Here is a 52,522-nt window from a genome sequence, read left to right as displayed (position 1 = left end):
AATTAAACCTTTTTTGTAATAAAATAGACTCCTTATTTTATCTTAAATTTAATAAATTTTAACTTTTTCACCATGTGAATAAGTAGTGAATAAGTAGTGAAAAGGATGTGATGAAAATTTTAGGAATAGATCCTGGCTCTAAAAACTGCGGTTATGCTATCATAGAAAAAACCTCTAAAAAAACGGCTTTGCTTGAAGCTGGACTTATAAAAATAAAACCAAATAATCTTCAATATCAAATCACAGAACTATGTGAAGGACTTGATGTGATTTTTAAAAATCATAGCTTTGATGAAGTGGCTATTGAAGACATATTTTTTGCTTATAATCCAAAAACCGTTTTAAAATTGGCTCAATTTCGCGGAGCATTAAGTCTTAAAATACTTCAAATTCACGGTGATTTTGCTGAATACACCCCACTTCAAGTAAAAAAAGCTGTAACAGGAAAGGCAAAAGCTACAAAAGAACAGGTTGCCTTTATGGTAAAAAAAATTTTAGGTATCACAAAAGAGATAAAGCCACTTGATATAACAGATGCTATCGCTATCGCTTTAACTCACGCAAATAATTTAAGAATACAACAATAATTTATAGGAAAATTTGTAGTAAATAAAAATTTAGTCAAAGATACTAGATATTGGATTATTTAGTCTTTAGTTATGACTGTATTAACAATTATAATTATAAATTTAAGGCATATTTAATATTTACTTTGAAAAATGAAATATATGCCCTACTCTCAAATGATTAGTATAAAAATTAAATAGATAGATATATGTTTTATTTTTTAATCATATTTATTGGATTTTAAGCACTGCTTTTGTTCTATATTTATTACTGCTTTATCTTTTTATATAAATGGTCTTATCTTTTCTATGCTTATTGTATATTATTTAAAGATTATAAACTTTAGTGTAGCACCACCTTTTATGGAATGGTTGAAATTTTATCTTGTATATTGATTGCTATTATTTAAATATTTCTTAAAATATTTTTTAGATTGAATTAGCTATAAATTTTAGTTAAACTATCCAAATTTGAACTAGCATTTAGTAAAAGCATATCAGCTAAGACCATTCTAACCATAGCGGTTACCACAACACTTCCTCTTATGCCTATACAGGGGTCGTGTCTTCCTCTTAGCTCAAACTCAACATTTTGATTTTTTAAATTTGTAGTTTTTTGTGATTTAAAAATGGACGGTGTCGGCTTAAAATGGCTTTTAAAAATGATATCATTTGAGTTGCTTATCCCGCCTAAAATTCCGCCAGAATGATTTGTTAAAAATCCACTTTCATCCATCTGGTCGTTATTTTGTGACCCAAACATATAACTAGCATTAACACCCTCGCCTATCTCGATAGCCTTTACTCCATTTATGCCCATTATCGCATAAGCTAGTCTTGCATCAAGCTTATCATAAAGCACTTCTCCAAGTCCAGCAGGAATGCCACTAGCCTTTGTAAAGACACAAGCTCCTACACTATCGTGAGCTTGTTTTGCTTTTAAAATTTCATCTTTCATAGCCTCTTCTTTTCCTAAAGAAAAAATTTCAGATTTTTGGGCTAATTCAAAGTCAACATTATCAGCTAAAATACTTCCAACTTGCAAAATCCCACTTTGGACTTTGATACCAAACTCATTTAACAAAAGAGCAGAAAAAGCACCACCTACAACACGAACAGCGGTTTCCCTAGCACTTGATCTTCCCCCTCCCCTATAATCACGAATGCCAAATTTCTTAAAGTATGTAAAATCAGCATGTCCGGGTCTAAAAATATTTTTTAGGTTTTCATAATCATTTGATTTTTGATTTTGGTTAAATATCGCAAAACCTATCGGTGTACCGGTGCTAAAACCATCAAAAACACCACTAAAGATTTCTAATTTATCAGCTTCATTTCTTGGGGTTGAAAATTTATTTTTCCCGGGTCTTCTTTTGTCTAACTCACTTTGTAAAAACTCTTCATCTATTTTTATCCCAGCAGGTAGTCCATCTATAACACCACCTATGGCTTTTCCATGACTTTCTCCAAATGTTGTTAGTCTTAATTTTGTTCCAAAAGTATTCAACCATTATCCTAATGTTTTATTTTTTCTAGTGCTATTTTTGCCGCTTTTTGTTGAGCCTCTTTTTTTGAGTTTGCTATGGCTCTTGAAATTTCTGTATTATTTACAAAAAGTGCTATTTCAAACTCTTTTTTATGATCTGGTCCAAAACTTCTTATAAGCTCATAAGTAGGAGTTACTCCAAGATTTGATTGAGTTATCTCTTGAAGTGATGTTTTATAGTCTTTTGCCAAGTTTAAAAGATCTATTTTTGGATAGCACTCTTCTAAGACTCTTATGGCTATCTCTCTTACTTTTTCAAGTCCTGACTCGATATAAATAGCCCCCATAACAGCTTCAAAGACATCGCTTAAAATGCTTGGTTTTTCTCTTCCACCGTTGTTTTCTTCGGCGGTAGAAATATAGACAAATTCTCCTAAATGTAGATTTTTTGCCATATTTGCAAAACTTTTTTCATTTACAAGAGCGGCTCTTAATTTACTCATATCGCCTTCATTTGTCTTTTTAAATTTCTTAAAGAGATATTCACCAACTATCAAATCCATAACAGCATCGCCCAAAAATTCTAATCTCTCGTTGTTATAGTTAAATTTAGAGCTTTTATGCGTTAATGCTTCTTTTAAATTTTTCAAATCAATAAAAGTATAATTTAAAATTTTTTCAAGTTTTTTTAATTCATTCATATAAAACTTCCATTTTCTTTTATTTTTATTGCTTCATCTCTAGCCATTTTGTCGCACTCTTCGTTTTGTGGGTGTCCATTGTGTGCTTTTACCCAAATGGCATTTATATTGTGTTGTTGTGAAACGTTTATATACTCTTTCCAAAGCTCTATATTTTTTACCTTTTTAAAATCCTTCTTTATCCAGCCTTCAAGCCATGAATTTATAGAGTTTGCCACATAAGAACTATCTGTATAAAGCTCTATATTACAAGGTTCTTTTAATGCTTTTATACCCTCTATAACAGCACGAAGTTCCATTTGATTGTTTGTTGTGTTGTTTTCTCCGCCACTTTGTTTTTTTATATTTTCTTTGTATTCAAGGATATAAGCCCAGCCACCTGGTCCCGGGTTATTTAAGCACGAACCATCACTAAAAAGGCATATTGTTTTCATCATTTTTTTCCGTTATCTGGCTTAAAATTTTTACACTACCCAAAGAGTGGCACATAGGACATCTATAAAAGTGCATTGGAAATGAGTTTTTGCACGAGTTGCAAACATAATTAAAACTCAAATCAGCCTTATCAAATCCCGTATCTTTTAAATTTTTAATAACATTTAATTCAAAGCTATTTATATCTGCTTTTTCTTTTATGATACCTTTTGCATAAAATAGTGCTTTATACTCTTCATCTTCTAAATTTAACGGCATATTTTGCTGATATAAAATATCTATAACATCTGAAATAGGTAAAAAGCTAGGAAAGGTTTGAAGGCTTTTGTTGTTTTTTATCCAAAGTTGCATAGCCATTCTTTTTAGCAATGCAAAATCATTGCTGTATTTTAAAATTTTGTCCGTTTTTTCATCTATGCTTAGCTCTTTATCATTTAAAACTATATTTGCCTTTATGTATGCTCTAGCTGTTTTTACATCGGCACCAAGTTCTTGCAGTGAGTCAAGTGTCTGTAATGCTTCGTTAAATTTTTTTAGCTTCTCATCTATCATGGTTAAAAATCTTAAAGCAATCTCATTTCTTGGGCTTATCTGGACAGCTTGTAAAAAGATATTCATACTATTTTGCAAAAAACCAGCTTTAAAATATACACTTCCAAGCTGGGTTAGGATAAATTCTTTTTCTATTTTATTTTTTACCTTGCTAAGGGCTATGAGATATATACTTATGGCTTTTTCAAAGTCGCCACTTTTTACAAAGGTCATAGCCAAAACTCCAAGGTCGTTTGCATCTATGTCTAGGTTTTTTAGTAGTTGTTTGTGATTGTCGCTTATTGAGTTTGAATTATCAAATTTTTTTATAAATTTTTCTATCTTTCTTTTTTCATCTTTTTTGCTAAAAATACCCCAAGCATAGCTAAAAAATGCTACCATAAAGATTATGCTAAACAAAACAATAAGTCCAAAAATAGGGTCTCTATGACCTATAAAAAATATATCCACTTTGATCACTTTTTTATTGTATTTAAAGCGCAATTATAGCAAGTTGATTGTATAATCTTGCTTATGATAGAACAAAAAAGTATTGATAGGTTATTAGAACAAGTTGATATTGTTGATGTTGTAAGTCATTATGTGGATGTTCAAAAATCAGGGGCAAATTATAAATGTGTTTGTCCATTTCACGATGATAGAAATCCAAGTATGAGTATAAGTCCGCAACGACAAATTTATCACTGTTTTTCTTGTAAAGCTGGTGGAAATGCTATAAAATTTATTATGGATTTTGAAAAGCTAAACTATCCAGAGGCGATAGAAAAACTTGCTAGTATTTCAAACTTTACATTAGAATACACAAATAATAACAGTAAACCCATACAAAATAAACAGATTTTAGAAAATGTAAATGCCTTTTATCGTTCTTGTCTTTATAAAAATCAAAATGCATTAAATTATCTTTATTCAAGAGGTTTAAACGATAAGATTATAGAGCATTTTGGACTTGGCTATGCACCTGAAAACAGTGCTACTTTAAGGCTTTTGGAAAATGAAAAAATTTTACCACAAGAGGCACTTGAAGTAGGGATAATAAAACAAAATGAAAAAGGAATTTATGCTAGTTTTATTGAAAGAATAAGCTTTCCTATATACAATCACACATCAAGACTTGTAGGATTTGGTGGTAGGACTATCACAAATCATATGGCAAAATATGTAAATAGTCCGCAAAGTGATGTTTTTGATAAGTCAAAATTGCTTTATGGTTATAACCTAGCAAAGCAAACAATATATCAAAAAAAGAAGGTTATCATAACTGAGGGCTATCTTGATGTTATTATGCTTCATTCTGCCGGTTTTACAAATGCTGTTGCTGTTTTAGGAACAGCGCTTACAGAGAAGCATTTACCACTTTTAAAACGTGAAAATATAAATGTAATCCTTTGTTTTGATGGAGATGAGGCGGGTATAAATGCTGCTATAAAATCAAGCTTGTTGCTTAGTACAAATGAGATAGATGGTTCTGTTGTTATTATAGATGGTGGTGCTGACCCAGCTGATATGGTGTTTGCTAACAAGATAAAAGAGTTAGAAGAGTTGTTTGAGTCAGGAATAGAAATAGGGGAGTTTTATATAAGACAAATAGCCCTTAAATACGACCTAGAACGTCCTATGCAAAAACAAAAGTGTTTAGATGAGATAACACAATTTACTAACAAACTAAAACCTGTTGTTAGTGTTAGTTATAACAGTTTGGTCTCAGAACTAATTGGTGTTAGTGTAAATTTGGCTCATAATTTCAAACAAGAGAGTTTTAAACATCAAAAACAAGAGATAGTAAATAATGTAAATATTGATAATAAAATTTCAAAAGATTTGCTAGAACTTTCTATTTTAAAGACTATGTTTAGTAATGAAAATTTCAAAAAATTTATAATTAGCAATGTAAGTAACTCTTATTTTTTTAATCATTCTGATATTTTTAGTGCGATTTTAAATTTAGAAAAGGTTGAGGAAAATACGAGTTTAAGGGAACTTTGGCTTGATGATAGTGCGATAGTTATAGAAGATTTTGATAAATTGCAAATAGCTATTAATAATTTAAAGATAAAATATTTTGAAAATTTGCAGATGAATAAAAGAAATAGTAAAGATAAAGACAAGCTGGAAGTTTTAGAAAAAATTGCAAAAATTATAAAAGGATTGAAAGATAAGAATGAAAGCATTGGCGTTATTTAGTGGTGGTCTTGATAGTATGCTTGCTATTAAGCTGATTACAGATCAAGGTATAGATGTAGTTGCACTTCATATGGATACAGGTTTTGGTGTAGATGAAGAAAAGTTTCATGTTTTAAAAAGAAGAGCCGAGTTAGCTGGAGCTAAGTTTAAGGTAGTGGATATAAAAAATAAATACCTTCAAGAGGTACTTTTTACACCTAAATTTGGCTATGGAAAGCAGTTTAATCCCTGTATAGATTGCCACGGACATATGTTCAAGGTTGCACTTGCTATGCTTGAAGAAGAGAGTGCAAGTTTTGTTATAACTGGTGAAGTTATAGGTCAAAGACCTATGAGCCAAAGAAGAGAAGCTTTAAATCAGGTAAAAAAACTTGCAAGTGATGATGAAGATCTTGTTCTTAGACCTATGTGTGCAAAGCTTTTAAACCCTACAAAACCAGAGAGAGAAGGGTGGGTTGATAGAGAAAAATTACTTGATTTTAGTGGTAGAGATAGAAAACCACAATTAGCTCTTGCTAAGGAATTTGGCTTTAAAGATTATGCTACACCGGGCGGGGGTTGTTTGCTTACTGTTGAGAGTTTTGCTGTTAAAATAAAAGAGTATTTGAAATTTGATAAAGATATGAGAGATATAGATGTAACTTGGCTAAAGCTAGGTCGCCATTTACGCTTAAAAAATGGTGCAAAAATGGTCATAGGAAGAGATGAAAATGACAATAAAATGCTCTTAAACTCACCAAATGATAAATTTCACATGATAAGCTTTTTAGATGATATAGTAGGTGCCGTTAGCTTTATTGATAAAAATGCCGATGATGAGGATTTGAACTTTGCTTGTAGATTGGCACTTGCTTATACAAAAGCCCCAAAAGATAAGTCTGTAAATATCAAAGTAGGGGATAAAAACTTAGAGGTTATACCTTTTGAAGATAAGGCTATAGCTCAAAATTTCTTCGTAAAATGATAATGTTAAAGTGCTATCAGCACTTTAACATTTAGATTAAATCAAAACTTATATCTAAGTCCTATTGTTGCATTATATAGTTTTTCTTTCGATTTAGCTTTTGCGCCAATTATCATATTAGCAGATAAATTTTGTGTTAAATTTACTTGTGCTCCTGTTATCAAAGAAACATATGTTGATTTTTTGTTATTTGTTGCTAGGATTATATCTTTATCTGAGCCTATAAATCTAACAATGCTATCTTTTGTTTTTTTATAAATTTCTTTTTGTAAAGAAGGTGTTATAAAAAAGTAGTTTCCATTTTCTAAATATGTTCTAAACTCAATTCCAGCGCTTGCATTAAGTATCTTAGAATTTGAACCACTGAATTTCATAGCAAACAATCCATCTTCTTTAAATTCATTATTTTTCAAATAACTATATGAAGCACCTATAAAAGGTTTTATAAAACTATTATTTTTAGTTGCTACAACATAACCATAGCTTAAATCAAATGTTAGTGATTTTGTATCATATTTGCTTTTTTGTGATACTAATGCATTGTTTGGTATTTTGATATCTCTTGTTAATTTATTTTTAGATTTTCCTATGGATACTTTTGTATCTATCTCATTATTATTCACATAACTTCTAGTGTATACACCTATTTGATAGTTATCTGCTTTATTATCAAAACTATCATTTTTTGTTTTTGTTTTTGCATAATTTATATAATTTCCTACTATTGTGCTATCAAATGTTCTATCATAACCTATAGCAAAACCATAAAGACTTGATTTTATATTGTTTTGAGATCTTGTTTGACCTCCTAAAGCAGAAGCCCATAAACTATTATTGTATGCAAATCTATCTGTGTATTCTTTTACTACATTAGCCATTGCATTATCATTATTTGAAACAAATCTCATATCTTTTAAGGCATTGATAGCTTTTGCAAGCGCTAGATCTTTGTTAAAAGGATTGCTTAGTTGTGCTAGTCTTGTTTGAGTTGTTATTTCTGAATTAAAATCAACTATTTGAGTAGATAAATTTTCTGATATATTGCTGGATATATCTTGTGTTGTTTGTTTTATTTCATTAGAGAAAGTTTGAATTTGATCTTTGCTCATAGTTTCAAATATTTGTCTTAAATTTTGATTGTCTTTTGTTAAATCATAAATTGAACTTTGAATGCTATCTTTTGTAGAAAATTTAGATTTAAATTCTTTTTCTTTCTCTATTTTTTCTTGCTTTTCTCTTTCTTCTCTTTCAAGTCTTTCTCTTTCAAGTCTTTCTCTTTCAAGTCTTTCTCTTTCAAGTCTTTCTCTTTCAAGTCTTTCTCTTTCTTGTTTTTCTCTTTCAAGTTTTTCTCTCTCTTCTCTTTCAAGTCTTTCTTGTATTTCTTTTTCTTTTTTCTCAATTTTTACTTTTTGTTCTTTCAGTTTTTCTAATTCTGATTTTAATCCAGCATCATTGCTTGATTTTTCTTCAATCTTTTTACTAACAACCTCTACGTTTTTTTTAAGTTTGGTATGAAATGTATTTATAAAATCATCTAGTTTGCTTTTGATCTCTGTTTTATGTTTTTTTATAAAATCTTCATTTAATTGTGTAACATTTTTGTTAGAATTAATTGAACCTTCTCCTAATCCTAGATTAATTCCATTAGTATTAAAGCTTCCATTAAGTTTTTGAAGTGTAGCATTAACTATCTTTTCAGGATTTTTTAACATCTCATTTAAAGGATCTTCTATATTTTCTTTAAGCCAATCATTAGTAGTTTCATATCCATGTTTTAAAGCACTATATATCAAAAGAGCGTCGTTATTATCTTTTTGAGAAAGACTTTCGGCTTTTATTTCATCATCTTTTACAAGTGCAAATTGAATTAAATATTGAACAACAATTCCTTTGAGACCATTTGTATCTTTATCGATATTTGACATCATCTTTTCTATATTATCACCATATTTTTGTAGCGCAATAGTAAGAAGAGTTACTCTTGCCTCTTCAAAATATGTTTCTGCAAATAAAGAATTTGTTAAACAGGCACTAATAGCAACAGCACTTAAAAATTGAGAAATTTTCATTATATTATCCTATTGTTAGTTTTATATTTTAAATTCTGTTATTTTATTTTATTTTATTTAAAATTAGCTGAATAAAAAATTGACAATTATTTACTAAAACCACCCCCAAAAGCTTTAAATACTTGAACAATTGCTTTGTTTAGATTTAAATTCGCATTTACAAGACTTAGCTTTGTGCTTAGTAAATTTCTTTGTGCATCAAGCAGGCTTAGATGATCTACATAGCCCTCATCGTATTGTGAGTTTACAAGTTCGTATATCTTTTCTTGAGAGTCTAAAAGATCTTTTGTTTGGTTAAAAATTTCAATTAGATTTCGTCTATTAATTAGTGCTGTTTTTACTTCACCAAGAGCTATTTTTATTATTTTTTCATATTTCAAAGCACTTTCACTTTCTATTATTTTAGATAATTTAACTCTATTTTTTGTTTGAGGTAGATTGAAAATATTTTGTGTAAGAGAGGTACCAAGAGACCAAAACTGAGCATCTTTATCAAATAAATTATCTATCTTAGCTGAACTAAAACCAAAAATTCCACTCAAAGATATAGATGGAAAATAAGCAGCTTTAGCAACTCCAACAAGAGCATTAGAGCTTCTTAAAGCCTCATAAGCACTTGCAACATCGCTTCTTTTTAGAAGTATATCAGCACTTATGTCAACATCTATTTCAGGTATTTTTGGAAGCGTTTTGTTTGTATTAACTAGCGAGTATAAAATTTCATTATTATCTCTTCCAACAAGTATAGACAATGCATTTGAAAGTGTGATTATTTGATTTTTTATATTGTTTAAATTTATACTTGCATTTTGCACAGATGTTACGCTTTGTATATATACAGATTTTGTTATCGCACCGGCTTCAAGCTGTTTTTTGCGGTAATTCATCGTATCTATATAACTTTTTAGCGTGTTTTTGTAGATATTTTCTTGCATTTTTAATGCCACTAATGAAAAATAATTATCTACGACATTTGAAACTATACTTAATCTAGAAGCATTATAGTCATAAATACTTGCATTTAAAAGTGCTTTGTTTGATTCGACTGAGTTTCTTACTCTTCCCCATAAATCAACCTCGTAGTTTAAAACAGCATTTAGTGAAAAACTATCTGTTTTTAAATGCTCTGTGCCTCTTCTTGTTGCACTGCCTGTTACACTAGCAGTAGGTAAAAATAGTGATTTTGCATTGTTTAGATTTATATCGGCTTTTTGTAAATTTAAATAAGCTATTTTTAAATCTATATTATGCTTTAAAGCATCATCAACCAGTGAGTTTAATTTATTGTCGTTAAATTCTTCCCACCATTTATCGCTTATATTTGTTGTTTGGCTTTTGTACTCAAAGCTTGAGTTTACATCAATCATTTCAGGCTTAAATGAACATCCTACAAATAAAAGAACTATTGCAAAAAATATAATATTACGCATCTAAAGCACCTTTTCTATTTTTAAATTTTTGATTTAAACTTTCAAGTAGATAGTAAAACAACGGAACAAAAAATATCGCTATTGTAGTCGCTGCTATCATACCACCTATAAGTCCGGTAGATAATGAATGCCTACTTGCAGCACCTGCACCACTTGAAATAACCATCGGGAAAATACCCATACCAAATGCAATTGATGTCATAACTATCGGTCTAAAACGAAGTTTTGCTGCATTTATAGCTGCATCAAATATGCTTTTACCCTTTTCTCTTTCTTGCATTGCAAATTCTATTATTAAAATAGCATTTTTTGCTGAAAGTCCGATAAGTAATAATAGACCTATTTGGAAATATATATCATTGCTAAGACCTCTTATGTATGTTGCAAAAAGAGAACCAAATACTGCAAAAGGAATAGCTGTTATTACTGCTAATGGTATAAGCCATCTTTCGTATTGAGCCGCTAATATCAAAAATACAAAAATCATACCAAATACAAACGCGGTTTGACCTGTACCTGATGATGTCTTTTCTTGATACGCTGTTCCTGAATATGCTATGGAGTATTCATCTTGTTTTAATGTCTGTTTTATAACATCTTCGATAGCATTTAATGCATCTCCTGATGTATATCCTGGTGCCGGTTCTCCCATAAGTTTAGCAGCCGGAAAAAGATTGAATCTTTCAACTAAATCAGCACCCATACTCCTTTTTAAAGTAACGATAGAATTTAGTGCGACCATCTCACCTTTTTTGTTTTTTACAAATATATTTCTAATATCTTCTGCTGAATTTCTAAAACTCTCTTTCGCTCTCATATATACACGATATGACTTTCCAAACATGTTAAAATCATTTATATAGTATCCACCTATTGTAGCCGCGATAGTAGCAAATATATCGGGTTTACTAACACCCATCAAATAAGCTTTTTGTTCATCTACTTCTATTTTATACTGTGGATATGTGGTATCAAGTGTCGTTCTAACTCTAGTTATTTCAGGTCTAGCATTTGCTGCCATAACAACTTTCATAGTGTCTTTTTGAATTTCATCATAGCTTTTTCCACTTTTGTTTTGAAGATAAATTTCAAAACCACCTGCAAGACTAAGTCCCATAATAGGTGGTGTATTCATAACAAAACTCATACTCTCTTTTGATGGTGTAAGCATTCCATTAAAAGGTCCTAATAAAGCAAAAATTTGATCTTTTGGGTTTTTTCTTTGATCCCAATCTTTAAGCCCTACGAAAGATATGGCAGAATTTTCTCTAAGAACTCCAGCAAACATATCATATCCGGCGATAGTGGTTACTCTATCTACATTTGGATTTGTTAAAAATTTATCTGATATTTTTTTAACTTCTGTTAGTGTTCTAGATGATGTTGATGCTGGCGGTAAAGATGTAACAGCTATAGCGGCACCCTTGTCTTCATAAGGAACAAGAGAGCTTGGTATAATCTTTAAAAGTGTTATCATAGCCCAAACAATAATGACAACTACAATCAAACTAGGAATTACATGTCTTATAACTTTAGCTACACCAGCCGAAAACACATTTGTACTCCAATCAAAAAAATCATTAAATTTTTGTACAAACCAAAATGGCTTTTCCTCTGTTCTTTTTAGAAAAACTGCACAAAGTGCCGGAGTTAGTGTTAAAGCAACCAAACCAGAAAGACAAACAGAAACCACAAGAGTTAGGGCGAATTGTCTTTGAATAACCCCAACAAAGCCCTCCATAAAAGCAACAGGAATAAAAACGGCTGATAAAACCAAAACTATTGAAATAACAGGTGTTGTAACCTCCTCCATGGCCTTTATACTAGCTTCTTTGACACTTATATTTTTATCTTCGTGCATAATACGCTCAACATTTTCTATAACTATGATTGCATCATCGACCACTATACCTATGGCAAGAATTAGTGCAAAAAGTGTTATTAAATTTATAGAAAAACCCATAATATAAAAACCAACAAATGTTCCTATTATAGATACAGGAACGGCAAGCATTGGTATGATTGTTGCCCTAAAACTTTTTAAGAACATATAAATAACAACCATAACAAGTAACATTGCTTCTATAAATGTTTTTACAACCTCTTGTATAGAAATTTCAACAAATTTTGTAGTATCATAAGGTATCTCGTGATACATTCCATCAGGATAGCTCTTTGAAATTTCTTTTAATCTCTCTTTAACTAAATGCATTGTTTCAACAGCATTTGCTCCATTTTGCAAAAATATAAGCATAGGTGCCATATCTTTTCCGTTCATTAAAGCACCTATTGAATAATTTTCAGAACCTATCTCAATATCAGCCACGTCTTTAAGTCTTAATAAATTTCCCTTGTTGTCAGCTTTTAGTATTATATTTTTAAATTCATCTACATTTTTAAATCGTCCATCAGCACTTATTGCATACACATATGATATTTTATCTTTTATAGGTGCTTCGCCTATCTTTCCGGCTGCATACTGACTATTTTGAGTTTTTATAGCCGATATAACATCAGTTGTGCTTAGATTGTATTTTGCAAGTAAATCAGGTTTTATCCAAATTCTCATAGCATAATTTTTACTACCTATAATAGTCGCGTCCCCAACACCTTTTACTCTTTTTATATCATCTAATATATTTAAAATAACATAGTTATTTAATTCAGTAATCGTAGCATTTGGATTTAAAAAAGAGACAACACCAAGCATAGATCCACTACTCTCACGAACAGTTACTCCTATTTGTCTAACTTCACTAGGAAGTTTTGAAAGAGCTGTTTGAACACGATTATTTACATCTATGCTAGCTTGTTTTGAATTTGTTCCTATTTTAAAAAACACATTTAAATTCATAGAACCACTAGAACTTGATACACTCTTCATATATATCATATTTTCAACACCATTTACCTGATCTTCTATAACAGAAGCAACGGTGTTTGCTATAACATCTGCGTTTGCACCAGTGTATTGTGCTCTTATGCTAATTTGTGGTGGTGTAAGTTGCGGATATTCTTCTACAGGAAGACCTCTTAAAGACATAAAACCCGCTATAAATATAATTATAGAAAGAACACTTGCAAATATTGGTCTGTTTATAAAAAATCTAGAAAACATCTATTTGTTCTCCTTGTTTTCTACCTTTACATTAGCCCCGATACGAATTTTATTAAAATTGTTAATTATTATTTGATCGCCTTCTTCTAATCCACTATTTATGATTGCATTTTCTGATGTTTCAAATATAATTTGAATAGGTTTTTTTATAACCTTGTTATCTTTTGCAACTAAAACATATGGAGATACAACATCTTGTTTTATTGCAATTTGCGGTAATAAAAAGCTATCTTTTTGTATAAAGCCATCTAGACTTATTTTTGCAAATGAGCCAGCTAGAAGTTGCAAATTTTCATTTTTAAACTCAGCTTTTGCTAAAACACTACCGGTATTTTCATCAACGGTATTGTCTATAAAGCTAAGTGAGCCTTTTATATTTCCATTGTTGGTTATAAGTGTTGCATTTGAATCTAATTGAACCCAATTTTTGTTTGTTAGATTATTGATTCTTTTTAGGTTTGCTACATCTGAGATGTAAAATCTAGCATTTATCGTATCTATATCACTAAGTTTTACTAATTGTGTATTACCAGCAGCAACAAAAGAACCAACATCTACTAAGTTTTCGCTCACAACACCGCTAAAAGGTGCTTTTATTTTTGTGTAGCTTAGGTCTAGTTTTGCTGACTTTGCATTTGCTTTTGCACTTGCGATTGAAGCACTTGCAGCTTCAAATTTTGCCAAAGCATTGTCGTATTCTTTTTGGCTTATAGCTTTTTGTGATAGTAATTTTTCAACACGTTCCATCTCATTTTTTGCATTTTTATATGCTGATTCGGCTTGTATGATAGCTGCATTTGCTATATCATATAATGCTTCAAATTTATCAGGTTCTATAACAAATAAAACATCGCCTTGTTTTACCTTATCTCCTGCTTTGAAATTTTGTTTTATTATGGTTCCTGAAACTTTTGGGGTAATCATAACCTCTTGTAAGCTTTCAAGTTTTGCTGGATACTGAAAAATCATTTTATTATCAGCTTTTTTTGCAACCACAACATCTACTGTTGCTGGTGGTATTTGCGGCTTTTTACTTTGAGCATTTTTATCTTGCTCGGTTTTTGAAGAATTAAAGTCAAAGCACCCAGCTATAAGTATTGTTACAAAAATAGCTATAAGTATTTGTGATTTTTTCATACTACCTCCCATTTTATTTTGTTTTAAGTCTAAAATACAGTTTTGGAATTGTATAACAAATTTTAAAACAAAAAATAAAAAAAATAGTAATTTCTATAATATAAATATTGTTTTAAATTTTTATACTTGCTACTTTTTATAGTGCAGCTATGGTTTCTATCTCTACAAGTCCATTTTTTGGTAGTGTTTTTACAGCTATAGTGCTTCTTGCTGGATAATCGCCATCAAAATATGTAGCATATATATCATTTACTTTTGAAAAATCTTCAATATTTGCCAAAAATATAGTTGTTTTTACTACATTTTTAAAGTCCATTTTTGCTTCAGCTAAAATATTTTTTATATTTTCTAAGCTTTGTTTCGCTTGTTCTTCTACACTAACCCCTGCAAATTCGCCATTTGGTTTAACGCCTAATTGCCCTGAAATAAATAGCATTCCATTTACTAAAACAGCTTGAGAGTATGGTCCTATTGCTTGTGGTGCTAAGTTTGTATGTATGATTTGTTTCATATTTTATCCTTTTATTGTGTTTTAAAATTATCTTGATTTTACATCATTTTTGCTTTAAAGTTTTCTAAAATTTATTATTTTTATTATTTTTTGATATAATTTGACCCAAAAATTTAATTATTAAGGATTTTATTTGTATCCCAGTAGCGACAACTCGCTTTTTATGATTGTTCTTGCAGTATTCTTTGTCTTTTTAAATGCTTTTTTTGTTCTTTCTGAGTTTGCCCTTGTTAAGGTTCGTAAATCACGCCTTGAAGAGCTTATAAAAGAAAAAGTTCCAAATTCTCAGTTGGCATTTGATATGTCAAACAAGCTAGATACGTATCTTAGTGCTACACAATTAGGTATAACACTTAGTTCTCTTGCTCTTGGTTGGATAGGAGAGCCTGCTGTTGCTAGATTGTTAGAAGAACCTATGACTACATATTTTGGTGCTAGAGAAGTTGTTGTTCATAGTGTATCTTTTGCTATAGCCTTTACTCTGATAACACTTTTGCACGTTGTTTTAGGTGAGCTTATACCAAAATCAATAGCGATATCAAAAGCTGAAAGTTCTGTTTTAAAGATAGCAAGACCACTTCATTTTTTCTGGGCTATATTATCTCCTGTTATAAAAACTTTTGATTTTTTAGCTGGTGTTGGTTTAAAAGCACTTGGTATAAAGCCAGCTAAAGATAGTGAAATAGCACACTCAGAAGAAGAAATAAAAATAATAGTAAGTGAGAGTTTAAAGGGCGGTGTTTTGGATAGTTTTGAAACAGAGCTTATAAAAAATGCTGTTGATTTTAGTGATACGGTTGCTAAAGAGATTATGACTCCTCGTAGGGATATGGTTTGTATAAATAAACAAAAAAGTTTTGAAGAAAATTTACAAGTTGTTTTTGACTCTAAGTATACAAGATATCCTTATATAGATGGTTCAAAAGATGTTATTTTAGGACTTATTCATATAAGAGATATTTTACAAGTTCATTTTAGTGATAAGAAAGAAAAAAGTTTTGATAGTATAGTAAGAAAGTTTATTATCGTGCCTGAGAGTTTGTCTATATCAAAAGTACTTTTGATGATGAATAAACAACAAATTTCAGCTGCTTTGGTTGTTGATGAATACGGCGGAACAGCTGGGCTTTTGACTATGGAAGATATTATGGAAGAGGTTTTGGGCGATTTTCATGATGAACATGATGATGCTGATCTTGGCTATAAAAGAATAAATGAAAATATATATGAATTTAATGGAAGATTTGAACTTGAAAGGGTTGAAGAACTTCTTGGTATAACGTTTGATGAAGAGACTGATCAAGTTACGATTGGTGGATATGTATTTAATCTTATGGGAAGACTTCCTACTGTTGGCGATAAGATAGAAGATGAAAACTGTTATTATGAAGTTAGAAAGATAGATGGCACTAGTATTTTAAGTGTGAAAGTAAGAAAAAAGATAGAACAAATTGAGTCAGATAACGAACATAGTTAAGAGATAGGAGATATTTATGATAAGAGTAGGCATACATGGTGCAAGTGGAAAAATGGGTAAAGAGATAGCTTCTTGCTTGTGCGAAAATCAATTTGCTAAACTTAGCGTTGCTTATTCTATAAATGAAATTTCACATCCACTACCAAAAGATGTAATAATTACAAATGACCTTGAAGAGCTTTTTGAAAATAGCGATGTTGTTATAGATTTTAGTATAAAACAAGGTGCTATTAATTTGATAAACTATGCTAGAACAAATCCAAAACCACTTGTTATAGGAACAACAGGACTTGGAGAAGATGGTGTTGAGCTTATAGAACATGCTGCAAATGCTATGCCTATTTTATATGCTACAAATATGAGTTTAGGCATTGCTTTATTAAATCGTTTGGTTGCTTTGTCTTCAAAGACTTTGAGAGATTTTGATATAGAGATAGTTGAAATGCATCATAAACACAAAAAAGATGCACCTAGTGGAACAGCACTTACCTTGGCAGAACATGCAGCAGTTGCTAGAAATCTTGATTTGAAAGATGTTATGGTTACTGGTAGGGAAGGGCTTATAGGGGCTAGAACAAAAGATGAGATATCTGTCATGGCTCTTCGTGGTGGAGATGTTGTTGGTAGGCATACTGTTGGTTTTTATAATGATGGAGAGTATATGGAGCTTAATCATACAGCAACTTCAAGAGCCACATTTGCTAAAGGTGCTATAAAGGCAGCGGTTTGGTTACACTCTCAACCAAATGGAAAATATAGTATATATGATTGTATCGGTCTTTAATGTATTGTAAATTTTATATTTAGAATTTTTTGATAGTATCAACTAGGTTTTAAATCTTAAAGCTTATAAATTTTATTAAAATAAATATAAAATTATATTATAAATTTGGAGTATAAGTAATGTGCGCTATAGTTGGTATAATAAATTCAAAGGATGCTGCAAAAACCGCTTATTATGCTCTTTTTGCTATGCAGCATAGAGGTCAAGAAGCAAGTGGTATAAGCTCCTGTGATGAAAGTGGAAAAATACATACAGTAAAAGCTTCTGGACTTGTTACAGAGGTTTTTAAAAAAAGTAGCTTTGAAATTTTAAAAGGCGATATGGCAATAGGACACAATAGATACGCTACTGCTGGAAACGAGTCATTGTTTGATGCGCAACCAATAAATGCAAATTATTCTCTTGGTTCAATCTCCATAGTTCATAACGGAAACTTGGTTAATAAAGACAAAATAAGACAATCTTTAATAGACGAGGGTTCTATTTTTGCTTCAAATATGGATACAGAAAATATAATTCATCTTATAGCTAGACATAACAGTAAAAGTCTAAAAGATAGAATAATATATGCTTTAGAAAAGATTGTTGGAGCTTATTGTTTGCTTATACAATCAAGACATAAGACTTTTATAGTTCGTGATAAATACGGTGTTAGACCATTAAGTCTTGGAAGATTAAAAGATGGTGGATATGTTGTTGCTAGTGAAACTTGTGCTTTTGACTTGCTTGAGGCTGAGTTTATAAGAGATGTTAGACCTGGTGAAATGATTATATTTGAACGTGGTAAAGATGATTTTATAAGCGAACAAATTTTTGAGCCAGAACCAAGAGTTTGTGCATTTGAATATATATATTTTGCTCGTCCTGATAGTGTTATAGAAGGTAAAAGTGTATATGAGACTAGAAAAAATATGGGAAGAGTCCTTGCTAGAAAAAGTAAGGTTAAGGCTGATTTTGTAATACCTGTGCCAGATAGTGGCGTAGCTGCTGCTTTAGGTTATGCTCAAGAAAGTGGTCTTCCTTTTGAGGCGGCTATCGTTAGAAATCACTATGTCGGAAGAACTTTTATAGAACCTACTCAAGAAATGAGAAATTTAAAGGTAAAACTTAAACTAAACCCTATGTCTAATGTTTTAAGAGGCAAAGATGTTGTTGTTATAGATGATAGTATAGTAAGAGGAACTACAAGTAAAAAGATAGTTGAGCTTTTGCGTCATGCTGGTGTTAGAAATGTGCATTTTAAGGTTGCTTGTCCTGAGCTTAAATACCCTGAAAGATATGGCATAGATACTCCTAGTTTTGAAGAGCTTATAAGTGCAAATAAAAACATAGATGAGGTTTGTGAATATATAGGTGCTGATAGCTTGGAATTTCTTGATATCGATGAGTTACAAATGGCTTTAGGTAAAGAGAGAAGATATTCACTTGTTAGCTTTGATGGAGATTATTTTATTAAATAAAATTCTAAAAAATATTTATAGATTTTAATATATTTTAATTTTGCATATCGTATACTTTATCTTATTAATTTTTTTATTTTGAGGATAAAAACATGGGTTCAAAATTAGTTAAAAGTCTTATTTTATGGCTTACTTTGTGTTTGACTATAAGTTTAACACTATTTTCTTTCGCGAATTTGTCTTTTGCAAAAAAAGAAACAAATAAACTAGTTCTCTCCTCTCAATATGGTGTTGTTGATAATGCTGTGGATTTTTTAAAAAGTTTTATTGATTTAAAATTCTCCTCAGTAAGATATGTAGCAAAATCTTTATCACAAACGAATATTCCTGAAGATGAATTAGTGAAGATGCTAAAAGCTTCAAAAGAATCTGGTGGTTCTGATTTGCTATATGCTGGATTTGAAAGAAATGGTCGCATGGTTAGATCAAATAACAAAAATCAATCTCCTAGTGATGGCTATGATCCAAGAACTAGAGGATGGTATAAAAAAGCAAAAAGTGTTAATAATGATGTTATAACAGATGCTTATTTAACTACTACTGGCAATCAAGTAGCTATATCTCTAGCTACTACTTTTAATGAACCAAGTGGATCTTTTGGAGGTGTTGTGTCATCTGATATTTTTCTCTCAGATCTTAATTCTAGAATAGTTAGAATGAAGCATTATGATGAAGAGGAAATTTTTGCTATAGATGAAAAAGGTAGAATACTATTGTATTCAGATAAAAATTTGATTATGAAAAAAACAGCTATTAGTGAAGAATTAGTATCAGTGTTCAATGAAAATAATGATGTTATATTAGAAGAATTAAAAACTCATACTTTTGATAAAGATGGCAAAAAAATGGTTGCAGCTTGCCTTAAAGAAGATGCCACTAAATGGCTTTTATGCTCAATTGTACCAACAAATATCAATAATCAAAGTTCAGATAGGTTATTAAAGACTCAGATTTTTTTATCTGCAATTTTTATTGTTTTAATAGTTTTGGTTTTAGCTTTTTTTATGAATTTTAAGTTAAAACCTATTAAAGAAATAGGAGAAGGTTTGAGGTCATTCTTTGACTTCTTAAATTTTAAAACTAAAAATGCGAGTATAATACAGGTAAAAACCAAAGACGAATTTGGCGAAATGGCAACAATGATAAACGAAAACATAGCTAAAATCCAAGATGGTAAAACACAAGAAAACAACTTCATCCAACAAGCAAATCACTTTGTTGATAAGATAAAAGATGGTGATTTTACAGCTACATTAGATGCTAATACAAATAACCCAGCACTTAATCAATTAAAACAAACATTTAAAGAGCTTCAAGAAGCATTGCAAGAAGCAATAGCAAAAGATGGTCAAGATGTATTAAGATTACTTGATTCATATAAAAGACAAGACTTTACATCAAGACTTGATGATGAAGGTAGAATGGCTAGTGGTGTAAATTTACTTGGTGAAGAAATAACAAATATGCTTAAAAACAATCTAAAACAAGCAGAAACACTACAACAAAAAGCTCAAATACTATCAAGCTCTATGGATGAATTAACAAATGGAGCAAACTCACAAGCAAGTTCTTTACAAGAGAGTGCAGCAGCAGTAGAAGAGATGAGCAGTTCAATGAATGCAATATCTCAAAAAACACAAGATGTTATAAGACAATCAGAAGAGATTAAAAACATAATAACAATAATAAGAGATATAGCAGATCAAACAAATCTATTAGCACTTAATGCAGCTATAGAAGCAGCAAGAGCAGGAGAACATGGTAGAGGCTTTGCAGTTGTTGCTGATGAAGTAAGAAAACTAGCAGAAAGAACTCAAAAATCATTAGGAGAGATAGAAGCAAATACAAATGTATTAGCTCAATCAATAAATGAAATGAGTGAGTCTATAAAAGAGCAAGCAGAAGGTATTAATATGATTAATAAATCTGTTTCAGAAGTAGATATGCTAACTCAACAAAATGTTAAAATAGCAAACAACACAAATCAAATTACATTAGAAGTAGATGGTATGGCTAAGACTATAGCTGAAGATGTAAGGAAGAAGAAGTTTTAATAATTATAAAATCATATACTCCTTGTAATAAACAGGGAGTATATAACTATATAATCTAATCTTTAGTTTGCTCGGGTTTGTAATTCTTTCAAAAAAGATTCTACTAGTAAAAAAGAGCCAAATACTAAATATATATTGTTTTTATCATCAAATATATTTTTTAAATTTTCTTTATCAAATACGGAGTTTGATATATTTAATTTATTAAGAGCTGTTTTTAATTTTTCTCCACCAAGCTCTCTATCAGAGCTTTCGTATTCATATATAAAAACATATTTTAGTATTGGTTTGAGAGTTTTTAAAATGCTATCAAAATCTTTATCTAAAAAAGAATTATATATTAAATTTATTTTTTTATTTTGGAAAAAATCAACCATTTGTAATGCACCAAGCTCATTGTGGCCTACATCTATGTACATATTATTTGCTATTTTTTCACAACGACCGCTCATGTTTAATTTATCAAGCTTTGAGATATCTAAAAATCCTAAGAGCTGTTTTGCACCACTGCATGCTAGTGTCAAATTTGATCTTAAAAAATTTGGCAGACTGAATTTTTGGCTGTATAAATTTATGCTATCCATGTCAGTTTGATTTAAAATATCTTTTGCAAAATTTATATTTGCTTGTTTTTTATTTGCTATTTTAAATCCTATTTTTACACACTTTTTATTCATTTCGTTATTTAGTAACACTTCTGTTTTTTCTTGTATGGCATTAAACTTTGTCCCACAAATTTGCTCCAAGGTATCACCAAGTACGGCTGTATGGTCAAGTCCTATCGGTGTAAAGATACTTAATTGTTTATCAAAAACATTTGTTGCATCAAGCTCTCCACCCATACCAGCTTCGCATATAAAATAATCACATTCACAAAATAGTATCACTGATAATAGTGTTGCGTATTCAAAATAGCTAACTCTTTTTATAAGCTCATCGTTTAAAATATCTTGAAGTTTTTTGTGAGCTAATTCCAATTTTTTATCAGATACTACTTTGCCATCTAGCCAAAATCTTTCGTTAAAATTAAATATATGAGGGCTTGTATAATGCCCTACATAGTTGCCATTTTGTTTTAAAATTTGAGCTAAAAATCTACCAGTTGAGCCTTTACCATTTGTGCCTACGATATGAATTATTTTAAATGGTCTTATCTTTTCTTTGATGCTGTTCCATGCTTTTGGCATTGTGTCATAATCTATGTCTTCATAAAAAAGAGGTTTTTTTGATAAAAAATCTTTTAATAAACTCATCTTATTCTGTTATTTTTGGCATAGCTTGGTTTCTACCATTCTTCTTGGCAGAGTAAAGCATTTTATCTGCATTTTCAAGAGTACATGTATCATTTTCATTTAGATTTCTCGTTGCTACACCAGCACTGATTGTAACTTTTATCACTTCATTTTTATATATAAATTTAAACTTTTCTATAGATAATATTATTTTGTTTGCAAATTTAATAGCATCATTTAAATTGGTGTTTGGTAAAATTATAACAAACTCTTCACCACCATATCTACCTATAAAATCAATTTTTCTAGATGATTTTTTAAATATTTTAGCTACGGTTGATAGTATCGCATCTCCAGCATCATGTCCATAATTATCGTTTATTTTTTTAAAATAATCAATATCTAAAAAGCATAATGAATAATTTGTTCCATATCGTTTAAATGCTTCTTCTATTCTTAAAATTTCTTGCATTAAAGCGCGTCTAGAAGCCGTTTTTGTAAGAAAATCTTCTTTGCTTTCAGCTCTTGCATCTTCAAGCTCTTTTTCTAATATCGTTACTTTTTCTTGAAGTTGTAAAATAGTTTCTTGCTTTACAACCATTTCTGTGCCAAGTTCGCGACTTTCTACTTCAAGAGTGTTTGCTATATCAAAAAGTGTATCTCTTACTTTTTCAAAATTATTTACATCAAATTTTATCCCACTTATGTTGTTTTTAATGTCTTGAGCTTTTTTTAAGTTTGTATGCGAAGTTGTTGCTATATTTGAAATTTTATCACTTATATTTTGTAAGACTACATTTAGTGTTGAAAATTTTTCTGTTATCTCATCTTTATCAGCTTCTATTCTTTTTGTAATTAAATTTCTTATATCATTTTGGATACTAATTTCATGTATACATATTGGGTTTTTTTTGATTTGCAGGCTAAGTTCACTTATATCATTTTCAAGTTCTTTTGATATAGATGGCTTTAAAGTGTATGCTATAAGATCTGTTATTAATGCTAATTGCGTTTGATTGTTTTGTAGAGTTAAAAACTCACTTAATTCACCCATCATTGACTTTAAGTCATTAAAGTTTTTTACACCATAGTATTTTAAAAACTCAAGATACTCTTCATTGTAAGAGTCAATTAGTTCAAGCCAGTTTTTTCTCGTTTTGTCTATATTTTTTATATCAAATTTTTTATTTAAAAGTTGAATACTTTTTTCAGCAAGAGATTTTGCATCTTTGTTGTGCAATATTGATATAGTTTGCAAAATACGCTTTGTAAATGCGACTAAAGATCTAAAGTTTAAATCCTCACTGATATTAAAAGATTGCTGAGATGCTCTGTTTAGTCTAGCCGTTAAAAATGCTATAAACTCATCTATAGTGTTTATATTTAAATTATTTGCTTGTGTTTTATACTCTGTTGTTAATCTTGATATATATTTTTCTAGTTTTATCTGGGTTTCTGTTGTAAAACCATATTTATTAGATATCTCATTAAAAACTTCTGTATAATTTTCAGGTGTTAGCATTAATTGGCGATTTTTTATCTCACTGATTGATTCTTTTATTATTTGTGCCATACTAATTGCTGCCATTATTATGTCCTTTAAATGCTAGTTTAGAGACATATTCATCAAATGCCTCTTTTGATGCTTCTTTTATGGCTTGATACCTCTCTCTTTCACTGATAATACTATCTGCATATCTGATATTTTTTATTCTTTTGGCTATATTAAAATCATATTCTCCACTTGTTTGAATTTCACTTACACTGTCATCTTTAAATTTTGTTTCAAAAACCAAAACCAAAGTCGCTTTATATGAAGTTATGTAGCCATATTCATCATAAACAGTTGGTTGATACGATAGCGATTTTGTTTTTACATTGATAAAAGTATTTGCGCTATTTTTAGAACTTAAGTTTTTATTTAATCTAGATGCAATCCCCTCTCTTACAGCATCTTTTATAAATACACTATTTTTTGGTTCGTTTTTGTCTATAATAACATCTATAAAAACCCTGTCTCCAACTAAGTTTTGACTTATTTTTGAGATAGGTTGATATCCACAACCAACAAGAAATATAGTGATAAAAATAGTAGCAAAATACTTCATAATTATCCTTTTACGACCAAATTTACAAGTTTTTCTTTTATATAAATTTCTTTAATTATCTCTTTGTTTTCTATCCACTTTGAAACTTGTTCTTTAGCTAATTTTATTATATCAGCTTCGTTAGTTTCATTTGAGATCTCAAACTCGGCTCTTTTTTTGCCGTTTACTGTAACTGCTAGTTTAAAGCTATCTTTTACAAAAACTTCATCTAAAATTTTAAGTTCACCAAAATTTGCTCTTTTAAATAGCTCTTCGCTCAACTCACAACATATATGAGGAACTATTGGTTCTAGTAAATTTAGGATTATATAAATTCCCTCTGTTGTTACTTTTTCGTTTGATTGAGCATTTAAAGCATTTAGAGCTTCCATACAAGCTGCTATAAGTGTATTAAAAGTAAAGCTTTCGTTAAATACATCTTTTGATTTTTTTAGCGCTTCATAGACTTTTAGTCTAGCATATTTTTCTTCTTTGGTTAAAGAACTGTGATCTATGCTTGGTATTTTATCTGTTTTTATTGCACTCATTGACTTTTCCCAAAGTCTATTTAAAAACCTATAAGAGCCTTCTACTGCACTATCGTTCCAGTCAAGTTCTTTTTGTGGAGGTGCTGCAAATAGTATAAACAACCTAGCCGTATCAGCACCATATTTATTTATAATACTATCAGGGTCTACTACATTTCCTTTACTCTTGCTCATTTTAGCACCATCTTTTAAAACCATTCCTTGTGTTAATAAATTTAAAAACGGTTCATCATTGCTAAGTAATCCCAAATCCCTTAAAGCTTTTTGGAAAAATCTGGCATAAAGTAGGTGCAATATAGCATGTTCTATACCGCCTATGTATTGATCAACATTCATCCAATAATCAACACTTTGTTTATCAAAAGCACAATCTTCCCAAGTCTTATGATCGCTTGCATATCTTGCAAAATACCAAGAACTTTGGAAGAATGTATCCATTGTATCAGTCTCCCTTACAGCATCTTTTCCGCATTTTGGACATTTTGTAAATTTCCAAGTAGGGTGCTTATCTAGTGGATTTCCCTCTCCTGTTATCTCAACATCATCTGGTAATGCAACAGGTAGGTTTTGTGTATTTTCAGGCACTGCACCACAGTCTTTACAATGCACAACAGGTATAGGAGCGCCCCAGTATCTCTGGCGAGAAATTCCCCAATCTCTAAGTTTGAAGTTCGTTACTCTTTTGCCTAAATTTTTATCTTCAAAATATGATATTATTTTTTCTTTTGCCTTTTGGCTGCTAAGGTCATTTATAAGAGGAGAATTTATAGAAATTCCATAATCACTATTTGCCTTTGTGCTATCACAATTTTCATCTAAAGACTTAACAACAGGTTTTATAGCAAGATTGAATTTATTTGCAAACTCAAAGTCTCTTTGATCATGAGCTGGAACAGCCATAATGGCACCACTACCATAATCAGACAAGATAAAATTTGCAACCCAAACAGGTATTTTTTCATCAGTCAAAGGATGGTTTACATAAATTCCTAAGAATACACCATCTTTTTCACTTGCTTGTCTCTCTCTTGGGCTTTGGTTTAATATGGTTTTTATCTTGGTTTTTTTATCGTCATCTAATAAATTTAAATCAAGTAAAGTTTTTACGATAGGGTGTTCAGGAGATAAAGCTGTGTAACTAACTCCATATATAGTGTCAGGCCTTGTTGTAAATACACTAAAACCATCAAATTTGTTATTTAGTTTTTTTTGTGATTCATCATCTAAGAAAAGTTTAAACTCAAGGCCGTAGCTCTTGCCTATCCAGTTTTCTTGCATGCTTAAAACTTGGCTTGGCCATTTTCCTTCCAATGTCTTTAAATCATCAAGTAGCTCATCAGCATAGTCTGTTATTTTTAAATAATACCCTGGAAGCTCTTTTTGTATTACTTGATTGCCACATCTCCAACAACAACCATCTTCAACTTGTTCATTTGCTAATACTGTCTGATCGTGTTCGCACCAGTTTACGATAGCACTTTTTCTATATACTAAGCCTTTTTCAAACATCTTTATAAAAAAGCTTTGTTCCCATTTTGTATATAGTGGATCAGATGTAGCTAGTTCTCTATTTTTTGAAAAAGAAAGCCCTAGACTTGCAAGCTCTTTTTTCATATAGTCAATATTTTCATAAGTCCATTTTTTAGGATGAATTTTATGCTTTATAGCAGCATTTTCAGCAGGCATACCAAAGCTATCAAAACCGATAGGATGAAGCACGTTGTAGCCTTGATTTCTATAATATCTAGCAAATGCATCACCTATAGAATAATTTCTTACGTGTCCCATATGTATCCTACCACTAGGATAAGGAAACATACTTAAGATATATTTTTTTGGTAATGTATAATCATCTTTTGGCTCAAACTCGCCAGTTTCCTGCCATTTTTCCTGCCATTTTTTTTCTATTTTTAATGGTTTATAAGCCATTTTAACTCCTAAAATTCTTCTTGTGCTTTGTTTGATTCGACTAAAACCAAAGCTAGTGAAAATACATTTGCTATAACCGCACCTATTACAAGTGAATATGCAAGTGTCATATTTGCATTAACTTGCAATACAACAAATGCCGGTATTAGGTGTAAATCCGCAACCAAAGAACTTGCAAAAAGTTCGGCTGATAGTATGTTTCTAACACCTATTTTAAGCAGTGTTGATACTAAATTTATACTAGCAGCGACAAATAAAGCGATTTCATTTTTATCATATAAAAACTCAGCAGCAGTAGTAAGGCTCATAAGAGCGAAAAATACATATACAACTTTACCCCAATTCATTTTGACTCCTTATACCACACCTTTTTCAAATTTTGCTCTCTCTCTTTCACGTTCTCTTTTTTGTTTTAGTTTTTCATTTAGTCTGTTTCTGTATTGTTCAACACTAAAATTTAGCCATATAAGAAAAGCTGAAGCTATATAAACAGAGCTTAGTGTTCCTACAAGGACACCAACCATAAGTACAAATGAAAATCCGCTAATCATATCTCCACCAAAGTTATAAAGAATAAATACAACTATAAATGTAGAACTTGATGTTAGTATCGTTCTTGATAGGGTAGATGATACGGATTCGTTGATTATCCCAGCTATATCATTTCTCTTGCTTGTTGTGATTCCTTCTCTTATCCTGTCAAAGATGATTATTGTGTCATTTAGCGAGTATCCAAGCACTGTTAAAATCGCTGCCAATGTGTCTAAGTTTACATCTATAGCAAATAAAGATATAGCCCCCATTGTTATTATGATATCGTGAATTTCAGATATGATCGCAGCTATGGCAAATCTCCATTCAAATCTTAAAGCAATGTATATCAAAACCGCACCAAAAGATATAAAAATAGCCATAAGTGCTTTACTTCTAAGCTCTCCACCAACCTTTGGTCCAACCACATCAACCCTTCTAACTTCAACATTTCCTGTATCTTTTAAGAGTTGTTTTACAGTATCTCCAGCATCAGAACCTATATCAGAACTAGAGCCTAAAAAACGAACTATTATTTCGTGTGTGTCTTTTTCATTTCCAAATTTTGTAACTGATGCATTTTTTAGTGTCTCATTTACAGCAAGTGCTTCTCTTACTTTATCTAATGAAACCTCTTTGTCGTATTTTAACTGTATAAGCGTTCCGCCCGCAAAATCTATACCGTAATTTAAACCTTTTGTGGTAAGTAAAAATATAGATCCAAAAAATAATATGGCAGAAAGTATGGTTGTAGGAATTTTAAATTTCATAAAATCATAAACTTTAGCCTTTGTAAATATCTGCATTATCAACCTTTTATATATATTTTAGTCTCGTTTGTAGCCAAACCAAAGTCTTGTACTTTTGCTTTTTTCTATCTTATCCATCAAAAAGTCAAAAAATCCGTGTGTTCCAAGAATAGCAGTTAGCATTGAAACCAATATACCAATACTCATAGTAACAGCAAATCCTTTTACTGGTCCTGTTCCATAAGCATATAGTGCTACAACTGTTATAAGTGTTGTTATGTTTGCATCTACGATAGCACTCATCGCATTTTCATAGCCTTTTTGTACACTTACTTTTATGCTAGCTCCATCTCTTAAAAGCTCTCTTATACGCTCATTTATTATAACATTCGCATCTACAGCCATACCTATCGTAAGGACTATACCAGCCATACCAGGAAGTGTTAGTGTAGCTCCAAATAGTGCCATAATAGCTACAAGGATTATTATGTTTGCAATTAGCGCTATATTTGCAAGAACACCTGAAAAACCATAATAAACAAGCATGAACAACACTATAAGTAATGAAGCTCCCATTAAAGCCAGCATACTTTTTTCAATACTTTCAGCACCAAGAGATGGTCCTATACTTCTTTTTTCTAACATTTTTACAGGTGCAAGCAGTGCCCCACTTCTAAGTGCTATTGCCACATCGTGAGCCTCTTCAACTGTAAAACCGCCACTTATTTGACCACTTCCTCCACCTATTCTTTCGTTTATAACAGGTGCTGAATATACCTTTCCATCAAGAACTATTGCTAGTCTATTTCCCACGTTTGAGCCGGTAAAATCACCAAAGATTCTAGCACCTTCTGAATTTAAAGAGAAATTAATAATAGGCATATTGTTTTGTTGAGAAAAAGCCACCCTAGCATCTGTAAGCATTGAGCCATCAAGGATAGGTATACTTTTTAAGACATATTTTATATTGCTGTTTTTTGAATCAGGATAGATTATATCTCCATAGCTTTCAGCTTCTGTTTTACTCATACTTAAAGCTCTATCTTGTCTTTTGTCATCAACTGCCATAAGTTGCAAATGTGCTGCTTTTGCTATCAAATCCCTAGCTCTTTGTTCATCTTCTGATGTTTTTATGCCGGGTAATTCAACTAAAATTTTATCACTTCCTTGTCTTGCAACAGTAGGCTCAGCTAGTCCAAATTGATCAAGTCTGTTTCTTATTGTTTCAACAGCTTGAGCTATCGCATATTCTATCGTTGCTGCTTTTTCTTCATCGCTTAGACTAAGTGTATAATCAAGGTCTTTTTTCTCAATCAAAATGCCTTTGATTGTTTTTAGCATTTCATCTATTTTTGGAGTTTCGTCAGCATCTATGAGTGAAAATTCTATAATTTCATCTTTTGTTCTTAGCTTATCAAGTAAAATATCCTCTTTTTTAGCATAATAATTTATGCTACCTGCTATTGATTTTATCTTTGAGTGTATCGCAACTTCTGTTTCAACCCCCAAAAGCATATGCAAACCACCTTGTAAGTCAAGACCAAGATTTATCTTAGCCCCTTTATCTGTTTGCAAAAAAGATGGAATTGAAAAAGAAATACCAAAAATAAGGGCTATTAAAAATATAATAAGCCTATACGTTACTTTACCACTTCGCATTGTTAAGCTTCGATCTTTTTAGCTACAAAATCTCTTGAAAGACGAACTATTACGTCATCGTTAAGTTTTACTTTGATAAAATCCTCTTCAGGTTTTATGACTTCACATATTAAGCCACCATTTGTTATTATTTTATCACCTTTTACTAGGTTTGAAATCATCTCTGCGTGTTGCTTTTGTTGCTTTTGTTGTGGTCTGATAACCAAAAAATAAAAAATCGCAAAAATCGCGACAAGAGGTAATAATGAGGTTAGTAAATTTTGTTCCTGCATTTTTGTTCCTTAATAGAAAATTTTTAAAGCAATATTTTACCACTAAAATTATAATAAAAGCCTTTGTAAGTGCTTTTTTAATTTCAAATTTTATTTTTTTAGCTATTTTTGATTATGAAATTTTAAATTTCATTTCACCTTTTTTGACTATTTTAGGGATTTATCTGCTTATAAATACAGATAGAATTGGCTTTTTCTTAACTGGTTTTTTTGTAGGAATTTTGTGGTTTTATTGGATAGGATTTAGTTTTATTTATTATGATATGAGTTATATGATTCCTATCGTTATAATCTTTGTTGGTATTGTTTATGGAGTTGTATTTTTTATAGCAAGTTTTCCAAGTTTTGTCTTTTTAAGAGCAGTAATGGTTTTTTTGATAAGTTATATTCATCCTTTTGGGTTTAATTGGTTTAATCTAGAAGCAACTTTGGTTTTAGGTGTGTTTGAGCCAAGCACAAAGGGTTTGATTTATATATTTTTATCGGCTTATTGTTTGAGATTTAATAAATTTTATAAACTTTTGTTTTTAATTCCTTTGATATTTGCTATTCAAATTGATACAAAAAAACCAAATTTTTTACCTTTTGATGTAGAACTTATTCAAACAAATATACCACAAGATAAAAAATGGGATAAAAGATACAAAAATGATTTTATAAATGAAAATTTAAAGCTTATAAACTCAGCTATAAAAGACAATAAAAAGCTTATTATTATGCCTGAAAATGCCTTTGCTACTTTTATGAATTTTGAAAAAGAGCTTATTTTAGAGCTTAAAAAATTATCTAAAGATATAACCATTGTAGCCGGTGCATTATCATATGAAAACAGACAAACTCATAACTCAACATATATCTTTGATGATGGCAAAATGCAAAAGATTGATAAATATGTCTTGGTTCCTTTTGGAGAGGAAATTCCACTTCCAAACTTTATGCGTGATTTTATAAATAAAAACTTTTTTAATGGAGCAAGTGATTTTAGACCAGCTAATGATGTGGGCGATTATGAGATAGATGGTGTTTGGGTAAGAAATGCGATTTGCTATGAAGCTACCACTGATAAAATTTATAAAAACAATCCAAAAATAATCATAGCAATAACAAATAATGGTTGGTTTAAAACAAAAAATATAAACTCAACAGAGCCGGTTTTGCAACATTTATTGCTTAAATACTATGCTACAAAATATGGCACTACAATATATCATAGTGTGAATGGTTCAAAAAGCGAGATAATAGTCCCAAAAAAAGGAATTTAACCCATTCTGCCTTTAAATTTTTTCTCATTACCCATATAAACAAAGCTAAGTACTTCCGCAACTGCTTTAAACATATTTGCTGGTATCATCTCATCTACATCGCAAAGCTTATAAAGTTCTCTTGCTAGTGGCGGGTTTTCTACTATCTCAACACCATTTTCAGTTGCTATTTTTCGTATTTGTAAAGCCATCATATCAACCCCTTTTGCTAAGACTACCGGCGCATCTTCTTTTGTTCTGTCATATCTGAGAGCTATCGCGTAGTGGGTTGGGTTTGTGATAACAACATCTGCTTGCGGGACTTGTTGCATCATGCGCTTTCTTCCGGCTTCCATTTGAGCTCTTCTTATCCTTGCTTTTACTTGCGGATCACCTTCCATTTGTTTGTATTCATCTTTTACCTCTTGTTTGCTCATTCTTAAATCTTTAAAGTATTGAAACCTTACTATTAAAAGATCAATAAGTGCTATAGCAAGCAAAACTATAAGCATAACTCCAATTAAGATAAGCATTTTTTCTTTTAGCCAAGATAGCTGATCAAACATCGTAAAAAATAGTGTTTTTGGAAGCTCTTTGATAAATTGTAAAAAAAAGTAAAATGCGATTCCAAAAACAGCTGAAACCTTGACAACTATCTTTATAGAGTCTATAACTTTTTTTAAAGAAAAAAGATTTTTTAAGCCCTTGATTGGATTTATTTTGTTTAAATCAGGTGTGATTGGTTTGGTTGTAAAAATAAATCCAAATTGCATTACAGATGCTAAAACACCTGCTATTGCTACACAAATACAAATAGGAAGCACCATAAGCAACATTCTAAAAAGTGTGTTTATTGTTATTTGGTGTGCTACTTTTAGGGTTATCTCTGTTCCTATTAAGCTTTGGTAATAATTATAAAGCGATACAACTTGATTTTTCATAACTCCAAGCATAGGTAATAACACACCAATAGCCACTATAAGAGTTATAAAGCCACTTATATCTTGACTTTTTGGGACGTTTCCGTCCTTTTTGGCATCTTCTATTTTTTTGGAGGTGGCTTCTTCTGTTTTTTCTTGATCTTCCCCAGCCATTATACCCTATCTAAATTAATTTATTTTTTTGTTATTATAGCTAAGTTTAAACCAAGTTAAAACAATAATAAAATTTATTTATATAAATTTATTGTCTTTTAATAATTTATATTTTATTATTGCAGGCTAAAATTATATTTCAAGGAGTTTAAATGAAAATTAAAAATGTGTTTTTTGCCTGTATTTTTTTACTCTCATCTTCGTTTGCAGATGATTTAAGAACACTTGCTTTAGAGTCTGGTTTGAAACCTATACCTTCAGATAAAAATGCTTTAGAACAGCTTATAAATGATGTTGCTCCGGATTCTAAAGAGTATCCATTTTCAGTAGATGCATATGAGCTTGGAAAAAAGCTTTATTTTGATCCTAGATTATCAAAATCAGGTATAATTAGCTGTAATACTTGTCACAATTTAAGTCTTGGTGGCGTTGATGGAGTGCCTGCTTCAACTGGACATAAATGGATGCCAAACCCTTCGCATGTAAATTCTCCAACTGTATTTAACTCGGTATTTAACTCAGTTCAGTTTTGGGATGGAAGAGCGGCTCATTTAACAGCACAAGCCAAAGGTCCTTTGGTGGCACCAGTTGAAATGGCTTCAACACCAAAGCTTATAGAGCAAAGATTAAAATCAATCCCAGCTTATGTATATGATTTCAAAAAAGCTTTTAATAGTGAAATAAAGTTTGATTTGGTAGCAGCAGCTATTGGTATTTTTGAGCGTAGTCTTGTTACTCCTTCTAAGTTTGATAAATTTTTAGAAGGCGACAATAAAGCTCTTAATGATATGGAAAAAAAGGGTTTAAAGACTTTTATAGATAAAGGTTGTGCTAGTTGTCATGATGGCGTGAATTTGGGTGGAACCTTGCAACCATTTGAAGTTGCAAATAAATACGAGTTTTCTAATATTGGTGATTTTAAAGGTGATAAAAATGGACTTGTAAAAACTCCAACTTTGAGAAATATAGAATTAACAGCACCTTATTTTCATAATGGTGTAGTATGGTCACTAGAAGAAGCTGTTAGAATTATGGGTAGTGTTCAGCTAGGCATTGATATAAAAGACAATGAAGCCAAAGATATAGCAATATTTTTAAAATCTTTAACAGGAGATGCCCCTAAGATAGATTATCCTATATTGCCAGCCTCTACAAAAACTACATCTGTTCCAGAACTTGATTATTAATTTTTCGGGAGATTTTTTCTCCTGAAATTTCTTTTTAAAATAAAAATTAATCTTAAATTTATAAATTTTTTAGTAAAATCAACCCCTTAAAATAACCAATAGAGCTCCCAAAATCTTTTCATTAGTAAAAGTGCTTTTTGGTAACTACCACATATAGAAGGGATAGCAATGTCAAAATATGCTATTATAAAACACGGTGGAAAACAATACAGGGTTAGCGAAGGTCAGTACCTAAACTTGGATCGTTTTGAAGCTAATGCAAAAGACAGCATCGAGATTACAGACGTATTGGCTGTAAATGATGGTGATGTTAAGGTAGGTGCGCCGTTTGTTAAGGGTGCAAAAGTTGTCTTAGAAGTTGTTAATTTAGGTAAAGACAAAAAAGTTATTATCTACAAAAAACGCAGAAGAAAAGACTCAAAATTAAAGCGTGGTTTTAGAAGACAATACACACGCGTTAAAGTAATAAGCATAGCAGCCTAAGGAGATAAGATATGGCACACAAAAAAGGTCAAGGTTCAACCCAAAACAACCGAGATTCTATCGGTCGCCGCTTAGGTGTTAAGAAGTTCGGTGGAGAATTTGTTAGAGCTGGAAATATCATAATTCGTCAAAGAGGAACAGCTACTCACGCTGGTAGCAATGTTGGTTTAGGTAAAGATCATACAATATTTGCTTTGATAGATGGATATGTAAAATTCGAAAGAAAAGATAAAAACAGAAAAAAAGTTTCTGTATATCCAGCTGCTTAATTTATAGAGGATTTTTTTCCTCTATAATTTTAAAAATCACTACCAAATTTCCATTTTTTCTTTATAAATATTATTTAATTCATTTTTGTATTTAAAACACTTGTTTTATAAATAACCAATTTTTTGCTATTTTAAACTAAAAAATCAAACACAACTAAGAGACTAAGATTTAAAATATTATTAAATTTATTCCTTGTATTGCAAACTTCTACAATATACTATAATTACTTTAAAGATGATATCAAGTGTGTTTAAATTGTGTTTTATTGTTTTGTTTAAAGTGAGTGTAATTAATGAAAAATTTTATAATTGCTAGCTTATTTGTTTAAATTATTTAAATTTTTCCAACACTCTGCTTATTATTGTAACTTTTTTTGGTTTTTATCATGTATCGTTTTTAAATATTGTAGTTTTTTGTTCTAAATATAATTAATTTTTTGAGAATACATTTAAAATATTTAAGAGATGATTTTTTAAAAGTATAAAAGTCATCTCTTTTTTAATGTATTAATAACTTTTTTGCTTAAAATCTTATATTTTTACAATCGGGTTCAAGCCCTAAATTACAAGCTTTGCTAAAGTATTCTTTAGCTTTAGTGTGCGGTCGCTTTACGTCACCATAACCATTTTGATACAAAACCCCTAAATTGTGGCAACTTAAACCATCATTGAAATCACAAGATTTAATATAGTATTCTTTGGCTTTGGTATATGATTGTTTTACACCTTGACCATCGTAATACAAAACCTCTATAAAACTGCAGCCTTCGCCATCATTTAAATCACAAGATTTTTCAAGATATTCTTTTGCCTTAGCATACGATTGCTTTACGCCCTAGCTATTAAAATATGAGATTGCTAAAATAGTACAACCAGAACCATTACCACTATCACAAGCTTTTTTATAATCATCAAAAACCGAGCCTAGGCTAAAACTAGTGACTAGCAATAAGGTAAGTAAGATTTTTTTCATAAGCATTTCATTGAAGTTTGATATAAATTTCTCGTAGTATAAAAACTACTCAACACTCCAATCAATCGGCTCTTTGCCTTGCTTTATAAGATAGTTATTTGTTTTTGAAAAGTGTTTGCAACCAAAAAATCCACCACGAGCAAGGGGGCTTGGATGTGGTGCAAAAAGCACTAAATGTCTATCTTTGTCTATTAAATTTGACTTTATCTTTGCGTAATTTCCCCATAGTAAAAAGACCAGCCCATCTTTTGTATCACTTAGCTTTTTTATAACAGCATCTGTAAAAATTTGCCAACCAAAGTTTGAGTGAGAATTTGGCATTCCTTCATTTACACTAAGGGTTGAGTTTAGAAGCAATACGCCTTGTTTTGCCCATTTGCTAAGATCTCCTGAGCTTGGCTGCTTGATACCCAAATCATCATAAATTTCTTTGTAAACATTAACAAGGCTAGGTGGTATCTTTTCGCCTTTTGGCACAGAAAAGCTAAGCCCCATTGCTTGATTTGGTCTGTGATAAGGGTCTTGCCCTAAAATAACTACTTTTACATTATCAAATGGAGTTAAATTAAAAGCATTAAATATAAGCTTACTTGGCGGATATACTTTGTTTTGCTTTTTTGCTTCTATCAAGCTTTGCTTTATTTTAGCAAAATAGGGGCTTAAAAATTCATCTTTTAAGCTATCTTTCCAGCCTTGTTCTATCTTAACATCTTGTAAATTTATATGCATTTATTTGCCTAAAAACATATCAGGCTTTAGTTTAATGACCATCAAAAAAGCACTAAGCATACTTTGCTCTCTTATATAATTTCTATCGCCTTTTAGTAGTAGCCTTTCAACCATACTCGTGCCATCTTTGTGAAGCACACCGACAAAAACTGTTCCTACTGGTTTTGAGTCACTGCCCCCATTTGGTCCAGCTATCCCGCTTATAGCTATACTAAAGTCAGATTCTGATGACCTTATAACACCACTAAGCATAGCTCTAACACACTCTTCGCTAACTGCTCCATAAGTGTCTAAGACTTCATCACTTACTCCAAGCCAAGAGTTTTTTATCCTATTTGCATAGCTTACAATTGAGCCTTCAAACACCCCAGAAACTCCATCATAATTCCCAAGTCTGCTAGCACACATTCCAGCTGTGCAAGACTCTGCAAAGCTTATTTTTATATCTTTTTCTATCAGCTTTTTTGCAATAAATTTAACTATATCTTTGTCATCTATCATCTTTTGTGAAAAGAGATTTTTCACACTTTGTTTAAAGCCATCTATGCTTCCAAATTTTTCAGCCCTTGTTTTTACTATTGTTAAATTGGGTAAAATTTCACTTAGATAAATTTGGACTTTATATGGTTTTGCGAGTGGCTCAAGCAAAATTTTTGCACTCTCTTTATCTATATCAAATAGGTTAAAAAATGAGATATTTTCAGGTTTTTTTATCAAAATTTCTGCCATTTTTTCAGTTGGATTTGCTTGTATTAGATTTATTTTTGTGTTGTTTAGCTCTATCACAAAGCTACCGTTTGAGCTATCTAGTGCATTTTTTGTAGCTATTGTGTTTTGTTCGGTTAATTCAAGCACATCAGAACTAAGAGTTGCTAGTATTTTTGCCATAAAGTCATAACTTTCATCTGAAGCAAAAATGCAAAGAGAGTCTTGGTCTTTTATTAAATTTTCAACTATAAATAGTATCTCATTATCACTTTTTGATACAAAATTTATGTCTCCCACTTCGCCAAAATGTTCCTCATAACTATCATAAATATAGCTTAAATGTTCTTTGTTTACACGCAAATCATCACCAACTATAAGCATTCTATGTTTCATAATTTTACCCTTTAATTTTAATCTATTATATCAAATAAAAAATAAAAAATAAATTTTTTAAGCCCTATATAACAGAGTTTTAGATAGAATTCGCAAATTTAACTTTAGGGGTAGAAAGATGGATTATAAAGATACGCTTTTACTTCCTGCTACTGATTTTCCTATGCGGGCAAACTTACCACAAAATGAACCCGCCAGGATAAGTTCTTGGTATGGAAAAAGAGATGTTTATGAAAAGATGAAGCAAAAACGCAAAAACGCAGCTTTAAGTTTTAGCATTCACGATGGACCTCCTTATGCAAACGGTCATTTGCACATAGGACACGCTTTAAATAAAATTTTAAAAGATATTATCACAAAAACACACTATTATTTTGGCGAAGACATTAGATATGTTCCGGGTTGGGACTGTCACGGGTTACCGATAGAACAACAAGTTGAGAAAAATCTTGGTGATAAGAAAAAAACTTTAAGCAAGACTAAGATTAGAGAACTATGTAGAGCTTATGCTAGTGAGTTTGTAAAAATTCAAAGTGAAGAGTTTAAGTCTCTTGGTGTTATTGGAGATTTTGAAAATCCTTACTTAACTATGAAATTTGAGTTTGAGGCTGATATATACAGAGCGCTTTGCGAGATAGCAAAAAGAGGACTTTTGGTAGAAAGAAGCAAGCCTGTTTATTGGAGCTGGGCGGCTAGGTCGGCACTTGCTGAAGCTGAGGTTGAGTATGAGGATAAAGAGGATTATTCTATATATGTTGCTTTTAAACTCGGCGATGAAGCCCTAGCTAAGCTTGGTGTAGATAAAGCAAGTGCGGTTATATGGACAACTACCCCTTGGACACTACCAGCAAACCAAGCTATATGCTTAAATCCAGATGAAACATATGTAGTAACTAGTGAAGATTTGATATTTGCTAAGCCTTTACTTGAAAATTTGGTAAATATAGGCATAACAAAAGGCGAAATAAAAAAAGAGTTTAAAGCGCAAATCCTAGAAGGATTAAATGCTATAAATCCTTTAAATGATAGAGATAGTAAGCTTTTACTTGCTGAGCACGTTAGCATGGATGGAGGAACTGGTTTAGTTCATACAGCACCGGGTCACGGCGAGGATGACTATTATGTATGTTTAAGATACGGCATAGAGGTTATTATGCCTGTTGATGAAGAGGGAAAATATGACAATACCTTGAAAGTAAAAGGCTTGTTAAAAGATCCAGATGAGCTTATAGGTATGCATATCTTTAAAGCAAATGAGAGAATTTTAGAACTTTTAGGCGATAGCTTGTTAAATGTATCTAAGTTTGTTCACTCATATCCATTCTGTTGGAGAACGAAAAAACCTGTTATTTATAGAGCTACTAAGCAGTGGTTTATATCTATGGATGATGAAAAACTAGATGGTAAAAGTCTAAGAAATGTAGCAAGACAAGAGCTAAACAATATCAAATTTTATCCAGCAGTTGGTATAAAAAGAATAGGAACGATGATTGAAAATCGTCCTGATTGGTGTATATCTCGCCAAAGGGATTGGGGTGTGCCTATCGCATTTTTTAGAGATAAGGATACAAAAGAGCCTATATTTGATCCTGATGTATTAAGCAATGTTGCTGATATTTTTGAGAAAAAAGGCGCAGATGCTTGGTGGGATTTAAGTGTAGCTGAACTACTTCCATCTGATACAAAATACAATCCTGAAAAACTAGAAAAAGTTATGGATATACTTGATGTTTGGTTTGATAGCGGTTCTACTTGGCAAGCTGTTTTAAATAGCAAAAGATATGATGCAGGTAGCTATCCTTCAAGTATGTATTTAGAAGGGTCAGATCAACATCGTGGTTGGTTCCAAAGCTCATTGCTTGTTAGCACAGCTGTAAATTCTCACGCACCTTACAAAGCTGTTCTTACTCACGGATTTACTGTTGATCACAAGGGTGAGAAGATGAGTAAAAGTAGGGGAAATGTTGTAGCTCCACAAGATGTTATAAAGACTTATGGTGTTGAAATTTTACGCCTTTGGGTTAGTTTGAGTGATTATTCAAGTGATCTTAAAATAAGTGACAATATCTTAAAACAAGTTAGCGAACAATACAGGAAGATAAGAAATACAATAAGATTTTTACTAGCTAATGTAAATGATTTAGATGAGATAAATACTGATTTTGGTCTTTTAGACAAGTGGATACTTGGTAAGGCAAAAAGAGCTTTTGATGAAACTAGTGCTTGCTTTAAGCAGTATGATTTTTCAAAAGGATTTAATATACTTTTAAATTTCTTGTCCGCTGATTTGAGTGGTGTATATCTTGATGTTTGCAAAGATAGGCTTTATTGTGATGATAAAGACTCATCAACTAGACGCTCAGCACAAAGTGCAATGGCTATCATAACTCGCTCTTTATTACCGCTTGTAGCACCTACCTTGACATACACAGTAGATGAGGTTATGGAATATGCACCAAAGATAATCAAGCAAGACTATACCGATGGATTTGACCTTATAAATACACCTATAGAGTTTGATTTTAAGGTTGAAGATGAGCTTATGTTAAGCAGTAGACAGAAGTTTTTTGAGATGATTGACTCTTTGAAAAAAGACAAAAAGATAAAATCAACTCTTGAACTAAATTTACAAACAACATCTGATGAAATTTTAAGCCTAGATAATAAAGACATAAGTGATTTATATATGGTTAGCAGGGTTTTACCTTTTGATGATTCTGAGGCATTATGTGAGTTTGGTATAGATGATAATAAATTTAAAATCGTTTTAAATAAAGAGCATAAGTGTCCAAGATGTTGGAAATTTAACGCTTCAAGCGAAGGCGATGTTTGCCCAAGATGTAAAGAGGTTTTAGCTAGTGCTAACTGAACAAATACCTTTTAGTATAATTGTTGCAAGTATTGCTGTTATACTTGTCATTACAGCAATAGGCATAGTTTTGGTTAATAAATTTAAGGATAAAAAGTGATAAGTTTAAAAGATGCTTTAAAACTATCAGGCGAAGAGATTAATAACTTAAGAATCGAGCTTGAAGAAAAGATAAAAAAAGAAAAACAGCTAGGTGCTTATGTAGAACAGTTAGCGGATCTACCTTTGGCTAAATTTGGCGAAGGTATACCGGTAGCCATAAAAGACAACATACAAGTAAAAGGCTGGAGCGTAACTTGTGCATCTAATATATTGCAAGGATATGTATCGCCATATAATGCTACTGCTATAAATAAACTTATCGAACACAATATGTCGCCATTTGGTAGGACAAATATGGATGAGTTTGCTATGGGTAGCACTACTGAAAGTTCATTTTATGGCAAAACATTAAATCCTTTAAATCATGCTCACGTTCCAGGTGGCTCAAGCGGTGGTTCGGCCTCTGCTGTTGCCGGTGGTTTGGCTATAGCTGCACTTGGTAGTGATACCGGTGGTAGTATCCGCCAGCCTGCTGCTTTTTGTGGTTGTGTCGGCTTTAAACCTACATACGGTAGAGTAAGTAGGTATGGTTTGGCTGCTTATTCAAGTAGCTTGGATCAAATAGGTCCTATAACTCAAAATGTAGAAGATGCGGCGATATTGTATGATGCTATAGCTGGTTATGATAAGATGGATAGCACAAGTGCTAATGTGGAGTTTAAAACCATAAGTGACAAGCTAGACCCAAATAAAAAATTAAATATATGTGTTATTAAAAATTATGTTGAAAATGCGGATGAGGAGAATAAAACTGCACTTTTAAAAACGATAGAGAAGCTAAAATCTCACGGACACAATATAACTTATAGAAATTTGGAAGACTCAAAATACGATGTGGCAACTTACTACATAATAGCAACTGCCGAAGCTAGTGCAAATTTAAGTAGGTATGATGGCATCAGATATGGCAGAAGAGCCGAGTCAAAAAATCTAAAAGAGCTATATATAAACTCAAGAAGTGAAGGTTTTGGTGAAGAGGTCAAGAGAAGAATTTTACTTGGAACTTTTGTTTTAAGTAGTGGTTATTATGACGCTTATTATATAAAGGCTCAAAAAGCAAGGGCTCATATAAAAGCACAATATGAAGAAATTTTAAAAGAAAACGATCTTATTTTTATGCCTATTGCTCCTAGCACAGCTTTTAAATTTGGGCAGATAAAAGATCCTTTGAGCGCATATTTGAGTGATATTTATACTATAAGCGTGAATTTGGCGGGGCTTCCGGCTGTATCAGTTCCTGTAAGCAAAGCTCAAAACAATCTAAGTATAAGCGCACAGCTAATAGCTAAAGCTTGGGATGAACAAACTCTTATGGATGGTGCATTAAGTTTAGAAAATATAATAAAAGGATAAGCATGAAGATAATAAAAAAAGCGCTTACATTTGAAGATGTATTGCTTGTGCCTCAGTATTCTGAGGTATTGCCAAAACAAGTTGATATAAAAACAAAATTTAGCAAAAACATATCATTAAATATACCTATTGTATCGGCTGCTATGGACACAGTTACAGAACATAGAGCTGCTATAATGATGGCAAGACTTGGTGGTATAGGTGTTATACACAAAAATATGGATATTCAGACTCAAGCAAAAGAGGTAAAAAGGGTTAAAAAAAGTGAAAGTGGTGTTATTATAGACCCTATTTTTATAACCCCAGATGCAACTGTAGCAGATGCTTTAAATTTAATGTCAGAGCTTCATATCTCGGGTGTTCCTGTTATAGATAAAGATCGTAAGCTTATAGGAATTTTGACAAATAGAGATCTGAGATTTGAAACAGATACTACAAAATTAGTAAAAGAGCGCATGACAAAAGCACCTTTGATAACAGCAAAAAAAGGTTGCACACTTGATGATGCAGAAAAGATATTTAGTCAAAATAGAGTAGAAAAACTTCCTATCATAGATGAAGATGGAAGACTTGATGGTCTTATAACTATAAAAGACCTTAAAAAACGCAAAGAGTACCCAAATGCAAACAAAGATAATTATGGTCGTTTGCGTGTGGCAGCAGCTGTCGGTGTTGGTCAGCTAGATAGAGTTGAGGCTTTGGTTAAGGCTGGTGTTGATGTTATCGTTATGGATTCAGCTCACGGACACTCAAAAGGTATTATTGATACATTAAAGCAAATAAAACAAAAATTTGATGTTGATGTTGTTGTTGGAAATATAGCAAATCCAGCCGCAGTAAAAGACCTAGCAGAAGCTGGTGCTGATGGTATAAAGGTAGGTATAGGACCTGGTTCTATATGCACTACAAGAATAGTAGCTGGTGTTGGTGTTCCACAAATAACAGCTATAGATGATTGTGCTATAGAAGCTGCAAAATACGGTATACCTATCATTGCAGATGGCGGTATTAAGTATTCTGGTGATATATCAAAAGCTCTTGCGGCTGGCGCTAGTTGTATTATGGCTGGTAGTTTGCTTGCTGGTTGTGAAGAAAGTCCGGGCGAGGTTATCACATATCAAGGAAGGCAATACAAGGCTTATAGAGGTATGGGTTCTATAGGTGCTATGACAAGGGGTAGCTCTGATAGATATTTCCAAGAAGGTACAGCAAGTGAGAAGCTAGTTCCTGAGGGTATAGAGGGCAGAGTGCCATTTACTGGTAGCATGAAAGATGTTATACATCAGCTTATAGGCGGTCTTAGAAGCTCTATGGGTTATGTTGGAGCTAAGGATATACCTACTTTACAACAAAAGGCTGAGTTTGTTGAGATAACAAGTGCAGGTCTAAAAGAGAGCCACGTTCACGATGTTGTTATAACTCATGAAGCACCAAACTACAAAGTAAACTAAAATCTTAAAGCCATTTTTTTGATGGCTTTATCTTTTAATCCACAAAAGGAAATATATGGATAATCAAGCTCAAAGCTTTGAAGATAAGATAAAAAAAGCAGAAGAAATTTTAAAGACTCTAAACAGTAAAGATGTTACACTCCAAGATAGTGTAAAACTATGCAAAGATGGCAAGAAACTACTTGATGAAGCACAAAAAATACTAGAAGATGCAAAACTTAGTATCACACAAGTGCAAGATGACTAAGATAGCGGTATTGCAACTTCCTACCCTTGCTTTAAGCGAGGCTAGGCTTGATTATTATCTTAAGGTTTGTAAGGATAATGGCGTTAGTTTGATTTTACTTGGCGAATATGTTTTAAATAGCTTTTTTAAAGAGCTTGAAAATATGCCAATTAGTATGATAAAAAAACAGAGCGAAGATAGAAAAGAATCCCTTATAAATTTAGCAAAAAAATACGATATCACTATCATCGCTCCACTTGTTTTAGTGCGTGGTAAGGATATATATAAGGTTATTGCAAAGATTTCACAGTCTCAAACTAAATTTTATGAACAACAATTTTTAATGCAATACTCTCACTGGAATGAGGCAAAATTTTTTAAAAATGAGTTTAAAGATAAACTAAACTATTCTACTTTTAAATTTGATGATTTGAAATTTGGTGTGATGTTTGGTTATGAGGCACATTTTGATGCTAGTTTTGTCTATATGATGAAAAAAAATGTAGATGTTTTACTGATACCTACAGCTTGCACCTTTGAGACAAACGAAAGATGGTGTGAACTTTTAAAAATGCGAGCCTTTACAAACAATGTCTATATATTAAGAGCAAATAGAATAGGGCATTATAAAAACAAAAACATAGATGAGAGCTGGAACTTTTACGGCGATAGTATGCTTATATCTCCATTTGGCGAGGTATCCCAAAGACTTGGTAGCAATGAAGAGATGATGATATCAAATCTTGACAAAAAAGAGATAATCACAGCTCGTGGAATTTGGGGTTTTAAAAACGAGATAAATAAAAAGAAACTTTTATCTTTATAGCTAAAATTTGAAATAAACTATATAAAGATGGCTATAAAACCATCTTTATTGCTCTTTGTGCATACAATCTTGAAATATAAATTTATGATCTTGCGGGATAGCTTTATATATCTCGTTTGCAAGCTGTCTTATCTCCCAAAGTGCCGCTTTTGAGCTTCTTAACGATATGAAGTTTTGTAAAGCCCTAGCATTTATACTCCAAGTAAGCTCTGTTTTATAACATTCAGGTAGACAGTATTTTACTATATCAAGGCTTGTCGTTGTAGTTGATAAGATGTGTCTTAGGTTTTCAAGTGCCTTTATGCTTGCATTGTCTATTAGCTCATTTTGTGTCAAAACTATATATCTTTGTGCATTTTCATAATCAAATTTATCATCTTGCATAAATGGCTTTTCATTTTTTAGCTCTTTTAGTGTGTATCTTGTTGATTTTACAGATAGGCTGGCCATTCTATGTCTTGATAGCTCTTGCAATAAAGCTCTAGATATATCTTGTATATAAAATGTATAGTGTATATGCTCCAAGGTTGAAGCGTGTTTAAACTTATTTCCTACTCTATCTATCAGCTCTATGTCTTTTTCGCCGCCATTATCTCCACGCTCAAAGCTCTGCCAACAAGTTCTTATAGCATGTGAGCATACATTTAATGGTGTGTGTGTTAAAAGTGTTATTTTCATATTTTCTCTTTTGAATTTTTGTGTATTTTAGCCTTTTAGGACTTAAAATCAAATACTGAAAAATATTTTTTTCTTAATTTTAATAAAAAATTATTTTTTATATTATGATTTCAAAAAGACATTAATATAAGTAGAAATAAAATTACATAAAAGTGAGAAATTTATGTAATTTTTATTTTACTTTAATAAATCCAGTAGTAAAATACAAGTCCAAATAATTTTTACAAAGGAGATAAAATTCAACATTTCGATTATTACTAGTGCGACTCTGATCGCTGTAGTTTTAACACAAGGTGCTTTTGCTGATCTTAAAAGTGATTTTAAAGATTCAGAAAATCTTAGAGATAAAGCCAAAATATATAGGAAAAAAGTAGATAAAATCATAAATGATTTTTATCAGATAGACTACTCAAAGTTTGCCGCTTATGGCGAAGATACTGCAACTAACGCAAAAGAAATAACAGAATTAATTTATGACATATCAAGTATAGGTGCTTTTTATGTAGCTGACAATCCTGGAGTAACTGATAAACAGAAACTAATATCAGTTGAAACAGATATAAAAAATCCAAATGGAGATGAAATTTCAATAACGCAACATGGAACTGTTAGCATAACAGTTGGCGGTAAAAGTGCAAATTTAGTTCCATCTACTGCATCTACCACACCTGAAAAGAATGGTTTTGATAATGTTTTTTCTGCTGCAAACAAAGAAAAAATTACAGCTCTTTTAAAATCATTAAAAGAATATGTAGCAAATGACTTGCAAAAAAGAGAACAGTTGGTCTTTGAAAAACTAACCAAATATGCTATATCAAAGGATTATAAGGAACAACCAAAATTTGATTCAATAGGTTCAAATATCGTTGATGATAGGCTAAATTCCGATATTGTCTTAAAGTATCTAAAAATCATGAACGAAAGCATTAAGGCAAATTCTTTTAAGATAACTGGCGATCAGATAAGATCCAAACTTCATTTAGGTTCAAACGGTAATTCTGGTGGAAATAAGCTTAAGGCTGAGAATTTATCACAATTAATGCAGGTTTATTATGACTTGGTAAAATTATATAAGTTATCAGATGATAAGTATATATCTGAAGCTAAAGTTTTGGTTAAATCGTTAGCTAATGCAGGTATTGAACTTGCAAATGGTAAAACGATATCAGATATAAATACCGCAGATAGCATAGAAAATCTTAAAAAGTTGATCAAAGATGTGGATAATCTTAACAATAGTAATGATTTAAAAACAAAATACATTGATAGATTTGATACTACAACTCTTTTTGCTCTTGATGCAGCTGTAAATTTAAGTATGATTTATGATAATTTACAAAGTAATGCATTTATGAAAGAGCAACCAAGTGTGATTTTAAAGATAAAAGAAGCTATTTATGAGTTAAAAGCTGGGTTAATCAAACAAGGCGATAAAACATTAAAACAACAAGTGGATGAATATAATAAGAAAGGTATTAATGATAAAAAAATTCATATAAAATATACACCGGAGGAAATTTTAGCTCAATACGATGACTTACAAAAAGCAAGTCATTTGCTATTAGAGTTAAAGATGGGTAATTTTAATCCCAAAATCGCATTAGAAAGCAGACAAAAAACAGATAGTGAAATGACACAAATAGCTAAATTTAAAGAGGCTATTTGGTTGTTGAAAAAATCAGGCATAGTTGTTGAGAACAATAGTGAGCTTAAAAAAATGTTAGATTTTACAGCTACAAATATAGATAATAAAGTATTGAATGATGATGGTTCTGGCACCATAAAAGATGCTATAGATGTGTTAGTAAATGGTGCTGGCGGGATAGAACTTGTAAAAAAAGCCTTGAATGCACAGATAGCACTGGCTTCTATCCAAGCTAGATACGATCTAAAAGCAAAGACATTTTTGCAAGATCCTAGAGTTTATTTGTCATCCATGGGTAAAGATGTTATTTTAAGTATGACTGACGTGGCTACCTTAAATGATAACATAGCAAATTATCTAACACAGGATATAGTAAATATACTATCTTTTCTTAAAGCCAACGAAGACTCAATCCAATCAGCAACAAATGAAATAGGTAAAGTATCTAATCTAGATATGGTTAATTTCAGTAGCCAACTATCAACACAAACAAGACTTGCTAAACTAAGCAATCCATTTAATGAAGACTTAGCATTAGCATCTGCTATAAATAAACTAAGCAATGATAAATTTGCTGATAATGGTGATAGTGTATCATCTATAATAAAATCATATACAGATAGATTTAACAATGATAACAATATATGGGCAAACGTTATAGGTGCAAAAGGTAAAGTAAAAGATAGTTCTAATCCAGAACTACATGGCTTTAGTATAGGTTATGACAGAGCATTTGATAACACAATAGTAGGTGGATATATGACTCTTGCTAAATCAAAATCTGATTCTAGCCTAATCAACACAAAAGCAAGCAACTATCAATTTGGTCTATATGCTAGAACATATATGGACAATAGCGAAATAGATACAAGAGTATCATTTGGTAAAGCTAAAAACAAAATTGATAGATATGTAAAAAGCAATGGTGATGTATTAACTCAAAACGGTAAATATGATACTACATATACATCATTTGCAGTTGATTATGGTTATGTAATGAATCTAAGTGATAGCTTATTTGTAAAACCATTAGTAGGACTTGATTATTCTCACTCTAAATCAAAAGCTTTCAAAGAAACTGGAAAATTACCATTATCATTTAATGGTGTTACTTCAAAATCTTTAAATGCTAAACTAGGTTTAGAGTTTAGAAAATATGTAGACAATGGAAACTACCTATACATAACTCCAGGATTTGAAGCAGAAGTATACAAAGATGTAAAAGATCCTGTAGCTAGATTTATAGGTTCAAACAAAGATATCAAACTAAAAGCAGATGATAAAAAAGGAAGATTTGTTACACTTAAAACAGGTGCAGAATTAAAACTAACAGATGCTTTATCTACAAACGTTAACTTTGGTGTAAAAGCTAAATCAAAACAACAATACTTTGATGGAACAATAGGACTTAAATATAAGTTCTAAGATAAACAATCCACAACCACCGATTATTCGGTGGTTTGTATTTAAATATTTAAATTTTAAAAATCATAATTATATTTTAATATGCTTTAGTGCTTGATAACTTATATTAAAATTATATTTTGTAAGTTCTGTATTTTTATTTAACTAGCGCTTAGCTATAAAAACTAAATAATATGTAAATACCTTTTAACTTCACTTATAAGAAATTCATAAACTCTTTGCTGTATAAGCATTTCATGTTCACACCCACTCATAAGTCTTCTTAGGTGTGCAAAGTCTATTTTTTTTGCATATCTTTTGTGTGTTTTTAAATCTCTGTCTATACTTATTAAAAGTGAGTCTAGTGTAAGTCTATCTTTGGTTTTTATCTTCGCTACATACTCTTTTGTGGCTTTAACCAAAAATGTTTTTCTTGTTTCATCGTTTGAATAAATCTCATTAGCAATATCATAAAGCATTACAAAATCATCTTCGCTAGGATCAAATTTAGAGCCTATTATTGCTGCAAAGACTTTGGCTCTAAACTCTAGTGATTTATGGTGATAAACTAAAAATTCGCGAAATGCCAACAAACAGTTTAATTTAAAATTTAATTGCATATTTTATAATTTTCCTTACACTTTAAAGTATCGATTATATCACAAACAATTTATCTTTGTATAGTTTTATTTATATCCATTTTTTGATTAGTAGAAAAACCACCATATTTTTGCTCTTTGCCGCCGTGCATATCTATGGAGCCATTATTGTATGCGTAGGCAAAACATAAGCCAATCGTAATTGTAAAAAATACTTTTAACACATCAAACCTTCAAAAATTATTTCCCCAATACTACCAATAAAAGTTTTAATTTTTCTTAAAAATAAAAATGTAAAATTCAAATAGACTTTTTTATCAAATAAAAATTAAAGGTGAGTTTATGAAGACAGCTATTATGATAGATATGCAAGATAGTTTGCTTAATGTTATGTATAATTCAGACAAGTTGATAGATGAAACTATGCTTTTGTTAAAAGGTCTTGAGATTTTGGATGTAAATCTAATCACAACAGAACAATACCCAAAAGGTCTTGGCAAAACTAGTGAAAAATTTAGTGAGTTTTTGAAAAATCCAACCTTTGAAAAGATAGAGTTTTCTTGTATAAAAAATGAAAAAATCAAACAAGAATGTATGAAATTTGATGAGTTTATAGTCTTTGGGATAGAGACTCATATCTGTGTCTTGCAAACCATAAAAGATTTGCTAAGTCTTGGTAAAAAGGTTATTTTGGTAGATACTTGCACATCATCTAGGTCAAAAAAAGACAAAAAAACAGCTATAAGCCATATAAGAACACTTGGTGTTGAGATAAGTAGCGTGCAAAGTGTATTGTTTGAAATTTTAAAGGATTCAAAACATCCAAAGTTTAAAGAGATATCAAATTTAATAAAATAAAACGCACTAAAACAAGTGCGTTTTTGATTATTATTTGTAAGCGTTTATGGCGTTTTGAAGTATATCTTGCGCTGTTTTAGCATCTTTAAATTCTTTAACTTTTACCCATTTGTTTGGCTCAAGCATTTTGTAGGTTTCAAAGAAATTTTTGATCTTATCCAAACTAGCTTTTGGTAAGTTTTCATAGCTTTTTATATTGTCATATCTAGGGTCTATTTTACTTACAGGAACGGCAAGCAATTTTTCATCCATACCAGCTTCATCTTCCATAACTAAAACACCTATTAAACGGCACGGTATAACGCTACCAGCTTGTAGCGGGTATTCATTTAAAACTAATATATCAGCAGGGTCGCCATCAGCAGCTAGTGTGTTTGGAACAAAGCCATAGTTTGCAGGATAGAACATAGCTGAGTAAAGCACTCTATCTACTACAACAGCTCCGCTTTCTTTGTCTATTTCGTATTTTATGTTTGAACCATAAGGGATTTCTATCACGGCATTTATTTTATCAGGATTTGAACCAACTTTTATTTTTGAAATATCCATATTTTTCCTTTAAATTTAGATTTAAAATTGGCGAAAATATTAGTATATTATTGCTTTTAATATCATAAAATCTAAAATAATATATTTTTTAGCTTTTTCAGGCTATCATTTTACACATGGAAGTATTAGATATTTTAAAAAAAACTAACATTAGAATTACTCCACTTAGACTTCAGATACTTGATATTTTAAGCAAAAGCGCACATCCTATAGCTTATGATGAAATTTTATCAAAGTTAAAAGTAAATAAAACAACTGTGTATAGAAGTCTTGAGCTTTTTGAAAAGCATTCACTTGTAATAAAAAGCGAACATGACAGAAAGGCATTTTATGAGCTTGGTAGTGAAGCAAAGGCTTATTTTGTCTGTGATATCTGTCATAAAATAACAAATATAGAAATTCCAAATATATCTGGTGCAAAAAGTATAAAAAGTGCTGTTATAAAGGGAATTTGCAATTCATGTTCATAAGGATTTTAATTTGAAAGATAAACTTTGGGATAAAAAATCAAGCAAATACCCTCGCTATAAACCAGAATTGGAAATTTTTAATGAGGCTATATTTTTAAATCTGCAAGATTTTGGTGTTGATTTTAAAGATAAAGATGTATTGGATATAGGGTGTGGTACCGGTATTTGGACACTTTATCTAGCTAAAATTTGCAAACACATAACAGGAGTAGACAGCTCTTTAAATATGCTTGAGATACTAAAAGAAGATGCAAATACTCATAATATAAAAAATGTTGATACGATATGTTCTTCTTGGAGCGATTTTAAGCCAAATAAACATTATGATATCGCTATAAGCACGATGAGTCCGGCTATCGGTGAAAATGATGATTTTCAAAAATTTAGCGATATCGCCGATACTAGGATATATTTGAACTTTTCAAGACCAAGAAAATCAACCCTCTTAGAGCCATTTTTTGAAAGATTTGGCGTTAAACCTTTTGCTTTTAACTCATCATCTAGGCTTGAAAAATGGCTTATAGAGCATAATATAAAATTTAAAAAAATAATTTTTGGAGAGAGCAGAAATGTAATGCGTTCAAAAGATGAGGCGTTTGAAAATATATGTTGGCATTTGGATATTAATAATGCAAATTACAATAGAAATTTAGTTTTAGATATTTTAAATGACTCAAAAAACGATAAATTTTCCGAAAAGATAGAAAGCTTAATAACTCTTTTTGTGTTTTAATTGTATAATTTAGGCCTTAAGCTTTATGGAGATATTATGAAAAAGATTTTGGTTTTATTCTTTTTTGTTGGTTTATTACATGCAGATATATTTGCTCCCTCGCTTGGAATTTTGTATAACGAAGCTAAAGCAAATTTAGGAAAAAAGATATTTTTTGACAATCGTTTGGGCGCCAACGAAAATAAATCATGTGAAACTTGTCATAATTTATACTGGGACTTTAGCGGTACTATAAGAACTAATTTACAAAATAATAAAATAAATCCACCTAGTATACTAAACGCAGCTTTAAATTATATATTTTTTAGGAATGGAGACCATAGAAATATATATGATCAAGTTTTAAAGTCAGTGACTTCTAGGCATGAGCTTGGAGTTGATAAAAATGAGATTATAACAAAAATTTCCAATGTAAATGAATACAGGATAGCCTTTTTAAAAATATATAAAGATGGTGTTACATTTGAAAATATAGTTGATGTCTTGGTTGAGTTTGAAAGAGCAGTTTTGTCTGTAAATTCTCCATTTGATAGATTTTTGATGGGAGATTCTAATGCTTTAAGTGAAGAAGAAAAAATAGGCTTTGAGCTTTTTAAAAATATAGGTTGTGTTGCATGCCATAATGGAATTAATCTAGGCGGTAATTTAATGCAAAATATAGGAGCTTATGAAGAAATTTTTAGTAATATGGATAGTTCAAGAATATTTAAAGAACAAATATATAAAGTCCCTTCTTTAAGAAATATAGCCAGAACAGCACCATATATGTCAGATGGATCTATCTTATATTTAAAAGATGCAATAACTCATATTGTTAATTTACAATCCACACACAACATTGATAAAAAAGATGTTGATTTGCTTTATAAGTTTTTATTATCGTTAAATGGAGAATATCCAAGGATACTTAAATGAATACACAAAAAATTAGATTTTTATTATTTGTTTTTATTGTATTTTTTGGTATTTCTTCGTTTTTTGTTTTTAAATTAAGTAAAGCAACTGAAAATAACAGCATTTGGCGAAATGCAATAATGAACTTAAGGCTCTTAAATAAAGAAATAGATGCTTATTTTAAAAATAGCCTAGTAAATACAAATTATGATGAAATTAATACAATTTTTGCTGATTTTAAAACCAATCTTGATCAATTAAAAAATGTAGATAGCTTTTCTGTTTTGTCAGACATATATGGTAATGAGAATGATATAGCTATTATACAAAATATATATTTAAAAAAGCTTCAGTTGCTAGATAGATTAAACTATGTAAATTCAAGCATCGTCTCTTTTTTATTTGAGTGTGAATATATGCTTGATAAAAATTCTGAGTTTAAAAAATTCGAACCTTTATTTTTGAAATTAAAATATGTTAATTTTTCTAATACTCGTTCTATTAAGAGGATCGAACAAGATATAATCAACTTAAAAAATGATATCGATATAAATACAAAATATTATAAAGATATTGTGCAAAAAACACAAATGATACTTTTTTCATTAAAATTACTAAAAGAACTTCATCAACAAAATGTTATATTAAATTTATCTAGTTATCTAGACAATATACTTATAGCTTATGATCATCAATATGCTCGCATTCTTGATTTATTGCAAATTTTTATGCTTTTATCTTTTTCTATATTTTGTTTCGTTTTGTTTTTTATTGCTCTTCAAAGTTTGTCATATTTTAAGGTTTTAAAAGAATTGGCTATGGTTAAAACGGCTGTTGATAATAGTTTTGGTTC

Annotated in this window: 49 protein-coding genes and 2 pseudogenes (1 of these 51 only partly in view); 23 read left to right on the top strand and 28 right to left on the bottom strand. The window is 30.9% G+C overall.

Annotation, left to right across the window (positions count from 1 at the left end):
• Positions 1–110 precede the first annotated feature (110 nt).
• The gene (gene ruvC, locus CPIN17260_RS09015) at positions 111–587 is read left to right on the top strand and encodes a crossover junction endodeoxyribonuclease RuvC (RefSeq protein WP_078440919.1); all 477 of its coding nucleotides are present in this window, start codon (positions 111–113) and stop codon (positions 585–587) included.
• Between the two features lie 418 nt (positions 588–1,005).
• On the opposite strand, the gene aroC is transcribed toward ruvC, so the two are convergent.
• From aroC to CPIN17260_RS08995, 4 genes are read right to left on the bottom strand one after another with little or no spacing between them, the layout of a single operon-like run.
• Entirely contained in the window at positions 1,006–2,073 is a 1,068-nt protein-coding gene (aroC, locus tag CPIN17260_RS09010; protein WP_078440918.1) for a chorismate synthase, read from the bottom strand.
• A gap of 8 nt (positions 2,074–2,081) precedes the next feature.
• Positions 2,082–2,753: a ribonuclease III gene (rnc, locus tag CPIN17260_RS09005; protein ID WP_069633216.1), complete on the bottom strand. Its 672-nt coding sequence runs from the start codon at positions 2,751–2,753 to the stop codon at positions 2,082–2,084.
• The gene (rnhA, locus tag CPIN17260_RS09000; protein ID WP_078415144.1) at positions 2,750–3,187 is read right to left on the bottom strand and encodes a ribonuclease HI; all 438 of its coding nucleotides are present in this window, start codon (positions 3,185–3,187) and stop codon (positions 2,750–2,752) included. Before rnhA ends, rnc begins: the two co-directional genes overlap by 4 nt.
• Positions 3,165–4,190: a hypothetical protein gene (locus CPIN17260_RS08995; protein WP_078440917.1), complete on the bottom strand. Its 1,026-nt coding sequence runs from the start codon at positions 4,188–4,190 to the stop codon at positions 3,165–3,167. Before CPIN17260_RS08995 ends, rnhA begins: the two co-directional genes overlap by 23 nt.
• 63 nt (positions 4,191–4,253) lie before the next feature.
• Between CPIN17260_RS08995 and dnaG the strand changes: the two genes are divergently transcribed.
• Entirely contained in the window at positions 4,254–5,924 is a 1,671-nt protein-coding gene (gene dnaG / locus CPIN17260_RS08990; protein ID WP_078440916.1) for a DNA primase, read from the top strand.
• A complete protein-coding gene (locus tag CPIN17260_RS08985; protein ID WP_078440915.1) occupies positions 5,902–6,888 on the top strand; it encodes an argininosuccinate synthase domain-containing protein in 987 nt (328 codons plus the stop codon). The genes dnaG and CPIN17260_RS08985 overlap by 23 nt, the downstream gene beginning before the upstream one ends.
• 41 nt (positions 6,889–6,929) lie before the next feature.
• On the opposite strand, the gene CPIN17260_RS08980 is transcribed toward CPIN17260_RS08985, so the two are convergent.
• The 5 genes from CPIN17260_RS08980 to CPIN17260_RS08960 all read right to left on the bottom strand — a co-directional run bounded on the left by CPIN17260_RS08980 (position 6,930) and on the right by CPIN17260_RS08960 (position 15,153).
• A complete protein-coding gene (locus CPIN17260_RS08980; protein ID WP_078440914.1) occupies positions 6,930–8,957 on the bottom strand; it encodes an autotransporter outer membrane beta-barrel domain-containing protein in 2,028 nt (675 codons plus the stop codon).
• Between the two features lie 86 nt (positions 8,958–9,043).
• Positions 9,044–10,387, bottom strand: a complete 1,344-nt coding sequence (locus CPIN17260_RS08975) for an efflux transporter outer membrane subunit (RefSeq protein ID WP_078440913.1) — start codon at positions 10,385–10,387, stop codon at positions 9,044–9,046.
• The gene (locus CPIN17260_RS08970) at positions 10,380–13,505 is read right to left on the bottom strand and encodes an efflux RND transporter permease subunit (RefSeq protein ID WP_078440912.1); all 3,126 of its coding nucleotides are present in this window, start codon (positions 13,503–13,505) and stop codon (positions 10,380–10,382) included. Before CPIN17260_RS08970 ends, CPIN17260_RS08975 begins: the two co-directional genes overlap by 8 nt.
• Positions 13,506–14,642 carry an efflux RND transporter periplasmic adaptor subunit gene (locus CPIN17260_RS08965; protein WP_226996945.1) on the bottom strand — a complete coding sequence of 379 codons (1,137 nt, stop codon included), beginning with the start codon at positions 14,640–14,642 and terminating at the stop codon, positions 13,506–13,508. It lies immediately after the preceding gene.
• Positions 14,643–14,778: 136 nt separating this feature from the next.
• Complete coding sequence (locus CPIN17260_RS08960; protein ID WP_069636950.1) at positions 14,779–15,153, bottom strand: RidA family protein; 375 nt, start codon at positions 15,151–15,153, stop codon at positions 14,779–14,781.
• 133 nt (positions 15,154–15,286) lie between these two features.
• Here CPIN17260_RS08960 and CPIN17260_RS08955 point away from each other — a divergent pair, with 133 nt between their 5' ends.
• From CPIN17260_RS08955 to CPIN17260_RS09735, 5 genes and pseudogenes are all read left to right on the top strand, one after another.
• The gene (locus tag CPIN17260_RS08955; protein ID WP_078440910.1) at positions 15,287–16,630 is read left to right on the top strand and encodes a hemolysin family protein; all 1,344 of its coding nucleotides are present in this window, start codon (positions 15,287–15,289) and stop codon (positions 16,628–16,630) included.
• A gap of 16 nt (positions 16,631–16,646) precedes the next feature.
• On the top strand, positions 16,647–17,414 hold the full coding sequence (gene dapB / locus CPIN17260_RS08950; protein ID WP_069633227.1) for a 4-hydroxy-tetrahydrodipicolinate reductase: 768 nt from the start codon (positions 16,647–16,649) through the stop codon (positions 17,412–17,414).
• Positions 17,415–17,533: 119 nt separating this feature from the next.
• On the top strand, positions 17,534–18,874 hold the full coding sequence (gene purF, locus CPIN17260_RS08945; protein WP_078440909.1) for an amidophosphoribosyltransferase: 1,341 nt from the start codon (positions 17,534–17,536) through the stop codon (positions 18,872–18,874).
• A 92-nt stretch (positions 18,875–18,966) separates the two neighbouring features.
• Positions 18,967–19,716: pseudogene (locus tag CPIN17260_RS09740) on the top strand (PDC sensor domain-containing protein); the annotation flags it as partial.
• 3 nt (positions 19,717–19,719) lie between these two features.
• Positions 19,720–20,928, top strand: a complete 1,209-nt coding sequence (locus CPIN17260_RS09735; protein WP_418225745.1) for a methyl-accepting chemotaxis protein — start codon at positions 19,720–19,722, stop codon at positions 20,926–20,928.
• Positions 20,929–20,990: 62 nt separating this feature from the next.
• Here CPIN17260_RS09735 and CPIN17260_RS08935 read toward each other — a convergent pair whose 3' ends face one another.
• Genes CPIN17260_RS08935 through yajC form a run of 8 tightly spaced genes read right to left on the bottom strand, consistent with a single transcriptional unit; the run spans position 20,991 to position 29,935 of the window.
• On the bottom strand, positions 20,991–22,181 hold the full coding sequence (locus CPIN17260_RS08935) for a folylpolyglutamate synthase/dihydrofolate synthase family protein (protein ID WP_078440908.1): 1,191 nt from the start codon (positions 22,179–22,181) through the stop codon (positions 20,991–20,993).
• 1 nt (position 22,182) lies between these two features.
• A complete protein-coding gene (locus CPIN17260_RS08930) occupies positions 22,183–23,748 on the bottom strand; it encodes a GGDEF domain-containing protein (protein ID WP_069637151.1) in 1,566 nt (521 codons plus the stop codon).
• The gene (gene lptE, locus CPIN17260_RS08925; RefSeq protein ID WP_069633412.1) at positions 23,735–24,268 is read right to left on the bottom strand and encodes an LPS assembly lipoprotein LptE; all 534 of its coding nucleotides are present in this window, start codon (positions 24,266–24,268) and stop codon (positions 23,735–23,737) included. Before lptE ends, CPIN17260_RS08930 begins: the two co-directional genes overlap by 14 nt.
• A 2-nt stretch (positions 24,269–24,270) precedes the next feature.
• Complete coding sequence (gene leuS / locus CPIN17260_RS08920) at positions 24,271–26,724, bottom strand: leucine--tRNA ligase (protein WP_078406293.1); 2,454 nt, start codon at positions 26,722–26,724, stop codon at positions 24,271–24,273.
• A gap of 8 nt (positions 26,725–26,732) precedes the next feature.
• Entirely contained in the window at positions 26,733–27,071 is a 339-nt protein-coding gene (locus CPIN17260_RS08915) for a DUF6394 family protein (protein ID WP_069633414.1), read from the bottom strand.
• 9 nt (positions 27,072–27,080) lie between these two features.
• Positions 27,081–28,061: a protein translocase subunit SecF gene (gene secF / locus CPIN17260_RS08910; RefSeq protein WP_069633415.1), complete on the bottom strand. Its 981-nt coding sequence runs from the start codon at positions 28,059–28,061 to the stop codon at positions 27,081–27,083.
• 21 nt (positions 28,062–28,082) lie between these two features.
• The gene (gene secD, locus CPIN17260_RS08905) at positions 28,083–29,663 is read right to left on the bottom strand and encodes a protein translocase subunit SecD (RefSeq protein ID WP_069633416.1); all 1,581 of its coding nucleotides are present in this window, start codon (positions 29,661–29,663) and stop codon (positions 28,083–28,085) included.
• 2 nt (positions 29,664–29,665) lie between these two features.
• Positions 29,666–29,935, bottom strand: a complete 270-nt coding sequence (gene yajC / locus CPIN17260_RS08900; RefSeq protein ID WP_069633417.1) for a preprotein translocase subunit YajC — start codon at positions 29,933–29,935, stop codon at positions 29,666–29,668.
• On the opposite strand from yajC, the gene CPIN17260_RS08895 reads away from it, so the two are divergent.
• The gene (locus tag CPIN17260_RS08895; RefSeq protein ID WP_078440907.1) at positions 29,908–31,197 is read left to right on the top strand and encodes an apolipoprotein N-acyltransferase; all 1,290 of its coding nucleotides are present in this window, start codon (positions 29,908–29,910) and stop codon (positions 31,195–31,197) included. The genes yajC and CPIN17260_RS08895 overlap by 28 nt on opposite strands.
• Here CPIN17260_RS08895 and flhB read toward each other — a convergent pair.
• Positions 31,194–32,270: a flagellar biosynthesis protein FlhB gene (flhB, locus tag CPIN17260_RS08890; protein ID WP_078398310.1), complete on the bottom strand. Its 1,077-nt coding sequence runs from the start codon at positions 32,268–32,270 to the stop codon at positions 31,194–31,196. The genes CPIN17260_RS08895 and flhB overlap by 4 nt on opposite strands.
• A 152-nt stretch (positions 32,271–32,422) precedes the next feature.
• Between flhB and CPIN17260_RS08885 the strand changes: the two genes are divergently transcribed.
• The 3 genes from CPIN17260_RS08885 to rpmA all read left to right on the top strand — a co-directional run bounded on the left by CPIN17260_RS08885 (position 32,423) and on the right by rpmA (position 34,209).
• Positions 32,423–33,457, top strand: coding sequence for a cytochrome-c peroxidase (locus CPIN17260_RS08885; RefSeq protein ID WP_078440906.1), 1,035 nt, complete (start codon positions 32,423–32,425; stop codon positions 33,455–33,457).
• Positions 33,458–33,625: 168 nt separating this feature from the next.
• Entirely contained in the window at positions 33,626–33,940 is a 315-nt protein-coding gene (gene rplU / locus CPIN17260_RS08880; protein WP_069633407.1) for a 50S ribosomal protein L21, read from the top strand.
• An 11-nt stretch (positions 33,941–33,951) separates the two neighbouring features.
• Positions 33,952–34,209 carry a 50S ribosomal protein L27 gene (gene rpmA / locus CPIN17260_RS08875; protein WP_034968623.1) on the top strand — a complete coding sequence of 86 codons (258 nt, stop codon included), beginning with the start codon at positions 33,952–33,954 and terminating at the stop codon, positions 34,207–34,209.
• Positions 34,210–34,732: 523 nt separating this feature from the next.
• Here the strand turns inward: rpmA and CPIN17260_RS08870 are convergent.
• The 5 genes and pseudogenes from CPIN17260_RS08870 to CPIN17260_RS08860 all read right to left on the bottom strand — a co-directional run bounded on the left by CPIN17260_RS08870 (position 34,733) and on the right by CPIN17260_RS08860 (position 37,012).
• Entirely contained in the window at positions 34,733–34,954 is a 222-nt protein-coding gene (locus tag CPIN17260_RS08870; protein WP_226996943.1) for a tetratricopeptide repeat protein, read from the bottom strand.
• Between the two features lie 30 nt (positions 34,955–34,984).
• Positions 34,985–35,041, bottom strand: a pseudogene (locus CPIN17260_RS09610) (hypothetical protein); the annotation flags it as partial.
• Positions 35,042–35,044: 3 nt separating this feature from the next.
• A complete protein-coding gene (locus tag CPIN17260_RS09255; protein ID WP_153300810.1) occupies positions 35,045–35,182 on the bottom strand; it encodes a hypothetical protein in 138 nt (45 codons plus the stop codon).
• Between the two features lie 45 nt (positions 35,183–35,227).
• Positions 35,228–35,911 (bottom strand): uracil-DNA glycosylase, encoded by a 684-nt coding sequence (ung, locus tag CPIN17260_RS08865; RefSeq protein ID WP_078440905.1) that lies wholly within the window; start codon positions 35,909–35,911, stop codon positions 35,228–35,230.
• Positions 35,912–37,012: a CinA family protein gene (locus tag CPIN17260_RS08860; protein ID WP_069638223.1), complete on the bottom strand. Its 1,101-nt coding sequence runs from the start codon at positions 37,010–37,012 to the stop codon at positions 35,912–35,914.
• Between the two features lie 118 nt (positions 37,013–37,130).
• On the opposite strand from CPIN17260_RS08860, the gene ileS reads away from it, so the two are divergent.
• From ileS to CPIN17260_RS08835, 5 genes are all read left to right on the top strand, one after another.
• Complete coding sequence (ileS, locus tag CPIN17260_RS08855; RefSeq protein ID WP_078440904.1) at positions 37,131–39,881, top strand: isoleucine--tRNA ligase; 2,751 nt, start codon at positions 37,131–37,133, stop codon at positions 39,879–39,881.
• Positions 39,882–39,977: 96 nt separating this feature from the next.
• Positions 39,978–41,336, top strand: coding sequence for an Asp-tRNA(Asn)/Glu-tRNA(Gln) amidotransferase subunit GatA (gatA, locus tag CPIN17260_RS08850; protein WP_078406286.1), 1,359 nt, complete (start codon positions 39,978–39,980; stop codon positions 41,334–41,336).
• 2 nt (positions 41,337–41,338) lie between these two features.
• Entirely contained in the window at positions 41,339–42,787 is a 1,449-nt protein-coding gene (gene guaB, locus CPIN17260_RS08845; RefSeq protein ID WP_069633401.1) for an IMP dehydrogenase, read from the top strand.
• Positions 42,788–42,842: 55 nt separating this feature from the next.
• Positions 42,843–43,034: an exodeoxyribonuclease VII small subunit gene (gene xseB, locus CPIN17260_RS08840; protein WP_069633400.1), complete on the top strand. Its 192-nt coding sequence runs from the start codon at positions 42,843–42,845 to the stop codon at positions 43,032–43,034.
• Positions 43,027–43,839, top strand: a complete 813-nt coding sequence (locus CPIN17260_RS08835; RefSeq protein WP_078398304.1) for a carbon-nitrogen hydrolase family protein — start codon at positions 43,027–43,029, stop codon at positions 43,837–43,839. Before xseB ends, CPIN17260_RS08835 begins: the two co-directional genes overlap by 8 nt.
• Before the next feature lie 45 nt (positions 43,840–43,884).
• On the opposite strand, the gene thyX is transcribed toward CPIN17260_RS08835, so the two are convergent.
• Complete coding sequence (gene thyX, locus CPIN17260_RS08830; RefSeq protein ID WP_078398303.1) at positions 43,885–44,517, bottom strand: FAD-dependent thymidylate synthase; 633 nt, start codon at positions 44,515–44,517, stop codon at positions 43,885–43,887.
• A 498-nt stretch (positions 44,518–45,015) separates the two neighbouring features.
• Positions 45,016–45,228, bottom strand: coding sequence for a hypothetical protein (locus tag CPIN17260_RS08825; RefSeq protein ID WP_078388146.1), 213 nt, complete (start codon positions 45,226–45,228; stop codon positions 45,016–45,018).
• Positions 45,229–45,298: 70 nt separating this feature from the next.
• On the opposite strand from CPIN17260_RS08825, the gene CPIN17260_RS08820 reads away from it, so the two are divergent.
• Positions 45,299–47,587 carry an autotransporter outer membrane beta-barrel domain-containing protein gene (locus CPIN17260_RS08820; protein WP_078440903.1) on the top strand — a complete coding sequence of 763 codons (2,289 nt, stop codon included), beginning with the start codon at positions 45,299–45,301 and terminating at the stop codon, positions 47,585–47,587.
• A 164-nt stretch (positions 47,588–47,751) separates the two neighbouring features.
• On the opposite strand, the gene CPIN17260_RS08815 is transcribed toward CPIN17260_RS08820, so the two are convergent.
• Both CPIN17260_RS08815 and CPIN17260_RS09250 read right to left on the bottom strand, forming a co-directional pair.
• Positions 47,752–48,186: a hypothetical protein gene (locus tag CPIN17260_RS08815; RefSeq protein WP_078440902.1), complete on the bottom strand. Its 435-nt coding sequence runs from the start codon at positions 48,184–48,186 to the stop codon at positions 47,752–47,754.
• A 50-nt stretch (positions 48,187–48,236) separates the two neighbouring features.
• Positions 48,237–48,389, bottom strand: a complete 153-nt coding sequence (locus CPIN17260_RS09250) for a hypothetical protein (protein WP_153300808.1) — start codon at positions 48,387–48,389, stop codon at positions 48,237–48,239.
• 118 nt (positions 48,390–48,507) lie between these two features.
• Between CPIN17260_RS09250 and CPIN17260_RS08810 the strand changes: the two genes are divergently transcribed.
• The gene (locus CPIN17260_RS08810) at positions 48,508–49,023 is read left to right on the top strand and encodes an isochorismatase family protein (protein WP_078388143.1); all 516 of its coding nucleotides are present in this window, start codon (positions 48,508–48,510) and stop codon (positions 49,021–49,023) included.
• Between the two features lie 30 nt (positions 49,024–49,053).
• Here CPIN17260_RS08810 and ppa read toward each other — a convergent pair whose 3' ends face one another.
• The gene (gene ppa, locus CPIN17260_RS08805) at positions 49,054–49,572 is read right to left on the bottom strand and encodes an inorganic diphosphatase (protein ID WP_078388142.1); all 519 of its coding nucleotides are present in this window, start codon (positions 49,570–49,572) and stop codon (positions 49,054–49,056) included.
• Between the two features lie 116 nt (positions 49,573–49,688).
• Between ppa and CPIN17260_RS08800 the strand changes: the two genes are divergently transcribed.
• The 4 genes in view from CPIN17260_RS08800 to CPIN17260_RS08785 are tightly spaced (at most 36 nt apart) and all read left to right on the top strand, a layout consistent with a single transcriptional unit that may run on beyond the window.
• Positions 49,689–50,042 carry a Fur family transcriptional regulator gene (locus CPIN17260_RS08800; RefSeq protein ID WP_078388141.1) on the top strand — a complete coding sequence of 118 codons (354 nt, stop codon included), beginning with the start codon at positions 49,689–49,691 and terminating at the stop codon, positions 50,040–50,042.
• Positions 50,043–50,052: 10 nt separating this feature from the next.
• A complete protein-coding gene (locus tag CPIN17260_RS08795; RefSeq protein WP_157887351.1) occupies positions 50,053–50,775 on the top strand; it encodes a class I SAM-dependent methyltransferase in 723 nt (240 codons plus the stop codon).
• A gap of 36 nt (positions 50,776–50,811) precedes the next feature.
• Positions 50,812–51,690 (top strand): cytochrome-c peroxidase, encoded by an 879-nt coding sequence (locus CPIN17260_RS08790; protein ID WP_078415210.1) that lies wholly within the window; start codon positions 50,812–50,814, stop codon positions 51,688–51,690.
• Positions 51,687–52,522, top strand: partial view of an EAL domain-containing protein gene (locus CPIN17260_RS08785; RefSeq protein WP_078388137.1) — the 5' end (the start) only. The gene runs 1,594 nt beyond the window's last position; only the first 836 of its 2,430 coding nucleotides appear in the window; the start codon lies at positions 51,687–51,689; its stop codon lies off the right edge, out of view. Before CPIN17260_RS08790 ends, CPIN17260_RS08785 begins: the two co-directional genes overlap by 4 nt.

The sequence above is a fragment of the Campylobacter pinnipediorum subsp. pinnipediorum genome, assembly GCF_002021925.1.
GTDB lineage: Bacteria > Campylobacterota > Campylobacteria > Campylobacterales > Campylobacteraceae > Campylobacter_A > Campylobacter_A pinnipediorum.
The sequence above is the reverse complement of the archived record's forward strand: the minus strand, read 5'-3'. Positions and strand labels throughout refer to the sequence as shown.

What these genes read in the sequence shown, in the direction of transcription:
- ruvC (WP_078440919.1), top strand. Translation starts at nt 111, where the DNA reads ATGAAAATTTTAGGAATAGATCCTGGCTCTAAAAACTGCGGTTATGCT.
- rnc (WP_069633216.1), bottom strand. Translation starts at nt 2,753, where the DNA reads ATGAATGAATTAAAAAAACTTGAAAAAATTTTAAATTATACTTTTATT.
- rnhA (WP_078415144.1), bottom strand. Translation starts at nt 3,187, where the DNA reads ATGAAAACAATATGCCTTTTTAGTGATGGTTCGTGCTTAAATAACCCG.
- dnaG (WP_078440916.1), top strand. Translation starts at nt 4,254, where the DNA reads ATGATAGAACAAAAAAGTATTGATAGGTTATTAGAACAAGTTGATATT.
- CPIN17260_RS08985 (WP_078440915.1), top strand. Translation starts at nt 5,902, where the DNA reads ATGAAAGCATTGGCGTTATTTAGTGGTGGTCTTGATAGTATGCTTGCT.
- CPIN17260_RS08980 (WP_078440914.1), bottom strand. Translation starts at nt 8,957, where the DNA reads ATGAAAATTTCTCAATTTTTAAGTGCTGTTGCTATTAGTGCCTGTTTA.
- CPIN17260_RS08975 (WP_078440913.1), bottom strand. Translation starts at nt 10,387, where the DNA reads ATGCGTAATATTATATTTTTTGCAATAGTTCTTTTATTTGTAGGATGT.
- CPIN17260_RS08970 (WP_078440912.1), bottom strand. Translation starts at nt 13,505, where the DNA reads ATGTTTTCTAGATTTTTTATAAACAGACCAATATTTGCAAGTGTTCTT.
- CPIN17260_RS08965 (WP_226996945.1), bottom strand. Translation starts at nt 14,642, where the DNA reads ATGAAAAAATCACAAATACTTATAGCTATTTTTGTAACAATACTTATA.
- CPIN17260_RS08960 (WP_069636950.1), bottom strand. Translation starts at nt 15,153, where the DNA reads ATGAAACAAATCATACATACAAACTTAGCACCACAAGCAATAGGACCA.
- dapB (WP_069633227.1), top strand. Translation starts at nt 16,647, where the DNA reads ATGATAAGAGTAGGCATACATGGTGCAAGTGGAAAAATGGGTAAAGAG.
- purF (WP_078440909.1), top strand. Translation starts at nt 17,534, where the DNA reads ATGTGCGCTATAGTTGGTATAATAAATTCAAAGGATGCTGCAAAAACC.
- CPIN17260_RS09735 (WP_418225745.1), top strand. Translation starts at nt 19,720, where the DNA reads ATGGTTGCAGCTTGCCTTAAAGAAGATGCCACTAAATGGCTTTTATGC.
- CPIN17260_RS08935 (WP_078440908.1), bottom strand. Translation starts at nt 22,181, where the DNA reads ATGAGTTTATTAAAAGATTTTTTATCAAAAAAACCTCTTTTTTATGAA.
- CPIN17260_RS08930 (WP_069637151.1), bottom strand. Translation starts at nt 23,748, where the DNA reads ATGGCAGCAATTAGTATGGCACAAATAATAAAAGAATCAATCAGTGAG.
- lptE (WP_069633412.1), bottom strand. Translation starts at nt 24,268, where the DNA reads ATGAAGTATTTTGCTACTATTTTTATCACTATATTTCTTGTTGGTTGT.
- leuS (WP_078406293.1), bottom strand. Translation starts at nt 26,724, where the DNA reads ATGGCTTATAAACCATTAAAAATAGAAAAAAAATGGCAGGAAAAATGG.
- CPIN17260_RS08915 (WP_069633414.1), bottom strand. Translation starts at nt 27,071, where the DNA reads ATGAATTGGGGTAAAGTTGTATATGTATTTTTCGCTCTTATGAGCCTT.
- secF (WP_069633415.1), bottom strand. Translation starts at nt 28,061, where the DNA reads ATGCAGATATTTACAAAGGCTAAAGTTTATGATTTTATGAAATTTAAA.
- secD (WP_069633416.1), bottom strand. Translation starts at nt 29,663, where the DNA reads ATGCGAAGTGGTAAAGTAACGTATAGGCTTATTATATTTTTAATAGCC.
- CPIN17260_RS08895 (WP_078440907.1), top strand. Translation starts at nt 29,908, where the DNA reads ATGAGGTTAGTAAATTTTGTTCCTGCATTTTTGTTCCTTAATAGAAAA.
- yajC (WP_069633417.1), bottom strand. Translation starts at nt 29,935, where the DNA reads ATGCAGGAACAAAATTTACTAACCTCATTATTACCTCTTGTCGCGATT.
- flhB (WP_078398310.1), bottom strand. Translation starts at nt 32,270, where the DNA reads ATGGCTGGGGAAGATCAAGAAAAAACAGAAGAAGCCACCTCCAAAAAA.
- CPIN17260_RS08885 (WP_078440906.1), top strand. Translation starts at nt 32,423, where the DNA reads ATGAAAATTAAAAATGTGTTTTTTGCCTGTATTTTTTTACTCTCATCT.
- rplU (WP_069633407.1), top strand. Translation starts at nt 33,626, where the DNA reads ATGTCAAAATATGCTATTATAAAACACGGTGGAAAACAATACAGGGTT.
- rpmA (WP_034968623.1), top strand. Translation starts at nt 33,952, where the DNA reads ATGGCACACAAAAAAGGTCAAGGTTCAACCCAAAACAACCGAGATTCT.
- CPIN17260_RS09255 (WP_153300810.1), bottom strand. Translation starts at nt 35,182, where the DNA reads ATGAAAAAAATCTTACTTACCTTATTGCTAGTCACTAGTTTTAGCCTA.
- ung (WP_078440905.1), bottom strand. Translation starts at nt 35,911, where the DNA reads ATGCATATAAATTTACAAGATGTTAAGATAGAACAAGGCTGGAAAGAT.
- CPIN17260_RS08860 (WP_069638223.1), bottom strand. Translation starts at nt 37,012, where the DNA reads ATGAAACATAGAATGCTTATAGTTGGTGATGATTTGCGTGTAAACAAA.
- ileS (WP_078440904.1), top strand. Translation starts at nt 37,131, where the DNA reads ATGGATTATAAAGATACGCTTTTACTTCCTGCTACTGATTTTCCTATG.
- guaB (WP_069633401.1), top strand. Translation starts at nt 41,339, where the DNA reads ATGAAGATAATAAAAAAAGCGCTTACATTTGAAGATGTATTGCTTGTG.
- xseB (WP_069633400.1), top strand. Translation starts at nt 42,843, where the DNA reads ATGGATAATCAAGCTCAAAGCTTTGAAGATAAGATAAAAAAAGCAGAA.
- CPIN17260_RS08835 (WP_078398304.1), top strand. Translation starts at nt 43,027, where the DNA reads ATGACTAAGATAGCGGTATTGCAACTTCCTACCCTTGCTTTAAGCGAG.
- thyX (WP_078398303.1), bottom strand. Translation starts at nt 44,517, where the DNA reads ATGAAAATAACACTTTTAACACACACACCATTAAATGTATGCTCACAT.
- CPIN17260_RS08815 (WP_078440902.1), bottom strand. Translation starts at nt 48,186, where the DNA reads ATGCAATTAAATTTTAAATTAAACTGTTTGTTGGCATTTCGCGAATTT.
- CPIN17260_RS08810 (WP_078388143.1), top strand. Translation starts at nt 48,508, where the DNA reads ATGAAGACAGCTATTATGATAGATATGCAAGATAGTTTGCTTAATGTT.
- ppa (WP_078388142.1), bottom strand. Translation starts at nt 49,572, where the DNA reads ATGGATATTTCAAAAATAAAAGTTGGTTCAAATCCTGATAAAATAAAT.
- CPIN17260_RS08800 (WP_078388141.1), top strand. Translation starts at nt 49,689, where the DNA reads ATGGAAGTATTAGATATTTTAAAAAAAACTAACATTAGAATTACTCCA.
- CPIN17260_RS08790 (WP_078415210.1), top strand. Translation starts at nt 50,812, where the DNA reads ATGAAAAAGATTTTGGTTTTATTCTTTTTTGTTGGTTTATTACATGCA.